Raw genomic sequence first — 57,671 nt, forward strand, 5'->3', positions numbered from 1 at the left:
TATGACCTGCAAAACGCCCTGCGCGAAGCTCTGCTGGAACGCGGCATCCACAAGCCGGTCGCCACGCTGGTGACCCAGGTTGAGGTGGATAAAAACGATCCCGCCTTCCTTGACCCGAGCAAGCCCATCGGCGGCTTCTTCAGCAAGGAGGAGGCCGAGGCGCTGATGGCGCAGGGTGAGCACCTCAAAGAGGACGCCGGTCGCGGCTATCGCCGGGTGGTCGCATCCCCCAAACCCGTCGATATCATCGAGAAAGAGACCGTCTCTGCCATGCTGGCCGCCGGTCAGGTGGTGATCACCGTCGGTGGCGGCGGCATTCCGGTGCTGCGCGAGGGCAATCACCTGCGCGGTGCCAGTGCGGTGATCGACAAGGATTGGGCCAGTGCCAAGCTGGCGGAGCTTATCGACGCCGACATGCTGATCATCCTCACCGCGGTGGAGAAGGTCGCCATCAACTTTGGCAAGCCCGAGGTGCAGTGGCTCGATCAGCTGAGCGTCGCCGATGCCAACAGCTTTATTGCACAGGGGCAGTTTGCCAAAGGATCCATGTTGCCCAAGGTGGAGGCGGCGCTCTCGTTTGCCACATCCATGCCGGGGCGCAAATCCCTCATCACCCTGCTGGAGAAGGCCGCCGAGGGGATCGCTGGCAAGACCGGTACCGTGATCAGCCTGTAATCATGCGTACTGATCCATAGGGGGCATCCGGCCCCTGACAGAGTGTGGAGCCTAGGCTCCACACTCTGTTTTATTGGGATGGCAGTGACGGATCATCACTGTCGATCATGCTCTGCAGGCCAGAGGAACCGCTCTGTGGGAGTGGTAATGGGGCTAGTTGGAGTGGCGACCGGATTTTGTGGATGGCAGAAACCTGTAGAGGCCGATACCGGCGAGCAAACCAATCATCGCCAGCAGCAGCCAGATGACTGTGGCGGGGCGGCTGCCCGCATCCCCCAACATAAAACCGATGAGCAGGTTGCCAAAGAGCGCCATGCAGCCGCCAGCGCTGGCATAGAAGCCGTAGTAGCTGCCGAGCTGCTCGGGAGGGGCGTATCGGGGCAGTTGGGCGGAAAAGAGCGGGAAGCAGAGAATGGATCCGAGCGATAGCAGGGCTACCTGCGTCAACACGCCTGCCGTCGGCCAAGGTGCCAGCAGCGGTAGAGCCAGGTAGCTCAAGCCCATCATCCCGATACCCAACCCCATGGCGAGCGGCACTCCCAGGCGCCTCTCTACCAGACGGGAGGCTGGTAGCTGGAGCAGGACGCCGATCACCGCCGAGAGGGTAAAGACGCCGCCGAGCAGGTAGGTGGCGTCCGGCAGACTCTGGATATGGGCGGGCAGGGCGAGATAGAGCTGGTGGAACAGGATCTGGTAGCTGCCCGCCAGCAGGGTAAACACGATAAATGGGCGCTGGCGCACTATCTCTCTCCATTGGCGCAAAATGGCGCCACGCGGACTCTGGTGGCTCACCGGGCGTTTGGGCAGCACCCGGTATTGCAGCACGCCGAGCAGGGCGAACAGACTCGCCGCCAACAAGCCGGTCAGGGTATAGCTCTGCTGGGTCAGTGTCAGTCCGACCAGGGGCCCGAGCAGCATGCCCACCTCGCTGGCGAGATTGTGCAGGGCAAAGGCGCGCTGACGCTGGCTCGGGTTGTGGCATTCGCTGGCAAGATACGCCTGGGCGCAAGGGGTGAACAGGGCCCCCGCAAAGCCGGTGAGGGCGGCGGCCAGCAGCAGGATGGGCAGGGACTCGGCCCAGCCGAGCAACACGAAGCCTATGGAGCGTACCAGGCAGCCCCAGACGATGGCGGGGTGATAGCCGATGCGATCCCCAAGGGTGCCTCCCAAGAGAAAGAGCCCCTGCTGGCTGAAGACCCGCATCCCCATGACCAGGCCACATGCCCAACCGGCGAGACCCAGCCCGCTGCCCATGTGCTGGGCGAGGAAGGGCATCATCATGTAGAAGCCGAGGTTGAAGGCCAGCCCGTTGGTAATAAGCAGGCGGGCTGCCGGGCTCATGCCCTGCCAGTCCCGCCAGTAAGAGGCGCCGTTCATGTGCGCCTCCCGCCAGCGCGTGGAGAGGTGGTTGCAGGGGGGGCGCAGCGCTGTGTCATGACGCCTTTCGCACGGTTCTGAGGAAGGGGATGCCGCTCAGGTCGTGGCTTATCTCCACCGGCACATGGTAGAGGCGCTCGATAAGGGCCGCGTCGAGCACCCGGGCGGGGGGGCCGAAGGCCTGTAGATCGCCCCCTGCCAGCACGATCAGCTGATCGGCAAATTGGGCTGCGAGGTTGAGATCGTGCAGCACCACCAGGGTGATCCACTGCTGCTCGCGGGTCTGCTGACACAGGTGCTCCATCAGTTGCATCTGGTGGTGCAGATCCAGGGCGCTGACCGGCTCGTCCAGCATCATGATGCGGGGATCGCGCAGCAGAACCTGGGCGAACAGTACCATCTGTCGCTGGCCGCCGCTCAAGGAGTAGAGGGGGCGATCAGCCAGATGGGCGATGCCGAGCGCCTGCAGGGCGCGACCCGCCGCCAGAATGTCCTCGTCCGCCAGACGCATGGAGAGGCTGTCGAGGCGCCCCAGCACCACCACTTCGATGACGCTCAAGTCCAGCTCCAGCTGGATGTTCTGGGGCATGTAGCCAAACTGCTGGCGCCACCTGGCCTGCGTCATCTGGCGGGCACTCTGGCCCCCCAGGCGGATATCGCCGCCATCCGGGGTCAGCTCACCAAACAGGGCGCGCATCAAGGAGGTCTTGCCGGTCCCGTTCGGACCGATGATCACGTGGACCTGACCCGGATGCAGGGTGAGGTTGAGCTCTCGCAGCAGGGTCTGCTGGCCGAGGGAGAGGGAGAGTCGGGATATTTCAAGCACGTTTACGCCCCCTGCCGAGGATCAACCAGATGAAGAAGGGCACGCCAATCAAAGCGGTGACGATGCCGATGGGAAAGAGGGCCCCCGGAATGATGGACTTGGAGAGCACCGAGGCCGCCGAGAGCATGCAGGCGCCGCACAGGGCCGAGAGCGGGATAAGAAAGCGCTGATCCTCCCCCACCAACATGCGAGCGATATGGGGCGCCACCAGGCCAACGAAGCCGATGACACCGACGAAACTGGTGGCAGTGGCGGTAAGCAGGGCGACCAGTATCAGGGTCTTCATGCGCAACCTGTCCACGTTGACCCCGAGGCTGCGGGCGCGGGCTTCCCCCAGACGCAGGCTGGTGAGGGCCCAGGCGTCCCGGTAGATGAGCAGGGTGCAGATCAGGGTGACGGCGGCGGTGATGATCAGGGAGTCCCAGGTGGTGCGCATCAGGCTGCCAAACAGCCAGAACAGGATCTGCTGGTTGAGCTCGGGGGAGGAGAGAAACTGCAGCAGGGAGAGCAGGGACTGGAACAGGAACAGCAGGGCGATGCCCGCCAGGATCAGGGTCTGGCTGCTGACATGGCGCATCATGGCCAGGCCAAATAAAAGGCTCGCGGCAAACATGCAGAGGATGAAGGCGCCAGCCGGAATGGCCACAAGAGGAGGGAGTCCAAGACCGCCGGTATAGAGCGCCAGTGCGGCACCGAGCCCCGCTGCCGCCGCGAGCCCCAGGGTGTAGGGGCTGGCCAGCGGGTTATCCAGCAGGGTCTGCATCTGGACGCCGCCAAGGCCCAACGCCGCACCGACCACCAGCGCCATCAGGGCGATGGGCAAGCGCATGTCATGGACTATGGTGCGGGTCATGGGATCAGTCTGGGCGGGGGCGAGCAGGGCATCGACCACTTCGCCCAGTGGCAGCAGGGAGGGGCCGGTGGCGATGTCGAGCACCAAGGTAATGCACAGCACCAGGGTGAGCAGCAGGAGCCAGTGCCCACGACGGCGCTCCCGTTGCCGCTGGCGGGCGAGGGTCTGCTGCAGGGCAGCCAAATCATTCATGATGACAATCCTGAAACGGGCGCCATGAGAGGCGCCCACAAGGGTGAAAGAGGGATGAAGAGGGCTTTGCCTAGACAGGCAAAGCCCGAACGACCGGATTCAGTTTGCGTCACCCTGCTTGATGCCCAGCATAAAGGTGCCCTGGGGGCGGATGGGCAGATAGCGCTGGTAGAAGCCCTGATAGGTGGCCAGTGGATCGAGATCCTGGAACAGATCCGGGTAGAGGGCCTTGGCCATGAACTCGATGAGCGCGGCATCCATGATGCTGCGGGTGGCGCCGTGATAGACCGCATAGAGGCGACCCTGCTGCACTGCGGGCAACTCGCTCCAGCCCGGACGGGCGGCAAAGCCTTGCAAACGCTGGCGCACTGTCTCTGCCGACACATCCTGGCCAACCTGCATCGCCTCTGCGCTGCTCACGCTCTCGTAGCCCGCCATCAGGATGACCTCGGGTTTGCTCGCCAGCAGTTGCTCAGGGTGGATGGGGCCCCAGCGCTCGACGAAGGGGGCGGCCACGTTGTCACCGCCCGCCAGCAGGACCATGGCGCCCCACATGTCCTTGCCATAGGTGTAGCTGTACTCGGCCGGGCCCTTGTCACCCAGCTCGATATAGACCCGAGGGGGCTGGCGCTTCGCGGCGGCGATGCGGGAGGTGATGATGTCAATCTTGGCCTTGTATTCGTCGGCCATCTGTTGGGCACGAGCTTCCTGACCTGTCACCTTGCCCAGCAGCAAGGTGCTCGCCATGTGGCGCTCCAGGGTCTGGGCGTTGTAGTCGATGACCACCACCGGGATCCCGGCCTGTTCGAAGCGTGGCAGATCCGGGCCGAGGGCCTCATATTGCCACTTCGCCAGGATCAGCAAATCGGGCTTGACCGCCAGGGTCTTCTCGATGGAGAAGCTCTGATCCTGCACATTGCCAAGGTCAGGCACCTTGGCCAGTTGCGGCAGGCTGGCCACATAGAGCGACCAGATGGCGGGGCGGGATTTGACGAACCAGCCACGGGACATGCCCACCAGCCGATCGGCGCCGCCTTCACCGGCCACGGCCAGATAATCCTCGGGATAGAAACCGAGCACGATACGGCTGGCCGGCAGGCTGAGGGAGACCTTGCGGCCCATCACATCTTCTACTTCAACCGGGGGATTTGCCTGCGCCATCCAGCTCATCAGGGCGAGCTGACCGAGCAGCAGCAACTTTGCCAGGGGGTGACGAAACATCTTGTGAAAACCTTGAACGGATTTTGGGGTGAGAAGTATTAGCATTTGCGTTTAATGATGGCAATCGATTTTACCAGGGGTCACATAAGGGACGTATATAGCGTGTTGGTCGTTCGAGGCCCACCTTGGCAAGGTTCTTCGCCAACGCCCCTCTTCAGGGGGGCGTACACGTTTGGGCTGTCGGCCCCCACAAGAGTAAGATGGTCCTTTTCGGGGCTGGTTAGCCCGGCATGCAGGCGCACAGGCGCCAAAAAGGCAGAGTAATGAGCACAAAGATCAATATGGCGGCGCTGGGGGGACTGGTCCTGCTCACCGCCATCTGGAGTTACAGCTGGATCGTGATGAAGCAGGTGATGCTCTACGCGGGGGCCTTCGAGTTCACCGCCCTGCGCTGCCTGTGCGGATCTCTGGTTCTGCTGCTGGTATTGGCCCTGCGCGGGCGCCGTTATCTCAAGCCCACCCCGTTTCGCTATACCCTGGCCATCGCCCTGTTCCAGACTTGTGGCATGGTGGGGCTGGCCCAGTGGGCGCTGATCAGCGGCGGGGCGGGCAAGGTGGCCATTCTGAGTTACACCATGCCGTTTTGGGTGGTGATCTTCGCGGCGCTCTTTCTCGGCGAGCGGATGCGCAAGCTGCACTATCTGGCGGTCGGGGTGGCTGCCTGCGGCCTGCTGTTGGTGATCCAGCCCTGGCTGCTGCACCTTGAATCCCTCAAGAGTGCGCTCTTGGCAATCCTCTCCGGCATCTGCTGGGGGATCAGCGCCATCATCGCCAAGCGGATGTATGCCCGCCATCCCGGGGTGGATCTGATGTCCCTCACCACCTGGCAGATGATCTACGCCACCCTGGTGATGACACTGGTGGCGGCGCTGGTACCGGAGCGCCCCATCGACTGGCAACCCTACGTGATGGGGGCGCTGGCCTATAGCGCCATCTTCGCCACCGCCATCGCCTGGAGTCTCTGGTTGTTTGTGCTGAAAAAATTGCCAGCGGGTATCGCCAGCCTCAGCACTCTGGCGGTGCCGGTGACCGGCGTGCTGCTCTCCTGGTGGCTGCTGGGCGAAAATCCGGGGCCGGTGGAAGGGAGCGGCATCGCCCTTATCGTGCTGGCATTGTTGGTGATTAGCCGCAAGGGCAAGCGCTCCGTGGTATCGGTGGCGGGGGAGACCCGCATCAAGCACGGTTGAGGGGGGACTGGGCTGCCAGTGGCACAATAAACAGCACTCAAAAGAGCCCGCGACAGGGGACCAGCCCCTAGTTACAATGGCGTGGTCTGACTGTGCTTGGAGCACAGGTATCTGATTTATTGTGATTATTTCAACGAACCTAACGGCAAGGATGAGACCGTATGATGACGCTGGTGTGGTTGGCTGTAGGCCTGGTGTGTCTGGTGGTGGGGGCCGAATCTCTTGTGCGGGGCGCATCTCGCCTCGCCACCATGATGGGGATATCGCCACTGGTGGTGGGATTGACCATAGTGGCCTTTGGGACCAGTGCTCCCGAGCTGGCGGTGAGCATCCAGTCTGGCCTCGAGGGGCAGGCAGGGATAGCGGTGGGGAACGTGGTCGGCAGCAATATTTTCAACGTGCTGTTTATTTTAGGTATTTCGGCACTGATCGTACCATTGACCGTCTCCCAGCAACTGGTACGTCTCGACGTTCCCTTGATGATAGTGGTCTCTTTTCTGGTGTTGTTGCTGGGCTACGATGGCCGTATTGCGCCACTGGAAGGGGCGCTGCTGTTTGCCGGCATCATCGCCTACACCGGGTTTCTCTTTGTCCAGAGTCGACGGGAAAACAAAGCGGTGCAGGCGGAGTACGAGCAGGAGTTTGGTATCCGTGAAGCGAGTACGGCGGGCAACTGGTTGCGCAATCTGCTCTTTATTGCCGCAGGTCTGGGTCTGCTGATCCTCGGCTCCCGCCTGCTGGTTGCAGTGCAGTGGAGATTGCCCACTACTTCGGGGTGAGCGATCTGATCATCGGCTTGACCATAGTGGCTGCCGGTACCTCCTTGCCCGAAGTGGTGACCTCCATCGTCGCAGCCCTGCGCGGGGAGCGGGATATCGCGGTGGGCAACGTGGTCGGCAGCAATATCTTCAATATCCTCTGCGTGCTGGGACTCACCTCCATGGTGACGCCGGGAGGGCTTGAAGTGTCGGCCACCGCCCTTCAGTTCGATATTCCGGTAATGATTGCGGTGGCGCTTGCCTGCCTGCCCATCTTCTTTACCGGTTACACCATCGCCCGCTGGGAAGGGGCGCTGTTTCTGGCCTACTACATCGGCTACACCTGCTGGCTGATCCTCCACGCCACATCCAGTCCGCTGCAAGGTCAGTTCAGTGCAGCGCTAACCGGTTTTGTATTGCCGCTCACCGCCATCACTCTGGTTGTGCTGGCGGTGCGAGCCTGGCGATTGCAACGAACCCGGTCGTGATGCAGGTTCTCCTGATGTAAAGGAGCTGCATCAACCGACAGGCCGAAAAAAGCCCCACCATCATGGTGGGGCTTTTGCTTGGTGAGGGGGACGCGAAGAGCCGTTATCGGCGCTGGGCCAGATGCATCATGGCTTCGAGTACGGCGCCACCGATAGCGCGGGCCTTGTCCGATACCGTAGTGGCGTCGGCGCGCTCGCCGCGCGGGTCGATATCACCGATCTTGAAGCCGATGGTCACCTCGATGCCATCGCTGAGCAATCCCCGCACCATGCCGGAGAGGGGCGCGATAATGGGGGTATCTCCTACATGGGCGATCACATCCCCTTCCTGCACCAGATCGCCGAGCTTGATAAGGCTCTTCATCACCCCGGGGGCAGGGGCGCGCACCACCCGGCGGGCGGAGTGCCCCTCGATGACACCGGGAATGCCGGTATTGGGCTGGGCGGGGCCCTGATAGATGACTCGGCCCAGATGGTGGCCACGGTTGGTCTCGATCACCGCATCGCAGTCGCGCCCCGCCTCAAAGCCCGGGCCGAGGGCCACCGTAATGGGGGCCATCTCCTTGTGAGTGCCGAGGTTCTGCTTGGCGAGGATGGCATCCACCAGATAGCGCGGTTTGAGCTCGGCAAGGGTGGCGCAGTCGGGGTCAACCAGCAGCGGAATGATGCCTCGATCCAGCTGTTCGAACGCTTGCTCAACGCTCTCGACCCGCTTGGCGCGCACACCCTCGACACTGGTTTCGCCATCGAACATCCCTTGAGCGAAGGCGACGGTGCGGCGGATCACCGTGGGCTTGTCGAGATCCAGCATCACCACCTTGAAACCGGCATTGTGCAGGCGCAGCGCCACGCCAGTAGCGATATCGCCGGAGCCACGCATCACCACCAGTTGATCCCGCTTGAGGCGAACATCGTCCTGCATCAGCCCACCCGATTTGCCGTTTTTCACCTGCAGCAGCTCGGCGAGGATGCTGATGGCGATCTCCTCGGGGGTTTCGGCACCTATGTTGTAGCCGATGGGGGCGTGCAGCTGCTGCAGTTGCTCCTGGCTCACCCCTTGCTGGCGCAGCGCCTGGGTGAAGGTCTGCACCTTGCGCTTGCTGGCGAGCAGCCCCAGATAGGCGAGGGGGCGATTGATGAGCCGCTCCAGCGCCTCCTTGTCCTGATGGTTGGTGGCGATGATGACGAAGTTGGCGGGCTCGATGGCCAGCGCCTCGATCACCGCGCTGATGGTATCAGCCTGTTTGAGGTGAGTGCCGACGGGGAAGTGATCGGGATTGAGGCTCCCTTCAAAACAGTCGCCCACATGGATATCAAAACCCAGCGGTGCGGCGGCATGGGCCAGCGCCCGGTTGACGTGACCGGCGCCGATCAGTACCAGACGGGGGCGCAGGCCATAGACATCGATATAGACCGACATGGCGCCGCCACAATCCGACCCGACCGCATGTTCGCCGTTGCGCGCCATCCGGCCGTGGAAGATGCGCGGCTTGCGCTCGGCAATGGCGGCCATCGCTTCCTCGATCACCAGCCGCTCGATCATGCCGCCGCCGATGGTGCCGAGGATCTGGCCATCGGCCATCACCAGCATCTGGGCCTGATGGCGGGGGGTGGATCCCCGGCTCTCGATGATCTGGGCCATGGCAAAGGGAGTGTTCTCCTGTTCCAGTCGGGCTGCGTGTGCAAACAGATTCATAAGGTACCTCTTCTTATCCTTAAACCATCATGGGCGAGGCGGTTGTGCCTCATCCTGAGCGAAGTAACCGAGTGCGAGGCGAATGGGCTGAGGTTCGCGAACCGCCCCCTGCCAGATGGCATGGATCTCGGGGTGGCGGCTATGCAGCTTTATCAATTCATCGAGCCACGACGCCTCATTTTGATAATCCCCATTGATAAACCAGATCCGGCGCGCCCTGGCCGGGGTGCCCTTGAACAGCCCCCCGGGGTGGGAGAGCAGCTGGTGAAACAGGGCCCAGTCGAGGGGGTCACCGGCCTCTATCCCGCACAGGGCCTGAAGCTCTGCCCAGCGGTGGATCTGCTGCGGGTCGGCCTTGGCCCCCACCATGGCGCCGCCCGTCAGGGCGATCACCCAATCACTGCTTTGGGGAATGCAAGGTTCGTGCAAAGCGGGCACTTTCAATAACTTGTGATTGGCGCCATCCGCTTCGACCAGGATCAGATCGAAACGCTGCTGCCCTTTGATGAGATCAATCTGCTGGGGCGTGGGGCCCGCCACCTTGCCGCTGGCCTGATCGATATGGCTGAACAGGGCGACCAGAGTTGGCTCATCGGGCAGTTTTTGGCAGCGGGTCAGCTGGCGGACGGGATCGGCTTCCAGGATCAATTCCCGATAGTGTGACGGGGCAGGCAGAAACATCCGGGTGGTGGTGGTAATTAGCACCCTCTTACCCTGTTTATAAAAATATTCTGCCAGCCAGAACAGAGTGCTGGTTTTTCCACCGGCCCCGCAAAGGCTAATTAAGGTGGTATGGCTATCAATATTTTTGGTGAGCGGATTTAATAGCAGTTCTATATCTGGAAATGCGACAGCAACAGCGTGTGGTAGCGACATGATGACGACCAAAATAAATAACGAAGGGAGTGGAAAACAACGTTGCCAGCAACAAGTGCAGTGTGACTGTATAATAACGGCTGCGGGTTTATCTTCCCGAATGGGTACCTGGAAAATGATGCTACCTTATTGCCAGGGGACAATGCTTGATGCAAGTCTCAAAAATGCCCTGGCCTTTTGTCCGCGGGTTATTCTGGTGGTGGGCCATCGTGGCGAGGAGCTTCAAGCCCGCTACGGATCACGGCCGGATATTGTTGTCGTCCACAATCCCGACTATCGGCAGGGGCTGGGCAGCTCCATCCGCTGCGCCCTGGCGGCCAGTGACGCTGACTACCTCTTTATCAGCCACGGGGATCTCCCCTGTATCCCGCGCGATGTCTATCAACAGCTCTGGCAGGTACGGGGCTGTGAGACTCTTTTTCCCACCTGGCAGGGGGAGGCGGGCCATCCGGTGTTGCTGCCAAAATCCCTTGCCCGCGAGTTGGCAGCGGCCCCGGTGCAGTCGTCGGTACGGCGCTGGTTGCAAGGGCATCCGCACCGTATAGTGCCCGTCGACAGCCCCGCCATCCTGTTTGATGTGGATACCCCGGAGCGCTATCAGGCGCTACTGGGTGGCATTCTTGAAAATGAGAGCGAGCCCACGAAATAACCCAGTTTAAAAAGATAACGGGGAGATAAATGGCGTATCAAAGTGATATTTCTCGCACTTGATCTGATAGGGCGAGCTCTTTTTAATCAGCTCATTAAGTAAATTTCAGAGTGATTGATAACTACTCGCAATACCCATAATGGTGGCATCGTAAATTATCTCCATTAATTGGAGCTGTCTCACGCTTTTACCGTAAAAAAATAGTTTTGTAACTGTAGTGGCCTGATTGTTGCTCTTCTCCTTGCCAAGGGGGAACACCCGTGCGGGATACCCCATTTATTCATGCTGCCAATGGGCAGAACAGCTGCAAGGAGATAGCCATGGGCGATATTATGCGACCCGTTCCGTTCAAGAATCTGCTGACCCGTATTTTTGCGGAATATAAAGAGAGTCAGAGCATTTTCGGTATTCCCGCTGCGCAATTCTATCGCAAACAGGACGAGCGCAAGATCAAGGTGTTCGGTGAAACCTGCGAGACCCCCATTGGCCCGGCAGCCGGCCCCCATACCCAGTTGGCCCAGAACATCGTCACCTCCTGGCTGACCGGCGGGCGCTTTATCGAGCTCAAGACGGTGCAGATCCTGGACCGTCTCGAACTGGAAAAGCCCTGTATCGATGCCGAGGATGAGTGCTTCAACACCGAGTGGTCCACCGAGTTCACTCTGCCCAAGGCATTTGACGAGTATCTTAAAGCCTGGTTTGCCCTCTACCTGCTGGAGGAGGTGTTTTACCCGCGTCTTGAAGGGGAGGCCAAGTCTTTCATTTTCAACATGAGCGTGGGTTACAACCTCGATGGCATCAAACAGCCACCGATGCAGCAGTTCATCCACAGCCTGATGGATGCAAGCCAAAGTCCGAAATTTGCCGAGTACCAGCAGGTGCTGCGCGAGCTGGTGGCCGACGAGCAGTTTATCGCCGAGCTGGGACTGGGGGCGCGGCGCGATCGCCTGCAACAGCTGGTGGAGCGCATCCCGGCCGAGCTGGTGCACGGCGTCACCCTCTCCACCATGCACGGCTGCCCGCCGAACGAAATTGAAGCCATCTGCCGCTACATGCTGGAAGAGAAGGGGCTCAACACCTTCGTCAAACTGAACCCGACCCTGCTGGGCTACCCGCGGGTGCGCGAGATCCTCGACACCTGTGGCTTTGATTACATTGGTCTGAGCGAAGCGTCGTTCGATCACGACCTCAAGCTGGATCAGGCCAAGGCGATGCTGACCCGTCTGATGGCGCTGGGGGCCGAGAAGGGGCTCACCTTCGGGGTCAAGCTGACCAACACCCTGGGCACCATCAACCGCAAAGGGGCGCTGCCGGGGGATGAGATGTACATGTCCGGCCGTGCGTTGTTCCCGCTCTCCATCAACGTGGCGGCCGTGCTGTCCCGCGCCTTCGATGGCAAGCTGCCTATCTCCTACTCGGGCGGCGCCAGCAAGTTCAACATCGCGGAGATCTTCGAAACCGGCATTCGTCCCATCACCATGGCCACTGATCTGCTGAAACCGGGTGGTTACCTGCGCCAGATTGAGTGCCTCAAAGAGATAGATGCCTCCGACAGCTGGGCCATGAGTCAGGTAGATGTGGCCAAGCTGGAAGCGCTTGCCGCCAAGGCCCTCACCATGGATTACACCCAGAAGGAGTGGAAATCCGACGATCGCATCGAAGTGGGTGGCGGTCTGCCGCTGACCGACTGCTACGTAGCGCCCTGCGTCACCGCCTGCGCCGTGCATCAGGATATCCCCGAGTACATTCGCCTGATGGGCGAGGGGGAGTATGTCGCGGCCCTTGAGCTGATTTATCAGCGCAACGCCTTGCCCGCCATCACCGGCCATATCTGCGATCACCAGTGCCAGTACAACTGCACCCGCCTCGACTACGACAGCGCGCTCAATATCCGCGAGCTGAAAAAAGTGGCGCTGGAGCGCGGCTGGGAAGGGTACAAGGCGCGCTGGCACAAACCGGCAGGCAGCGGTGACAAGCATCCGGTTGCGGTGATTGGCGCAGGCCCTGCCGGTCTCTCCGCCGGTTACTTCCTGGCCCGCGCCGGCCATCCGGTCACCGTGTTCGAGCGCGAAGCGGATGCCGGTGGCGTAGTCAAGCACATCATCCCCGAGTTCCGCATCCCGGCCGAGCTTATCCAGCACGATATCGACTTTGTCGCCGCCCACGGGGTCAAGTTCGAGTTTGGCTGCGATCCGGCGCTCACCGTCGACAAGCTGCACGCCCAGGGCTTTACCTATGTCTTCGTCGGCATCGGTGCCGACAAGAATGGCGGTATGAGCCTCGATGGGGGGCACGAGCGGATTTACAAATCCTTCCACTTCCTGCGCAGCTTCAATCAGGGCAAACCGCTGCCGCTGGGCCGCCATGTAGCGGTGATCGGTGCCGGCAACACCGCCATGGACTGTGCCCGCGCCGCCCTCAAGGTGCCCGGTGTCAGCGATGTGACCGTTATCTACCGCCGCAGCGAGAAAGAGATGCCCGCCTATCGCGAGGAGGTTCTGGAAGCTGTGGAGGATGGGGTGCGTTTCTGCTTCCTCACCAATCCGGAGCGCTTTGACAAAGATGGCAAGCTCACCGTGCGGATGATGGCGCTGGGGGAACCTGACGAGCAGGGCCGCCGCCGTCCGGTGCCTACCGAGCAGACCGAAGTGATGCAGATGGATGCCCTGATCACCGCTATCGGCGAGCAGCCTGACTGCGAGGTGCTCAAAGCGATGGGCATTCCTCTTGGCAGCGATGGCTGGCCCGAGGTGGACAGCCAGACCGGCGAAACAAGCCGTCGCAACGTATTCCTTATCGGTGACGTGCAGAGCGGCCCGTCCTCCATCGTCGGAGCCATCGGTGGTGCCCGCCGCGCCGCGGATCTGGTGCTCTCTCGCGAGCATATCGCCAGCCAGCAGAGTGAAGTGACCATCCAGCCATCGGGCAAGGATGAGATCTATCGCCGCAAGGGGAGCATCGCCGTCACCATGGTCGACAAGAGCGAGCGGGAGGCCTTCGTGGCGCAAGAGGCGCACCGTTGCCTCGAGTGCAACTACCTCTGCAGCAAGTGCGTGGATGTCTGCCCCAACCGGGCCAACGTCGCCATCGCGGTGCCGGGCTTCAAGAATCAGTTCCAGACCCTGCACCTGGATGCCTACTGCAACGAATGTGGCAACTGCGCCCAGTTCTGCCCGTGGCAGGGCAAGCCCTATCAGGACAAGGTCACCATCTTCAGCCTGCCCGAGGACTTCGACAACAGTCGCAACCCCGGTTTCTATCTGGCTGACGGTGGCGAACTGCGGGTGCGTCAGGATGGTGAGACCTATCGCCTGACCATAGACGCCCAGAGCCGGATCAAGGATGCGCCTGCGGCCCTTGGCGATATGTGCCGGATCATCAGCCATGTCCACGCTCATCACCACTACCTGCTGGGGGCCGTCGAGGCCTGAGCGAACCACGAATAAGCGAAGGAGCAAACCATGTTTATTCTGAAGAACGTCACCGCTGTCCAGCTGGAGCCGACCCGGGTGCTGGAAGGGGTGGATATCGCCATCGAAGGATCGCTTATCAAAGCGGTGGGGCCCAATCTGCGGGCCCTCTACCCGGAGGCCAACTATCGGGAGATGGGGGGCAAGCTGGTGATGCCGGGCATCGTCTGTGCCCACAACCACTTCTACTCCGGCCTGTCGCGGGGGATCATGGCCAATATCGCCCCCTGCCCGGATTTTATCTCCACCCTGAAAAACCTCTGGTGGCGGCTGGATCGGGCGCTTGATGAAGAGTCCCTCTACTACAGCGGCCTCATCTGCTCGCTGGAAGCGATCAAGAGCGGCTGCAGCGCGGTGATTGACCACCACGCTTCGCCCAACTTCATCAAGGGCTCCCTGAATGTGCTGCGCAAAGGGTTTATGGAGGCGGGCCTGCGCGGCATGACCTGCTTCGAGACCACGGATCGCAACGGTGGCCTCGCCGAGCTGCAGGCCGGGGTGGAGGAGAACATCCTGTTCGCCCAACAGATCGATGCGGCCAAGGCCAAGGGGAACGAACCCTATCTGGTGGAAGCTCATATCGGTGCTCACGCCCCCTTCACCGTGCCTGACGAGGGGTTGGCCATGCTGCGCGAAGCGGTGCAGGTCACCGGTCGTGGTCTGCATATCCATGTGGCGGAAGATCGCTACGACATGGCTCACGGCCACCACCACTATGGCAAGGAGCCCATCGCCCGGTTGGACGAGTTTGGCCTGATCGACAGCAAGTCGCTTGTCGCCCACGGCATCTACCTGAGCCCGGCCGACATTGAGTTGCTCAACAGCCGCGATGCCTTCCTGGTGCACAACGCCCGCTCCAACATGAACAACCACGTGGGCTACAACATGCATCTGCCGGAGTATCGCAATCTGGCGCTCGGCACCGATGGCATCGGCTCCGACATGCTCGAAGAGCTCAAGTTCGCCTACTTCAAACACAAGGATGCCGGCGGCGCCCTGTGGCCAGACAGCTTTGCCCGCTTCCTCTGGAACGGCAACACCCTGCTGGAACGCAACTTCGGCGCCAAATTTGGCCGCCTGGAGCCGGGCTACAAGGCCGACCTCACCATTTGCGACTACGACGCACCGACCCCGCTGGCGCCGCGCAACCTCGGTGGCCATCTCGCCTTTGGCATGGGATCGAACAGCGTCAACAGCGTGATGGTCGAGGGGCGCATGGTCTATCAGGATCGCGAGTTCCCGTTCGATGTCGCGCCCATTTACGAGCAGGCCAGCAAGGTGGCGAGCCGCCTGTGGCAACGGATGGATCAGCTGGCCTAAGGCCACCTTCCACAGTTTTGGACCGGATTGCCCGCCCTGTGGATTTTCCCGGCGGCGGGCAGCAAGAGTAAGGACGACACATGATTGAGCAATTCTTCCGACCCGAGCAACTGGGTCAGGCTTTGGAACTCAAGGCCAGCTTCGGCAACGACGCCGTTTACATGGGGGGCGGCAGCAAGCTTAACGCCGCTCCGACTCGCACCGACAAGAAGGTCGCTATCTCGCTGGACAAGCTGGGACTGAACCAGATTGAGCAGCAGCACGGCCAGCTCCATATCGGCGCTACCGTCACCCTGCAGACCCTGAAAGATGATCCCCGTACCCCGGCCGCCCTGTGCGACGCGCTGGGGTTTGTCTACTCCCGCCATCTGCGCAATCAGGCCACCCTCGGCGGTGAAATTGCTTGCCAGCAGCAGGACTCCCCCTTGCTGCCGGTGTTGCTGGTGCTCGAAGCCGTGGTCGTGCTGGAGAACAACCTGTTGCAACCCATCGACGCCTATCTGGCGGGGCAGCGCAATGCCCTGGTGCTCGGAGTTGTGCTGCCGGAGCCTGAACTGCGCTGCGCCACCCGCCGCATCAGCCGCAATGCCGATGGCTTGGCGGTGATGACCGCCGCCGTGGCCCTCGACAGCATTGGCGAAATGCGGGTGGCTGTCGCTGGCGTCACCCCGCAGCCGATGCGCCTGCGGGATCTGGAGCGCCGAGAACTGCACGACGCTGCGCTGGAGGCGGCCGTGAGCGAGCTGATTGCGCCCCGTGAGGATCTGGCGGGCAGCATAAGTTACAAGCGGTATATCACCGGCGTGGTAGTGGCGGATCTGCTGGTGGATTGCCAGCAGCAGGAGGTGCAAGCATGATGGAACTCAACTTTACCCTGAACGGTGCCCTGCGCACCGTCATCTGCAAGGCCGGTGACAATGCCCAGCGGGTGCTGTTTAACCAGTGCCGGATGCACTCGGTGCGCAACAGTGACGACGGCTTCGGTTTTGCCGGCTCCGATGCCATTCTCTTCAACGGCAAGGTGATCAATGCCTCTCTGCTGATCGCCGCCCAGCTGGATGGATCAGAGGTGCGCACCGCCGAGTCGCTGGGCAGCTGGAACCAGCTTAGTCTGGTGCAGCAGGCGATGGTAGATGTGGGCGTGGTGCAGTCGGGCTACAACGATCCGGCCGCCGCGCTCATCGTCACCGACCTGCTTGATCGCCACCCCGAGCCCACCCGTGATCAAATCGACGATGCCCTCTCGGGCCTGTTTCACCGCGACGGCGGTTATCAGCAGTTCTATCAGGCCATCGAGCTAGCTTGCTCACGGATGAAGGATCCCGATTACCTGTGCCAGATCGCCCCGGAGTTTCGCGACGATCTGCGCCACATCGGCAAGAGCTGTCCGAAAGTGGACGCCGCCAAAATGGTGCAGGCCAAGCCCTGCTACGTGGAGGATCGGGTCACCGAGGATGCACTGATCATCAAGATGTTGCGCAGTCCCCATCCCCATGCGGTGATCACCAAACTCGACGTGAGCCGCGCCGAGGCGCTGCCGGGTGTCGTGCATGTCATCACCCACCTCAACTGCCCGGATGTGTTTTACACCCCGGGTGGTCAGAGTGCCCCTGAGCCGTCACCGCTCGATCGCCGCATGTTCAGCCGCAAGGTGCGCCATGTCGGTGATCGTGTTGCCGCTGTGGTGGCCGAGAGCGAAGCCATCGCATTGGCAGCGCTGAAACTCATCGAGGTTGAGTATCAGGTGCTGCCTGCGGTCATGACCATCGATGAGGCGATGGCTCCCAACGCACCCCTGGTTCACGACGAGCCCATCGTCTACATGGCCGGTGCGCCTGCGGATCTCGAGCAGCAGAACGCCTGCTCGGTGCGCCGCGGCGATGAGCACATGATCATCAACTTCCCCATCGGCTCCCGCCCCCACGAGAACCTGGCCGCCAGCGTCCATGGCCAGATCGGCGATGTGGCCAAAGGCTTTGCCGAGGCGGACGAGATTGTCGAGCGCACCTACGAATCGACCCAGGCCCAGCAGTGCCCGACCGAGCCGCACATCTGCTTCACCTATATGGATGGGGATCGTCTGGTCATTCACGCCTCTACTCAGGTGCCGTGGCACGTGCGCCGTCAGGTGGCGCGTATCGTCGGCCTCAAGCAACATCAGGTGCACGTGATCAAGGAGCGGGTAGGGGGCGGTTTTGGCTCCAAGCAGGACATTCTGCTGGAAGAGGTGTGCGCCTGGGCGACCAAGGTCACCGGCCGTCCGGTCACCTTCCGCTACACCCGTGAAGAGGAGTTCATCAGCAACACCTCTCGCCACGTGGCCAAGGTAAAGGTGAAAGTGGGGGCCAAAAAAGATGGCACCATCACCGCCATCGACATGGATTTTCGCGCCAACACCGGCCCTTACGGCAACCACTCATTGACGGTGCCAAGCAACGGCCCGGCGCTCTCCCTGCCGCTCTATCCGTGCGACAACGTGCGCTTTACCGTCAACACCTACTACAGCAACATCTGTCCGACCGGCGCCTATCAGGGCTACGGCGCGCCCAAGGGCAACTTTGCCCTGACCATGGCGATTGCCGAACTTGCCGAGAAACTGGGGATCGATCAGCTCGACATGGTGGAGCACAACCGGGTGCACGAAGGGGATATCCTCAAGGTGCTGGGTGCCATCGGCGAGGGCAAGATGCCCACCTCGGTGCCCCACGCCGCCAGCTGTGCCCTCGAACCCATCCTCAAGCTGGGTCGCGAGTTGATTGCCTGGGATAGCCCCAAACCCGCTGACGGGGATTGGCGCATCGGCCGTGGTGTCGCCATCATCATGCAAAAATCGGGGATCCCCGATATCGATCAGGCCAACTGCATGGTCAAGCTGGAATCGGACGGCACCTTTATCGTTCACTCCGGTGGCGCCGATATCGGCACCGGCCTCGATACCGTGGTGGCCAAGCTGACCGCCGAGGTGCTCGGTTGCCCGCTCAGCGATGTGCATGTGATCTCTGGCGACACCGACCACGCCCTGTTCGACAAGGGGGCCTACGCCTCGTCCGGTACCTGCTTCTCCGGCAACGCGGCCAAGATGGCGGCCGAGAACCTCAAGGCGAAGATCCTGTTCCACGGCGCCGCCATGCTGGGCGAGCCGGTGGAGGATGTGGAACTGGTTCACCCGGGTATCGTGCGCGGCAAGCAGGGGGAGGTGACCCTCGCCAAGCTGGCCCACAAGGCCGAGACCGGTACCGGCTTCGGCATTCTGGTGGGCACCGCCAGCTACATCACTTCGGAGCTCGCCTTCCCGTATGGCGCCAACTTCGCCGAGGTGGCGGTCAACGTCAGAACCGGCGAGATCCGCCTCGACAAGTTCTACGCCCTGCTCGACTGCGGTACCCCCATCAACCCGGAGCTGGCCCTCGGCCAGATCTACGGGGCGACCATGCGGGCCATCGGCCACACCATGACCGAAGAGATCTGCTACGACAGCAAGGGCATCCCGCTCACCCGGGATCTGAAGAGCTATGGCGCGCCCAAGATTGGCGACATTCCCCGCGACTTCCGGGCCTTCCTGGTACCGAGTGACGACAAGGTTGGCCCTTACGGCGCCAAGTCCATCTCGGAGATTGGGGTGAACGGCGCGGCGCCTGCCATCGCCACCGCCATCCACGACGCCTGCGGTGTCTGGCTGCGCAAGTGGCACTTCACGCCGGAGCAGATCCTGCGCGCGCTGGGCAAGCTGGAGCAAAAAGTGTCGGCATAACAAAAGAAAAGGTGAGGGGCGGGCGCCAGCTCGCCCCCAGCGCCTGACGGCGGAATGAGTACTCCGCCTACATTCTGTGTGATGGGACAAACACGATGTCTAAAACAACACGCAAGCACTCGGATCTCATTTACGAGCTGGAAGACAAACCCCCGTTTTATCAAACCCTGATGGGCGCAGTGACCCATCTGCTGGCCATTTTTGTCCCCATGGTGACCCCGGCGCTGATCGTCGGCGGCGCCCTGGGCCTCTCCACCGAGACTACCGCCTATCTGGTCTCCATGGCGATGATCGCCTCCGGTATCGGCACCTGGTTGCAGGTGAACCGTTATGGCCCCATCGGTTCGGGGCTGCTCTCCATTCAGTCGGTCAACTTCTCCTTCGTCACCGTGATGATCGCGCTCGGCGGCGCCATGAAAAAAGATGGCATCCACGAGGAGCTGATCGTCTCGACCCTGCTCGGGGTCTCCTTTGTCGGCGCCTTTCTGGTGATGGGCTCCTCCTTTGTGCTGCCCTACCTCAAGCGGGTGATCACCCCGACCGTGAGCGGTGTGGTGGTACTGATGATTGGCCTGAGCCTTATCAAGGTGGGGATCATCGATTTTGGCGGCGGCTTCTCCGCCATGAGCAGCGGCACCTTTGGCAAATACGAGCACATCGGGCTGGGGCTCTTGGTGCTCTGCGTTATCGTCGCCTTCAACTGCAGCCGAAGCCCGCTGCTGCGGATGAGCGGGATCGCCATCGGTCTGATGGTGGGCTATGCGGTGGCCCTGATGCTCGGTATGGTGGATTTCTCCGCCCTTGAAAACCTGCCGCTTATTACGGTGCCGATCCCGTTCAAGTACGGTTTCTCCTTCGATTTTCACGCCTTTATGTTGGCGGGCACCATCTATCTGTTGAGCGTGCTGGAGGCGGTGGGGGACATCACCGCCACCGCCATGGTCTCCCACCGGGATATTCAGGGTCCCGAGTTTCAAAAACGGCTCTCCGGCGGTGTGCTGGCGGACGGGTTGGTCTCGGTGATCGCCTCGGCACTCGGCTCTTTGCCGCTCACCACCTTTGCCCAGAACAACGGCGTCATCCAGATGACCGGGGTGGCCTCACGCCATGTGGGCAAGTTTATCGCCGTCATCCTGGTGCTGCTGGGGCTCTTCCCGGTGGTGGGGCGCTTCTTTACCACCATACCGTCACCTGTGATGGGGGGCGCCATGGTCATCATGTTCTCCATGATCGCCATCGCCGGTGGTCGCATCATCATCAGCCACGGTTTCGATCGGCGGGAGACCCTGATTGTCGCCACTTCGCTGGGTCTTGGGCTCGGGGTTTCCTACGACCCGAACGTCTTCAAGGTGCTGCCGGCGGGTATCTACATGCTGGTGGAGAACCCCATCTGCGCCGGCGGCATCACCGCCATCATCATGAATCTGGTGTTGCCACAGAGCCGCAAACGCAAGGCGGCCGTCAGGGATGCAGAGGCGGTTGAAGTGATCCAGCTGAGCGACAAGCCGGATGTGATCTTTACCGCCCGCAGTGCGGGCCAGCCATTGGCCAGCAAGGTTGAGGGGTCACCAGAGCCAGTGCCCGGGCAGGCGGTGGCGCCACAAGTGGAACGGATCTGACGGTTAAACCGGCAAAAAACGTCAACAGAACAAGAAAAACAGGGAAACGGTTATGAAAAACGACAACTCTGTCAAAGCGGTACGCGGCAGCTTCTTCGATATCACCCGGGTGGTGGATCAGCCCGAGGAGATTGAGTCCAACGCCCGTCTTATCGAGGATGGTCTGCTGATCATTCGCAACGGTTGCATCGACTGGTTTGGTGAGTGGGAGGAGGGCAAGGATCGCATTCCGACCGAAGTGCGGGTGCGGGATTACCGCGGCAAGATGATAGTGCCCGGCTTTGTCGATACCCACATTCACTATCCCCAGAGCGAGATGGTAGGGGCCTATGGCGAGCAACTGCTGGAGTGGCTCAACCGCCACACCTTCCCGGCCGAGCGGCGCTACAACGATCTCGAATATGCCCGCGAGATGTCCACCTTCTTTATCAAGCAGTTGCTGCGTAACGGCACTACCACGGCGCTGGTGTTCGGCACAGTGCACCCCGAGTCGGTAGACGCCCTGTTCGAGGCGGCCAGCCGTATCAATATGCGGATGATCGCCGGCAAGGTGATGATGGATCGCAATGCGCCCGATTATCTGCTCGATACCGCCGAGAGCAGCTATGTGCAGAGCAAGCAGCTTATCGAGCGCTGGCACGGCAATGGTCGACTGCTCTATGCCATCACACCACGATTTGCACCCACCTCGACACCCGAGCAGCTGACGATGGCGCGGCGACTGCGCGAAGAGTTTCCCACCACCTATCTGCACACCCATCTGTGCGAGAACAAGGATGAGATCGCCTGGGTCAAATCTCTTTTCCCGGCGCACAAGGGCTATCTCGATGTCTATCACCAGCATGGGCTCACCGGCCACAACTGCGTCTTTGCCCACTGCGTCCATCTGGAAGAGGAGGAGTGGGATTGCCTGAAGGAGACCGGCTCCACCATCGCGTTTTGCCCCACCTCGAATCTTTATCTCGGCAGCGGCCTGTTCAAGCTGCACAAGGCGTGGCGCAAGCAGGTGAAGGTGGGGATGGGCACCGACATCGGCGCGGGCACCACCTTCAACATGCTGCAGACCCTCAACGAGGCCTACAAGGTGATGCAACTGCAGGGCGAGCGGCTCTCGGCCTATCAGGCTTTCTATCTGGCCACCTTGGGCGGCGCCCATTCGCTGGGGCTGGACGAGAAGATCGGCAGCTTTGCGGTGGGCAAGGAGGCGGACTTTGTTGTGCTCGACCCGGTCGCTACCCCGCTGCAGCAGCTGCGTTATGACAACTCCACCACCCTGCGGGACAAGCTCTTTGTGCTGTTGACCCTGGGGGATGACAGATCCATCTACCGCACCTATGTGGATGGCCAACTGGTGCATGAACGGGGGTAGGACTTGTAGTGGGCTGCCGCGGCGCAGCCCCAACGAATACGGCGGCTGGCGTGCCCCACAGGGGCGCCAGTCTTGCCGCACCACAGGGGATCTCCCCGCATAGAACGTGAAATGGCCCGGTTTTTTTGACCAGCAAGGCAAACGTTTGAGTCAAGGCTGCCTGCCCTGGTCTGTCTGTCGCATCCTCTGCCACCATCGCCTGTTTCTCATCAGACTGGCGCTCGGCAGACCCGCAGATCCTGTCGCCATTTCGTCATGGAACATTCAGGCGCGTGTGAAGGAGTTGGGTATGACCCAAGCAAACAGCAGGACAAACAGCGTGGAACAGCTGGCCAATGATGACGCCAGCCCGAGCGCAGCAAAGCAACAGCCGCTCACGGCTCTTGATCGCTACTTTATGATCAGCGAGCGGGGCAGCAACGTCAGACAGGAGGTACTGGCGGGCCTCACCACCTTCCTTGCCATGGTCTACTCGGTGATAGTGGTGCCGAGCATGCTCGGCAAGGCGGGCTTTCCCCCCGGCGCCGTGTTTGTCGCCACCTGTCTGGTGGCGGGGTTCGGTTCGCTCTTGATGGGGCTCTGGGCCAAGCTGCCGATGGCCATCGGTTGCGCTATTTCCCTCACGGCGTTTACTGCATTCAGTCTGGTGCTGGGGCAGCAGATCCCCATTCCGGTGGCGCTGGGGGCCGTCTTCCTGATGGGGGTGCTGTTTACCGCCATCTCGGTGACCGGGGTGCGTAGCTGGATCCTCGACAACCTGCCGATGGGAATTGCCCATGGCACCGGCATCGGTATCGGTCTCTTCTTGCTACTTATCGCCGCCAACGGGGTGGGGCTGGTGATCAAGAACCCGCTTGAGGGGTTGCCGGTGGCGCTGGGGGCTTTTACCTCCATGCCGGTCATTATGTCCCTGATCGGCCTTGCGGTGATCTTCGGGCTGGAGAAGCTGAGAGTACCGGGCGGGATCCTGCTGGTGATCATCGCCATCTCCATCTTCGGCCTGATTTTCGATCCGGCGGTGAAGTATCAGGGACTGTTCGCCCTGCCGAGCCTCTCGGACGATCAGGGCAAGTCCCTCATCTTCAGTCTGGATATCATGGGGGCCCTCTCGCCGCTGGTGTTGCCCAGCGTGCTGGCGCTGGTGATGACAGCGGTATTCGATGCCACCGGCACCATCCGCGCCGTGGCGGGGCAGGCCAACCTGCTGGATAAGGATGGTCACATCATCAACAGCGGCAAGGCGCTCAGTGCCGACTCGGTCAGCAGCATCTTCTCCAGTCTGGTGGGGGCGGCACCGGCTGCCGTCTATATCGAATCGGCCGCGGGCACGGCGGCGGGAGGCAAAACCGGCCTGACCGCGACTGTGGTCGGCGGCCTGTTCCTGCTGATGCTGTTCCTCTCGCCGCTCTCCTATCTGGTGCCCGCCTATGCCACTGCACCGGCCCTGATGTATGTGGGGCTCTTGATGCTGAGCAACGTCACCAAGCTCGATTTCGATGACTTTGTCGGGGCCATGTCCGGGCTAGTCTGTGCGGTCTTTATCGTGCTCACCTGCAATATCGTCACCGGCATCATGCTTGGCTTCAGCTCGCTGGTGATCGGCCGCATCTGCTCCAAGGAGTGGCACAAGCTCAACGTCGGCACCGTGGTCATCGCCCTGGCGCTGGTGCTCTTTTATGCTGGAGGGTGGGCTATTTAGGGATAACCCTCCCGTTTGGGGCCGCACTGGCGGCCCCATTTTTATATCTGCGGCGCTCTGACCGTCAACGCTGGTTACCATGCTTTAGCCGCTGGTGCCATCGCGATACCATTTTGATAAATCCCCCTACCAGATTGATAGGCTTCCACCCTTGCTCTCCTCGTTCTGCCGTTTTTTTCACCGACGATACGCCCCGTGTGCTCAGGGGCTGCCCTTGGCTTGTCGCTTCGGGCCAACAAAAGCAGGCTAGATGGGATCCCCTTCACACTTCTCCCCATTCTCCTGACGATGGCGGGAAACAGGCGCATATCTTGCTGTTTTTTATGCCGGTTCCAGATTTTTCCATTCGAAAAAGGACTTGCATATGTCCATAGGATTACCGCTCAAGCGGGTGGATGCCGAGGCCAAGGTGACCGGCAGCGCCCGCTATACCGATGACAACATCATGCTCGGGATGCGCCACGCCAAGTACGTTCGAAGCAATATCGCCCACGGCAAGGTGCTTGCCATCGATGCGACCGAAGCGCTGGCCCTGCACGGGGTCGAAGCCGTGTTTACCCATGAAGATGTGCCCACCACCTGTTTTCGTACCGCCGGTCACGCCTGGTCCCTCGATGAGGCGAAACGGGATGTGAAAGACCGCCGCCTGCTAACCGACCATGTACGCCACTTTGGCGATGGGGTCGCCATAGTCGTAGCCCGTGATCCGCTGGTGGCCGAGAAGGCGGCCGCGCTGGTCAAGGTGACCTACGAGCCGCTGCCGGTGATGACGGATGCCGAAAGTGCGCTGGCCGAGGGTGCCTATCCTATTCACCCGAGCGGCAATCTGCTACGCCAAAGCCAGCTTCGCGCCAATGACCCGGAGCAGGCCATTGCGGCGGCAGATCTGCAGTTTCAGGCGCACTACCGGACGCCGGTGGTGCAGCACTGCCATCTGGAGACGGTGACCTGTTACGCCTACATGGATCAACCGGACCACATCATCGTCGTCAGCAGCACCCAGATCCCCCAGATAGTGCGCAGCCGGGTGGCCAAGTCCCTCGGTCTGCCCTGGTCTAGCGTGCGGGTGATCAAACCCTATATGGGCGGCGGCTTTGGCAACAAGCAGGATGTGCTGGAAGAGCCGATGGCGGCCTTTTTGAGCTACAAGCTTGGCGGCGTACCGGTCAAGGTGACCTTGAGCCGGGAGGAATGCTTCTTTGCTTCCCGCACCCGCCACGGCTTTGCCATCGACGGCAAGATGGGCCTCAATCGCGATGGCACCCTCAAGGGGTATCAGCTGGACGTGCTCTCCAACACCGGCGGCTATGCCTCTCACGGCCACTCCATCGCCAGCGCCGGGGGCAACAAGATCAGCTACCTCTATCCGCGCAGCGCCTTCGGTTATGACGCCAAAACCTTCTACAGCAACCTGCCCACCGCCGGTGCCATGCGCGGTTACGGCGCGCCGCAGGTGATTTTTGCCCTCGAATGCATGCTGGATGACACCTGCGCCAAACTGGGGCTGGATCCGCTTGATGTGCGGATCGCCAACGTGGCGAGGGAAGGGGATATCAATCAGGTCAACCAGAAGACCATCTACAGCGCCGGGTTGCCCGACTGCCTGCTGCGTGGCCGCGAGATGTTCGAGTGGGATCGACTCAAGGCCGAGTGCTTGGCGCAGGATCCTGCGAGTCGGGTGCGCCGTGGCATCGGGGTGGCCTGTTTCAGCTACGGCTCCAACACCTATCCGGTGGGGGTCGAAATTGCTGGCGCACGCATGCTGCTCAATCAGGATGGCACCGTCAATCTGCAGATCGGTGCCACCGAGATAGGGCAGGGGTCGGATACCGTCTTTGCCCAGATGGCGGCCCAGACGTTGGGCATTCCGTTTGAGCAGATCCGGGTCATCTCGACTCAGGATACCGACATTACTGCCTATGATCCTGGCTCGTTCGCCTCGCGTCAGAGCTATGTGGCGGCCCCCGCCATCCATCAGGCGGCGCTGCAACTGCGGGCCCGCATCCTCTCGCTGGCAGCCCAGCTCTGCCATCAGGATGTGGGATCCCTCACCCTGATCGACGGCTACGTGGTGCTGGCCGGTGCGCCGGACAAGGTGCTGATCAGCGTCGCCGAGGTGTCGGTAAACGCCTACTACCACCTCACCATCGGCGGCCAGATTACCTCCGAGGTCTCCCACAAGACCACCACCAATCCGCCGAGCTTTGGTTGCACCTTTGTCGATCTCAGCGTCGATATCGATCTCTGCAAGGTGACCATCAATCGCATCATCAACCTGCACGATGCAGGCAAGATCCTCAATCCGCAGCTGGCGGAGGGACAGGTGCACGGCGGCATGGGGATGGGGATCGGCTGGTCGCTGTTCGAGGAGATGATCATCGATGCCAAGACTGGCGTGGTACGCAACCCCAACCTGCTCGACTACAAGTTCCCCACCATGCTGGATTTGCCGGAGCTTGAATGCGACTTCGTGCAGACCTACGAGCCCCAGTCGGTCTATGGTCACAAATCCCTGGGGGAACCGCCCATTATCTCGCCGGGCCCGGCGATCCGTAACGCCATTCGCATGGCGACCGGGGTGGCCATCAACGAGCTGCCCATCACCCCCAAAACCCTGTTCCGGGAGTTTGTCGCAGCGGGTTTGATTGGCGAGGGATCAGGGGAGGAGCAACACCATGTTTGATATTGCCCGTTACTACAAGGCGCACAGTGTGGCCGAGGCGGTCGCCCTGCGTCAGGCTGACCCCGAGGCGCGCCTGTTGGCTGGTGGCACCGATGTGATGATCCAGCTGCATCACCTCAACGCAGCCTATCGACATATCGTCGATATTCACGACTTGCCCGAACTCAAAGGGGTGTGCGAGTTGCCTGATGGGGCGATCCGCATCGGCTCTGGCACCACCTTTACCGAGCTCATCGAAAACGAACTGGTGCAGCGCCGCCTGCCGATGCTGGCCGAGGCGGCCGCTACCATCGCCGGCCCGCAGATCCGCAACGTCGCCACCTATGGCGGCAATATCTGCAATGGCGCCACCAGTGCAGACTCGGCAGCGCCGACAGTCGCGCTGGAAGCAGAGCTTGAAATTGCGGGGCCCGATGGCACACGCCGCATCCCCATCGCCGGTTTTCACACCGGCCCCGGCAAGGTGGCGCTGCAACCGGCAGAAATCCTGGTGGCGTTTCATTTCGCCCCGGATTCTCACCCCCATGTGGGCTCCCACTACTTCAAATACGCCATGCGCGATGCCATGGATATCGCCACCATCGGCTGCGCCGCCTACTGTCAGATTGAGGATGGCCACTTCAAGCGTCTACGGCTGGCCTACGGGGTGGCGGCCCCAACGCCGGTGCGCACGCCTCACGCAGAAGCTGCGGCCGAGGGGCAACCGCTGACTCGCGCCACACTGGCCGCCATTGCCGAGGTGGTGGTGGCCGATGTGGCGCCGCGCTCTTCCTGGCGGGCGGAGAAGGAGTTTCGCCTGCACCTTATCAAAACCCTGGCGCAGCGGGTGGTCGCCTGCGCAGTCGAACGTGCCGGAGGGAAGATCCTATGATGCAACCGCAAAGCTGTCCCGCCGTGGAGATCCAGTGCGAGATCAACGGCAAACCTTACTCTTATGCTGTGCCGCCCACCATGTCGCTGCTCCACTTCCTGCGTGGGCAGGGGCTGATCAGTGTGAAAGAGGGGTGCAGTGTCGGTGAGTGCGGCGCCTGTACCGTGCGGGTGAATGGCACTGCCATCGACAGCTGCCTCTATCTGGCGGTCTGGGCCGATGGCAAATCCATTCGTACCGTGGAGGGGGAGCGTAAGGGGAATGAACTCTCCGATGTACAGCAGGCCTTTATCGATGAGGGGGCGGTGCAGTGCGGTTTTTGCACCCCGGGCCTTGTGATGGCGAGCGCCGCCCTGCTCGACAAGACCGAGCGCCGTCCGCTGACCGATGCGGAGATCCGCCGCGGGCTATCGGGGAATCTGTGCCGCTGCACCGGGTATCAGAACGTGGTGCGGGCGGTGAAGAAGTGTTGCAAGGGTTAACGGACTAGGCGCAATGAGCCTGAGTGCCGTTGTTTGAAAAAAGGAAATCAAGCCGCCCAAAAACACAGGCCCGCCTCGAAAGAGGCGGGCCTGCTGCTGAGTGGGGTCAGGAGAAATCACACTTTTGGCTGGTCGATCACCAATTTGCCATCTTTGACCGGAATGGTGGCGCCCGGGGCTTGCTTCATGCGGATCACCCCCTCCTGACCTGCGAGGCGATAGGTCACGTCATAACCTATGGTGTTGACGCTCGTATCCTGCACGGTCTTGCAGCGCTGTTCGGTGGTGGTGTAGGTATCGCCCGCCTGCATATTGCCCTGCACCTGATTACCGGCATAGCCACCCGCGACTGCCCCGGCTGCGGTGGCCACCTTCTTGCCACTGCCGCCGCCAAACTGGTGGCCAACCACGCCACCCAGCGCCGCGCCAACCACTGTGCCGAGGATCTTGTGCTCATCCTGTACCGGCTTGCGGTGGGTCACGGTGACGTTGCGACACTCCTGTCGGGGAGTCTTGATGGTCTCGGTGATCGGCTTGCTGGCGATCACCTCGGCAAAGGTGGGTTGGGGTGTAAAGAGGGAGCCGCTGGCCGCCGCCGAGAGTGCCAGGGCCGAGGCGATGCCAATACCGATACCTGCCATCATGGATCTGTTCATCTTATGGTTCTCCTGCATACCCATACGGGCTGTTCCAATCTGGCGTCATCTTGTCACAACCGGCTGGCCGGACAAGGCGAGGGGGATGGGCCTGCGACAGTCGCTGGCAAGGTCAAAAACAGCCACCATGGAAAAGTGTCTGACTTTTGCGACAACGGACTAAAAGTGACCAGTTTCCGGCGCATGGTGGACTGTGCCAGTGTGATAAGGAGCAATTCGAGTCGCAATTTGCAAGGCGGGCGGTGAGCAGAATGCCAGAGTGGCAAAGTGCTGACGGGGGCAGGTCAAGGGAGGCCTTGAGCAAGGGCTCTGTTCGTTGAGATGGCCACGCAAGTGGTTGATAAATGGCTCCAGCCCCATCGGATGTTGGCCGATAAGAGATCACGGCAAGCATTTTGCTTTGATTGGGTGAAGCAGAGGGTGAACGGGTCGGCAGACAACTGCGTAAGACCTGATATGAAGATGTTCACCCGAGATCACCGGATCAACGAGGGGGAGATATGTCAATGTTACCCAGCTGGATCACCCCGGCCATCCAGGCCAACATCATCACGGTGCAGCAGGCCGAACGTCTGCTCTCATCCCTCTACCGACCCCTGGCCGAGCAGGGAGAGGAGCTTCCCGCCGATATCGCCGCCATCAGCCTTAAACTCTACTGCTTCCGCCAGCAGGGGCGGGTGCGCCACTAAGACTGACAAAAGAACACCCCGCGCCAGGCTCGGGGTGTTGTCACTCATGTATCACAGGCCCATCAGGCCAACATCACTTGCGCCACTAGCATCAGGGCGCCAAATCCCAGCACAAAGCCCACCATGGGCAGCACGAACTTGACCCACTTGTTGAACTGGATGCCGAGCATCTGCAGAGTGACCAGCACCAGTCCGGTGGGGGCCAAAAACAGCATGGCGTATTGCCCCCAGTTGTAGGCCGACACCACGATATAGCGGGGGATCATGACGGTATCTGCCAGCGGCGCCATGATGGGCATGGAGAGCACTGCGAGCCCCGAGGAGGAGGGCACCACCAGCCCCAGCAGGGTGAATACCAGCATCTGCGCCACCGCGAACACGGCGCCATGCATGCCGGAGACCAGATCGGAGGCGTAGGCCAGAATAGTGTCCGAGATCATCCCCTGATCCAGCACCAGATTGACCCCCCGTGCCAGCCCGATGATGAGCGAGACGGCTACCAGCTCCGACGCCCCCTGAGTAAAGGCCTCGACTGCCTCCTTCTCTTTGAGACCCGAGATAAAAATGATGATGATGGCGATGGTCAGGAAGGAGGCCGCCATCTGCGGAAACCACCAACCGGCCATGGAGACGCCCCACACCATCAGCGGGAAGGCGAGGATAAACAGGGTCAGAATGATCTTGCGGTGCAGGGTGAAGGGCACCCCTTCGTCCATAGAGCCCTCTTTGAGAAAACGGGCGCGAAAACTCTCTCTGTCCTCATAGGTGTAGGAGAAGGCAGGGTTGGCCTTGATCTTCTTGCAGTACCAGTAGAGATAACTGATCACCACCAGGGTGCCCACCAGACAGCCAATGGCGCGAAAGATCAGCCCCTCGGTAAAGGGAATGCCGGCGGCATTGGAGGCGATCACCACCGAGAAGGGATTGATGGTGGAGAAGGTGGTTCCCATGGAGGCGGCGAGGAAGATGGCCCCTACGCAGACGATGGAGTCATAGCCGAGCGCCAGAAAGATGGGCACCAGTATGGGGTAGAAGGCGACCGCCTCTTCCTCCAGTCCGCAGGTGGTGCCTCCCAGCGCCATTACGAAGCAGACCAGCGCCACAAACAGGAATTCGTTGCCCCGGGTCTTGCGCGACAACGCCACCAGCCCTGCACTGAAGGCTCCTGTCTTGTTGATGACGCCGATCAGCCCCCCGAGCACCAGAATAAAGACGATGATATCCGCCCCCTCTATGGTGCCCTTGACCATGCTGACCGCCACGTCACCGAACCCCTTGGGCGCTTGCTCCAATCGGGCATAGGTGCCGGGAATGGCAATGGGCTTGCGGATGGTGCCGTTGGTAAATTGCTCCACCGCAATATTGATATTAAGTTTTGCCAGGGCATCCTGGGTTGCGGGAAGTCGGCTTATTTCCCCCTGTGGGCTATTGACCATCAGGCTTTCACTGGCCGGATTATAAGAGAGCTTGGCATAGGCGCCCGCCGGAATTATCCAGGTCAGCGCAATGGCCAGTAACATAATAAGAAACAGAATGGTAAATGCAGTAGGGAATTGTCTGCGTGGTGTGGTATTCGGCACGGCACACATAAAATGCTCCTTGATAAAGCAGGTTTGGGCTCGGCGGAATATCGGGTCGATAGGGTTTCTGCGTCATGCATCCAAGGTACGCAAACTCACTGTGGCTTGCGTAGTGATTGGCGAGAAATCTGGCCTGATATTGAACATCCGGTAGATTGTTTCACGTTGTAACCGTAACCCGTGTGCGGCTGGATGAACATGGTGCCATGCTCGCTTTATGGGATGGCTCACAAAATTTATTTTCCATGGATTTAACAGCTGATATGAAATAAAAGTTATTATGCAATAACTATTTCAGCTTTCGTTTTATGCGGTTTACCTTAAATAAAGGTCATGAAAATAGTACGTGCCGAGATGAATGAAATGACATATAAAGCAGTTTTGACGGAATAATATTCAATTATCGTCATTTTTCGCTATTCGCCAAAAACAGCCTGTGAAAAAAATGGCACGCTTTCCCGTAATGAAATATTTTTTTTGCAACGAAAACAGGGTGCCTCTGTTGGCAGCAGGCTGCCCCTGTCTAAGACGTTTTGCTAATACCTGCCGCTGCAGGCTCGCTGTTAGGCTGTCATCCCCATAAGAGACCAGTGACGGGCAGGATGCCCATGTCGCCTCCTGGCCTCTGAATCATCCCGGAACAGCCCGTTTTGTGCCACCTGTGAGGAAGGAATCCGATGACAGTGCAGAACATCTATGAGCGCGACCTTGCCAAAACCGCCGCCAATTTCGAGGCCCTGACCCCCATCAGCTTTTTGGGGCGGGCGGAGCGGGTCTATCCCGACTATCCGGCGCTGATCCACGGCCCGCTGCGCCAGAGCTGGGGCGAGACCGCCCGCCGTTGCCGCCAGCTGGCCTCGGCCCTGCGGCTTAGCGGTATCGGGGAGGGGGATACCGTCTCCATCGTTGCGCCCAATATCCCGGCGATGTTTGAAGCACACTTCGGGGTGCCCATGAGCGGCGCCGTGCTCAACACCATCAATACCCGGCTCGATGCCGAGTCGATGGCCTTTATCTTCCAGCATGCCCAGAGCAAGGTGGTGCTGGTGGACAGGGAGTTTGGCCCTGTGGTGCGCAAGGCGCTGGATCTGCTGGAGAGCCAACCGCTGGTCATCGCCATCGATGATCCCCTCTACCGGGAAGGGGCGCTTGTCAGTGAACTGACCTATGAGGCTTTTATTGCCACTGGTAATGGCGATGAGCCCGGCTGGTTGCCAGAGGATGAGTGGCAGGCCATCTCCCTTAACTACACCTCCGGCACTACCGGCAACCCCAAGGGGGTGGTCTATCACCATCGCGGCGCCCACCTCAACGCCATCAACAACGTACTCTCCTGGGAGCTACCCAAACATCCCGTCTATCTCTGGACCTTGCCGATGTTTCACTGCAACGGCTGGTGCTTCCCCTGGACGCTGGCGGCCACCGCCGGGGTGAGCGTCTGCCTGCGCCATGTGCAGGCGGCCGCCATTTATGAGGCGCTGCACGAGCACAAGGTGAGCCATTTTTGCGCGGCGCCCATCGTGCTCAATATGCTCAACAATGCCGATCCGGCGCTCAAGCGGGGGCTGGATCACCCCATCAAGGTGATGACCGCTGGCGCTGCTCCCCCCGCCACCGTGATCGCCGGTATGGAGGCGATGGGGATCGCCGTGACCCATGTCTATGGCCTGACCGAAACCTATGGCCCCTGCGTGTTGTGCGAACCGCAAAGAAGCTGGCAGGGGCAGGATGCCACGGCGCTCTCCCGCCTCAAGGCGCGGCAGGGCGTTGCGTCGCCCCTGCAGGGGGAGATGCGGGTTATCAATCCGGTCAGTGGCGAGCCGGTTGCCAAGGATGGCAAAACCATGGGGGAGATAGTGCTGCGCGGTAATGTGGTGATGAAGGGCTATCTGAAAAATCCGGCGGCCAGCGCCGAGGCGATGGCGGAGGGGTGGTTTCGCAGTGGCGATCTGGCGGTATGGCACCCGGACGGTTATGTGGAGATCAAGGACAGATCCAAGGACATCATCATCTCCGGCGGGGAGAATATCTCCAGTCTGGAGGTGGAAGATGTGCTCTATCGCCATCCCGATGTGGACGAAGCGGCGGTGATCGCCATGCCCGATGAGAAGTGGGGGGAGGTGCCCTGCGCCTTCGTCAAACTGAAAGAGGGGCGAGAGACCACCCAGGCGGAGTTGATCGCCTTTTGCCGGGAGCAGATGGCCCACTTCAAGGCCCCCAAACGCATCATCTTCACCCCGCTGCCGAAAACCTCCACCGGCAAGGTGCAAAAGTTTGTGCTGCGCAAACAGCTGGGGTAGCGGCCTGTTCGTAAGGAGCCAGCACAGCCATTCATAGGAGGGAGATACGAGGGAGCTGGAGGGCTGCTGGCCCTCCCGTTGTATGGCTAGGGTGCCTTGCAGGCGACGCAGTTGCGGCCGCTCTGTTTAGCCTGATAGAGCATCTGATCGGCGCGGGCGTAGAGGCTCTCCATCAGCTCCCCTTCGCCATTTTCCACCAGTCCGGCGCTGATGGTGATGACCAGCCTATCCCCATCGGGCAGGGGCAGCGGGCTTTGCATCACCTGCAGGCGCAGCCGCTCGGCCAGGGATGCGGCGGCCAAGAGGGTGGTGTTGGGCAGCAAGATGGCAAACTCGTCACCGCCGATGCGGGCCAGCACATCTTCGCTGCGCAGCACTGATTGCATCACTCTGCCCAGATGCACCAGCGCGCTATCCCCAAGGGGGTGACCGAAGCGATCGTTGATGCACTTGAACTGATCCACATCCAGCACCATCAGCACCGAGGTGAGGTGGTGGCGCATGTCCAGACTGAGGTTCTTCTCGCACATTTCGAAAAAGAAACGGCGGTTGTAGAGACCGGTGAGGCCATCGCACACCGACTGCTGGTGCAGCTGCTCCTTGAGCTGGTGCAGTTCGGTAATGTCGGAGGAGATACCGATCAGGGTGGGGGTGCCATCCCCCAGCAGAAAGGGCACCTTGACCGACCAGTAGTAGTGCTGATTGCCTTCGGGATCGGTCAGCATCTCTTCCCCGGCTTGCAGCTCGCCGGTTTCGAATACCCGGTTGTCCAGTCGCCACAGCTGGCAGGCGCTGGCAGCCGGGATCACCTCATCATCGCGCCGATTGATGATCTGCTCGGCAGGAAGGCCCAGCAGATCGGCGACCTTTTGGTTGACGTAGAGAAAGCGGTGCAGGCTGTCCTTCATATAGATATGGGCATCCACGTTGGCGAGGATGATTTCCAGCAGCTGATGCTGCTCCGCCATGCGGGCCTCAATCAGCTTGTGTTCGGTGATATCGGTGGAGATGCCGCACAGGCCGATCAGGTTGCCATCCTTGTCATGGATGGGCTTTTTAACGGTCCAGTAGCAGCGCTTTTCCCCGGTGGATTTGAGGTAGTTGATCTCCTCCTGGGCGATGGCGAGTTGTTGCTCCATTACCAACCGGTCGTTGCGTTGAATGGTGTCGGAGAATTCGAGATCAAAAAAGGCCCGATCATCCTGCCCCTGCAACTCGGCGAGGGTGCAACCAAAGAGATCCAGCACCGCCTGATTGGCATAGGTGTAACGGCCCGCCAGATCCTTGGTAAACATGTAGGCGTCCGTCTCGTTGAAGATGGCTTTGAGGTGATCCAGCTCATGCTGTAACTGGATAGAGAAGGGTTCATCCTTCATGGGGTTAACCATCCTTGGTCAATGGAGTCGTTGTATACCGCGCTAATATATGTACCAACGGTTTAAATTAAGCACTGAACAGGCCATATTTCGTGTTTATTTCCGCAAGTTCTGCGCCATGTCACACGATTGTCATCGTTGGTGTGGTCAAAGGAAATCAACTGAGTCCGTGGCTATGCAGATAACCGTCCCACCTATATCGGCCCGGCATCGTGGGCGTGCAGCAGAGCAATTGCCCGGCAGTCAAATACGCCAGCCCGAGCGGCAGAAAGGGCAACAAACAGGTCTTTAATCAAACTATTTCCTCGGTGCCCCTGATATCATCCTCAGCAACACGATATGGAGAGATACGAGATGGCAGTGGCACCGTTTAATTGGGATGACGCAGTTCAGTGGGATGGGCCGGGAGCCATTGACGGAGTGGTGGAAAAGTTGGCCGGTGATCGGCTGGATCGTGCCCGCTATGCAGAGTTTCTGACCAACTACTTGGCCGCCGAAGGCAAGCAGCGCAACTATGTGCTCAACCTCAATGCCGAGTGGGGGGGCGGGTAAAACCTGGTTTATCAAGCGCTGGTATATGGAGCTGAAAGCGCATTATCCCACCGTCTATATCGATGCCTGGCAGCAGGACTTTTCCGACGATCCCTTGCTGACGGTGATTTCGTCGATTATCGACCAGTTAAAAATGATTGCGGGAAAAGAAAACCCGATTCCAGAAGGAATGCGTCAGCGGCTGCTTGGATTATTTAAGGTTGGCGGCAAACTGGCGTTGAAAGCGGCAATCAAGAAGGCTGGATTGGAAGAAGATGATTTCTCTCTGGAAGGTGAGGAGGCCAATCAGCTGGTCGATGCTTTGTGCAGCAATCAGAAAGAGCGTTATGAATCTATCCAGTATCTTAAACAAGAGATACGGCAATGGGTGGAAGGTGCTGTTGCTTTAGGTAATGGAGAGCTGGATTACCCCGCCTTTATTTTGATTGATGAACTGGATCGCTGCCGTCCCTCCTATGCAGTGGAAATGCTGGAGACAATAAAGCATATATTTGACATTCCCAAAGTTGCTTTTGTATTGGCAACGGATACCGAGCAGTTGCAGCATTCAGTTAAAGCCATATATGGAGAAGGGTTTAACGCTCAACATTACCTAAGTAGATTTTTTCATAGAAGGTTCATTTTAAACTCAGATTCATTGAAGAATTTTATAGAAAATGAACTTGTATTACTCAGTGTTAATTTGGATGGCATATGGCCATGCTTTAAGAAAAACGCTTCACTAACTGATTTTGTTACGATGATGTTTGAGCATTTCTCGCTAAACCTGAGATTGACTACTCTTGTGTTAGATAGATTAAAAATAGTATTGTTAAGTTATTCAGATGAAAGAAAGTTAAATCTTCCACTGTTACTTTTCTTGATCTCTTTGAATGAGGTCGATACTAACTTTTACAATGATGTTGTAAATTTCAGACTTGATGTTGATGAATTTAAACTGAAGGTCAACATGTATGGAACCAAATTACATACTTATATAATAACTGACGCTGAGTGTGTTGATGTTGCACCTAATTATATTGTTAAAGGGGCTTCAAATAAAAAGTATATATATATTGATGGCTTCTTGGCTAGTTCATATTGCATTATGAATTTTATGAGCAATGGAAACAGTGAGCCCAAAAAAATCATGGATAAAATTTCAACGGAGGAAGGTAATCATGGTCGCAAAGAAAATATTTGGGTGAGTGTTATATTATCAAACTTGGAAGATGATATGTCTGTATATAGAAGTTTAGTTGAGCGTTCTTATTATCTTAAATGAGTAAAGCCGGGATAACCCGGCTTTACTCTCAGTTTATTTATTATGCCGCTCATAAAGCCGCTGAACCACATCCTGTAATCCCAGCCCTTCGTTTTGCAGCAGCACGGTCAGGTGGTAGAGCAGATCGGCGGATTCGTTGATGAGCTCCTCCCGATCCTTGGCCATGGCGGCCAGCGCTACTTCAACACCTTCCTCACCGACTTTCTGGGCGATGCGCTTGGTCCCTTTGCCGTAGAGGCTGGCGGTGTAGCTGGTGGCCGGATCGGCCCCTTTGCGGGCTGCCAGCACCTGCTCCAGCTCTGCCAGAAAACCGAGGGGCGGCAGAGGGTGACCATGGAAGCAGGAGGTTGTCCCTTTGTGGCAGGTGGGGCCGACGGGGTTGGCGGCAATCAGCAGGGAGTCCTGATCGCAGTCAGTGCTGATGGCCACGAGTTTGAGCACATTGCCCGAGCTTTCGCCCTTGGTCCAGAGCCGCTGCTTGCTGCGGCTAAAGAAGGTGACCTGACCGGTGGTCTGGGTTTTTTCCAGCGCTTCACGGGTCATAAAGCCCTGCATCAGCACCTCGCCGCTGGTGGCGTGCTGGACGATAGCGGGGATCATTCCATCGCATTTTTCCCAGTCGAGTTGCTCGGCAAGGGGGCGCGCGCTGGCGGTTGTTTGTGTGTTATCTGAGAAGTTATTCACGGATGGCGACTCCTTCGTTTTTCAGCCAGCGTTTCAATTCGGGAATGGGGATAAGGCCCTTGTGGAACACGGAGGCGGCCAGCGCCCCATCCACATCAGCGAGGGTAAAGGCATCGCGAAAGTGTGCCATGGCACCGGCGCCGCCGGAGGCAATCAGCGGCACCTTGCAGACGCTGCGCACCAGCTTGAGCTGGTCGAGATCATAACCTTGGCGCATGCCGTCCTGATTCATCACGTTCAGCACGATTTCGCCCGCGCCGCGCTTTTGCACCTCCTGTACCCAGTCGAGGGTGTGCCAGGCGGTGGTGCGGGTGCGGCTCTCGTCACCGGTAAACTGTTTGACCTGATAGTGGCCCGTGTCGGCATCGAAGTAGGAGTCAATGCCCACCACTACGCACTGCACGCCAAAGCGCTCGGCCAGTCGGCTGATAAGGGTCGGGTCGGCCAGCGCCGGAGAGTTGATGGAGACCTTGTCGGCGCCAAATTCGAGGATCTGGCGGGCATCTTCGACGCTTTTGATGCCACCGGCGACGCAGAAGGGGATGTCGATCACCTCCGCTACCCGGCTTACCCAGCTCTTGTCCACTACCCGGGCATCGCTGGAGGCGGTGATGTCATAGAACACCAGCTCGTCAGCGCCCTCTTCGGCGTAGCGGCGCGCCAGCTCGACTATGCCGCCCATCACCTCGTGGTTGCGAAACTGCACCCCCTTGACCACCACGCCATCTTTCACGTCGAGGCAGGGGATAATGCGTCTTGCCAGCATCAGTTGCCTCCTGTGGTATCGGCTGCGGGGGCTTGCCAGCAGGCGATGGCGTCACCTACCGAGAACTTGCCCTCCAGCAGGGCGCGGCCAAGGATGATCCCCTTGACGCCGGAGCCCTTGAGCGCCTCGATATCCGCGATGCCGCCAATGCCGCCGGAGGCCTGAAAGGCGACGCTCGGGTAGCGGGCGCAGAGATCCCGATAGAGCTCGACGTTGGTGCCAGCCAGGGTGCCGTCACGGCTGATGTCGGTGCAGAGCACGTGCTTGAGCCCGGCGGGGAGGAAGCGCTCGATCAGTGCTTCGATGGTCACGCCGCTGTTCTCCTGCCAGCCTGCTACCGCGATATGGCGATTGCCCTGCTCATCGATATTGACGTCCAGCGCCAGCACGATCTGCTCGGGGCCATATTTCTCCATCCAGCTTGCCACCAGATCCGGGGATTTGACGGCGGTGGAGCCAATCACCACCCGGCTGGCGCCGGCGGCCAGCAGATCCGCCACATCCTGCTCGGTGCGCACGCCGCCACCGACCTGAACCGGTACTTCGGTGGCCGACAGCAGTTGGGTCAGCAGGGGCAGCTGGCGCGCCTTGGCATCCTTGGCACCGTCCAGATCCACCAGATGGAGCTGCACCGCCCCCTGGGAGACATATTCATCGAAGCGGGCCTGCGGGCTGCTGCTGTATTCGGTCTTCTGCTCGTAATCCCCCTGATAGAGGCGAACTACCTGACCGTTGATAAGGTCAATTGCGGGAATGATCATGTTAGTCACAGCTCCAGAAAATTTTGCAGCAAACGGGCACCGGCTGCGCCTGAGCGCTCCGGGTGGAATTGGGCACCAAAGAAGTTGTCATGGGCCACAATCGCGGTAAAAGGGTTGCCGTAGTCGCAGGTCGCCAGCGTCGCTTCGGTTACCTCCAGCGCATAGGAGTGCACGAAATAGAAGTAGCTGCCGCTCGGGATCCCCTTGAGCAGAGGGTGGGTCTCGTCATGCTCAATCTGGTTCCAGCCCATATGGGGCAGGCGCAGATTGCCGACCTCCATCAGCCGGATCTTGCCCGGCACTATGCCAAGGCAGTCGATAAGCGTATCTGGCGAACTCTCTTTGCCCATGCTCTCTTCGGAGGCCTCAGCCAGCATCTGCATGCCGAGGCAAAAGCCCAGCAGCGGCTGCTTGGCGGCGCGAATAAGGGGCACCAGCCCCCGTTCGTTGAGATTCTTCATGGCGGCCACCGCGGTGCCGACACCGGGCAGGATCAGCTTGTCCGCCTGCTCGATATCGGCTGCCTGGCTGGAGACCAGCGGCTGCACGCCGAGGCGCTCGAACGCCATTCTGACCGAGGCCAGGTTAGCGCAGCCGGTATCGATAATGACCAGCTTCTGCTTGCTCACATCCATCACAGCACTCCCTTGCTGGAGGGAAGCTCGCTCCCTTCCACCCGGATGGCCTGACGCAGGGCGCGGCCAAAGCCTTTGAAGAGCGCCTCCACCTGATGGTGGGTGTTACCGCTGCCTACCTTCATTTGCAAAGTGATGGCCATGGCGTCCGACAGCGAGCGGAAGAAGTGGGGCACCATTTCGGTGGCCATCTCGCCCACCTTGTCACGGCCAAAGCCACTCGGGCAGTCAAACACGAAGTAGGGGCGGCCGCTGAGATCAAGCGCGGTGCTCACCTCCTGCTCGGTCAGCGGGGTCTCTTCATCCGCACGCGGGCGGCCATCGATCACCGCCTGCACCTCGTCCATCGCCAGCACGAAGCCGAAACGGCCGATACCGCGCTTGTTGCCAAGGGCCTGACGCAGTGCCTGACCCAGCGCCAGCCCCACATCTTCTACCGTGTGGTGATCGTCGATATGCAGATCGCCACTGACGTTCAGCTTGAGCTGGAAACCGGCGTGGGTGGCAATCTGATCCAGCATGTGATCAAAGAAGCCGATACCGGTGGCGATCTGGTTGCCACCGCTCTTGTCCAAATCCAGCGCTACCTGAATGCGGGTCTCCTTGGTGTTACGCTCCACCGAGGCTACGCGCCCCTTGGACAACAGCTGATCACGGATGGCGAGCCAGTCGTGATCCTGCGGGTGGTAGCGAATACCGCCAATGCCCATGTTCTCGGCCAGCTGCAGATCGGTCTGGCGATCACCAATAACGAAGGAGTTGGCAAAGTCGATACGACCGGAGGCGAGATACTCTTTCACCAGCCCGAGGTGGGGCTTGCGGCAGCTGCAGCCGTCGGTGGGAAAGTGCGGGCAGATCAGCACCTGCTCCCACTTCACCCCTTGCGATTCAAACAGGTGCATCATCAGGTTGTGGGGTGGCTGGAAGTTCTCCAGCGGCAGGCTGGCGGTGCCCAGTCCGTCCTGGTTGGTCACCATCACCAGCACGTAACCAGCGGCCTGCAACTCGCGCAGCACCGGAATGACCATGGGCTCGAAGCGCAGCTTGGCGAGGCTATCCACCTGCTTGTCGGTCACCGGCTCTTCAATCAGGGTGCCGTCGCGGTCGATAAACAAAAAAGGGGTCTTCATCGCTACATCCTTGTCTTAAAAAGAGGGAGAGGGCAGGTCACGCAATACCGCCAGCACGGCATCCATCTCGCCCTGATAGCCGATGGTGACGCGAATGCTGTTGTCCAGACCCGGCTTGCTGGAGAAATCCCGCAGTATGATGCCGGCGGCCTTCATGGCGGCAAAGACGGCGGTGCCATCCACAAAGCGCACCAGCACGAAGTTGCCCTTGTCCTCGAATACTTCCCTTACGCAGGCAAGCTTTGTCAGCTCTGCCTTGAAGGTGGCTTTTTGCTTGTTGAGCTCCATCACTCGCTCGCGCATCAGCTCCAGCCCCATGGGGGAGAGGGCCTGCGTCGCGATCTGGGCGATGGGCTCGGGGATGGGATAGGGGGCGATCACCTTGGCCAGCATGGCGATCACCTCGGGGCTTGCCAGCGTAAAGCCGCAGCGGATCCCCGCCAGGGCAAAAGCCTTGGAGAGGGTGCGGGTCACCACCAGATTGGGGAAGCGGGCCAGCAGGTCCACTACGGACGCTTCCGGGCAGAACTCGATATAGGCTTCGTCCACCACCACGATGGCGCGATCCCTGGCCTTCTCCAGCAGGGTAATAAGTCCATCGCGACCCACCAGATCCCCGGTGGGGTTGTTGGGGGAGCAGAGAAACACCAGCTTCACGTCACTGAGGCGATCGGCAATGGCAGGCCAGTCGGGCTGGCGGCTGGCGATCAGCGGCTGCTCAACAATCCCCACGCCACAGGTCTCGGCGCTGATGGCGTACATGCCGTAGGTGGGCGGACAGATGAGGATCTGATCTTCACCCGCTTCGCAGAAGGTGCGAATAAGCAGCTCGATGGCCTCGTCGGCGCCGCGGCTCACCAGCACCTGATCGGGATTAACCCCGGCATAGGCGGCATAGCTGTTCACCACCTCGGCCGGTTGGCACTCGGGGTAGCGGTTGAGGCGGCTCCCCTCGATGGTAAAGGGATAGGCCTGCGGCGCCTCGTTGGCGTTGAGCCAGACGTGGCCCTTGCCGCCGATGCGGCGGGCGGATTGATAAGGGGTGAGGGCCCGCACCACGCGGCGCGCCAGATTGGCAATACTCATGACAAATCCTTCTGCTGTGCTGTTGGTTGGGGCGCGGCGGCCAGGGCGTTCAATCTGAGGGTGACGGCATTTTTGTGGCCATCGAGCCCTTCGGCCTGAGCAATGCGCTCGACTATAGGGCCAAGGCCGCGAATACCTTCGGCGCTCAGCTCCTGCACCGTGTAGCGGCGCTGATAATCGGCGAGGCCAAGGCTGGAGCAGGTGCGGGCATAGCCATAGGTAGGCAGGGTGTGGTTAGTGCCGCTGGCGTAATCGCCGACCGACTCGGGGGTCCATGCTCCCAGAAAGATGGAACCGGCGTTCTCGAGTTTATCCAGCAGATCGCGCGGGGCGCGGGTTTGCACGATCAGGTGCTCCGGTGCATAAGCGTTGGAGATGGCACACGCCTCGGCCAGATCGTCACAGAGGATCACCAGACTGCTGCCGAGAGCCTGCGCGGCGATATCGCGGCGGCTCAACTTGGCCAGCTGGCTCTTGATTTCCCCTGCGATGGCATCGGCCAGCAGGGGCGAGGTGGTGACCAGCACCACCTGGCTGTCGGGGCCGTGCTCGGCCTGGGAGAGCAGATCCGCTGCCACGAAGGCGGGGTTGGCGCTCTCGTCGGCAATCACCAGCACCTCTGAGGGGCCGGCGGGCATATCGATGGCGGCGCCGCGCCAGTCGCGGGATACCTGCCCCTTGGCTTCGGTCACATAGGCGTTGCCCGGGCCGAAGATCTTGTCCACCTTGGGGATGCTCTCGGTGCCGTAAGCCATCGCCGCGATGGCCTGGGCGCCGCCGATGGCGAACACCTTCTCGACGCCGCAGGCGCGGGCGGCAAACAGGATCTCGTCGCTGGCGGGGGACGGGGTGCAGAGCACCACTTCACGGCAACCGGCGATAGCAGCCGGAATGGCCAGCATCATCACGGTGGAGGGGAGCGGCGCACTGCCCCCCGGCACATAGAGGCCGACCCGACTGATGGGCTGGGTGCGCAGCTCACACACCACCCCGGGTTGGGTTTCCACCCGCACTACCTGCTGCAGTTGCGCGGCGTGGAAGGTGCGAATATTGGCAATGGCCGCTTCGATGGCGCTTTTGATGCCGTCATCCAGCCGCGTGCAGGCGGCTTCAATCTCAGCTTCACTAACGCGCAGCTGTTCACGGGGAGCGCGCTCGAAGCGCTGGCTCAGCTCGCGCAGGGCCTCATCGCCACGGCTACGCACTGCAGCGATGATATCCCGTACCACGGCGCCGATATCGGCCTCGTCATTGAGGGCGGGCCGGGTCAGCACATCGGCCTGCTGGGCAGGGGAGAGGGTCTTCCAGATCAGGGTCTGCATGATATCCCTTCCTTATTCCATCATTTTTTCGATGGGCAGCACCAGAATGGAGCTGGCACCCAGAGCCTTGAGCTGCTCCATGGTCTCCCAGAACAGGGTCTCGCTGGAGACGACGTGCAGCGCCACCTGATTGGTGTCACCGGCCAGTTGCATGATGGTGGGGCGCTCGGCACCCGGCAGCAGATCGGTGATGGCGTCGAGCTTGTCTTTGGGGGCGTGCAGCATGATGTACTTGCTCTCGCGCGCCTGCTGCATCCCCTGAATGCGGGGCAGCAATTTGTCGATGAGCTTCTGCTTGGCATCGGACAAGGGGTTGGGGGCCTGTACCAGTACCGCCTTGGAGCGGTAGATCACCTCTACCTCTTTCAGGCCGTTAGCTTCCAGGGTCGCGCCGGTGGAGACCAGATCGCAGATGGCATCGGCCAGACCCGCACGGGGTGCCACTTCCACCGAGCCGCCCAGCATCACGCTCTTGAAATTGAGCCCTTTTTCGTCAAAGAAGCGCTTGAGCAGCCCGGGGTAGGAGGTGGCGATGCGCTTGCCGGCCAGGCACTCTGGCCCTGTGTAGGTCACATCTTCCGGCACCGCCAGCGAGAGGCGGCAGCCACCGAAGTCCAGCTGCTTGAGGGTTTTGACCTCGAAGGGCAGTCCCTGTGAGGCACGAATAAGCTGCACCTCTTCCAGCACGTTCTCGCCGATGATGCCAAGGTCGACCACTCCTTCCATCACCAGCCCCGGGATGTCGTCATCACGCACCCGCAGGATATCGATGGGCATGTTCTCGACATGGGCGATAAGGCGCTGCTCGCGCAGGTTGATTTTCAGGCCACAGCTCTTGAACAGGGCTTGGGAGTCCTGGCTCAGACGACCGGACTTTTGCATGGCGATACGCAGACGTTGTGTTTCCATTTGCTCGATTTCCTTCTAGTCAAAAACGAAAAAACCCTCGGAAGTGTGTGCTTCCGAGGGTTTATGAATCTTGCGGTCCTTTTGGAAGTCACCAGTTAAGTGTCTTCCAGCAGTCAACCTCCTGAAAGACTAGTCGGGATGATGATGGTGGTGATGAGTCTTCAGGGTGGTGAACTTCATGTAATCAATCCTTTACAAAATAAGATGTCGTAATTGACGCCTGATTTAAACTACCTGCCTTGACAGAAAATGCAACCCGAAATTGTGATTTGATCGATTAAAGTGGCGAAAACGGTTTTCTGGCCGATAACTAGACAATAACCCCTTGCAGGAGTCGCCATCATGCCCAGCCAGGACCTGTTGTTCCCCATTTTGCCCCGGGCGCCCGCCGCGCCCGGCAGCGAAGAGATCAAGCGGGAAGTGAATCAGATTAGCAAAAAGCACCAGCTGCGCAAGACCAGCACTGACAACAGTGACTCCCAGCAGCGCCAGCAGGCGTATAACACGCCCGCCAAGCGTGATCAGCCAAAGGCGGAGGAAGGTGATCACAAGCCGGACCCAGAGCATCAGATCGATCTGTTCGTCTAGGCAGATTATCTGTCCCGCTTTTGCCGCGCTTTTGGCATAATGGCCGCTTTTGCTGCGGGACGCCCTTTTGACCATCCAGACCCTGTTCAAGCCAGATGGCCCTCTGGCCAGCCATATCGACGGTTTCAAAGCCCGTGCTCCCCAACTGGAGATGGCCGAAGCGGTCGCGCGCGCCATCAAAAGTGGTGGCCGTCTGCTGGTGGAGGCGGGGACCGGTACCGGCAAGACCTACGCCTATCTGGTGCCTGCGCTGGAGTCCGGCAAGCGGGTGGTGATCAGCACCGGCTCCAAAAACCTGCAGGAGCAGCTCTTCTATCGGGATCTCCCGACCATCATAGGGGCGCTCTCCTACACCCCGCCGGTGGCCCTGCTCAAAGGGCGCAGCAACTATCTCTGCATCGAGCGGATGAACCGGCTCTTGAGCGAATCCCATCTGCAAAAGCCTGAAATCCTGAACGATCTGGTGAAGGTAAAATCCTGGTCCACCGCCACTGATAACGGCGATGTGGGGGATATTCCGGGATTGCAGGAGAACGCCGAGATCCTCGCCCACGTCACCAGCACCAACGACAACTGTCTCGGTCGCGACTGCCCCTATTACGACGACTGCCATCTGGTGGTGGCCCGACGCCGCGCCATGGATGCCCAGGTGGTGGTGATCAACCATCACCTCTTCTTCGCCGATATGGCGGTGAAAGACACCGGATTTGGCGAGTTGGTGCCGGAGGCGCAAGTCTACGTTTTTGACGAGGCGCACCAGCTGCCGGAGATCGCCACCAACTACTTCGGCAAGTCGGTAGGCAGCCGAACAATTCAGGATCTGGCGCAGGATATCCAGCTGGCCTATCGGGCAGAGGCCCACGACATGGCCCAGCTCGGTAAGGCGGCGGACCGGCTCGCTATCGCCAGTCAGGATTTGCGTCTGGCCTTCGGGGTGGATGGCGGTCGCGGCAATACCCGCGACATGCTGCGCCAGCCGCTCTGGGGGCAGGCTTTGGCTCGTCTTAACGACGCCATCGGGCTCTGCTACGAGGTGCTGAAACTCGCACTCGGCCGGGGCGAGCAGCTGGATCACGCCTTCGAGCGCATCAGTGAACTGCGCACCCGCCTGGGTGAAGTGCTGGCGGTCAACCAGACTGGTTTCTCCTACTGGTATGACTGCTCACGGCTTCATTTCACCCTCAATCTGACGCCGCTCTCGGTGGCCGAGAGATTCAGTGCCGAGGTGCAAAGACCGGAAGTGGCATGGGTCTTTACCTCGGCAACCCTGACGGTGGATATGCGGTTTGATCACTTCAAGGCCGAGCTGGGGCTGGCGGGCAGCGCCGAGCTGATCCTCGACAGTCCGTTCGACTATGCCGAGCAGGCGCGGCTCTGTGTGCCCCGCTATCTGCCGGAGCCCAACGCCTTTGGCCGTGGCGAGCAGCTGGCCAATCTGATGATCCCCCTCATCAACAAGACGCCGGGGGGCTGTTTCTTCCTCTGCACCAGCCATCAGGTGATGCGTCAGGTGGCTGAGGTGCTGCGCCGCGAGATCGGTCGCACCGTCTTGTTGCAGGGGGAGGACAACAAGCAGCGGTTGCTCAAGGAGTTTGTCGAGAATGGCCGCGCCGTGCTGGTGGCGACCAGCAGTTTTTGGGAGGGGATCGACGTGCGAGGGGCGGCGTTGTCGTGTGTTATCATCGACAAACTGCCGTTTGCCAGCCCCGATGATCCGCTGCTCAAGGCGCGGGTGGATGATTGCAAGCTCAAGGGGGGGGATCCCTTCGCAGAGCTGCAGTTGCCCAAGGCGGTGATTGCCCTCAAGCAGGGGGTTGGGCGGCTTATTCGTGATCGCAATGATCACGGGGTGCTGGTGATCTGTGATCCCCGAATGGTCAACAAACCTTATGGTGCCACCTTTATCAAGAGTCTGCCCGCAATCCCTCGCACCCGGGAGTTGGGGACGCTGGGGAGCTTTTTCGATCGCGGTGAATAAGTTTGCCGCCAGCTAACAGATTTGAACAACGGGTGAGCATATCTCGCTTGCCGGTTATGTAATTGACTGATTTTATAGAGATTGGAAAGCATGAACGAGTTGAAGATCCTGGCCGTAGATACCGCCACTGAAGCCTGCTCCGCCGCCCTGCTGGTGGGTGACAAGCTGTTCTCCCGCTGGGAGGAGGCGCCACGGGATCACACCCGAAAAATCCTGCCCATGGTTCAGGCTGTGTTAGAGGATGCCGGGATAAGTTTGAGTGACCTCGATGCCATCGCGTTCGGCCGCGGCCCGGGCTCCTTTACCGGCGTGCGGATCGGCATCAGTGTGGCGCAAGGTCTGGCGTTTGGTGCGGGTGTGCCGCTGATTGGCATCTCGACCCTGGCCGCCATGGCGCAAGGCGCCTATCGACTGGATGGCGCCCAGCAGGTGCTGACCGCCATCGATGCGCGGATGAACGAGGTCTATTTCGGCCGCTATGAGCTAATTGATGGCCGCATGCAGCTGGTGGGGGACGAGGTGGTGAGCGAGCCCGCGGCACTGGTTGACGTCCGTGGCAAGCTGGCGGGCCCTGTGACCTGCGTCGGCACCGGTTTTGAAACCTATGGCGAGACCCTGAGTGGTCTGGCCGATGAGCTGGCGGTGAGCCAGGTGCGTTTCCCGGCGGCAGAAGACATGTTGCCGCTGGCCCGCGCCGCCTGGCTGGCGGGGGAGGCTGTGCCGGTTGACCAGGCGACGCCGGTCTATTTGCGTGACAAGGTGACCTGGAAAAAACTGCCAGGTCGCGAATAAGGGCAGGAGCGCTGACGTCATGTCGCTCTTGCCGCTCATCAGCTGCAACACAAGCGGATGGCCCCTACGGGCCACGCTGGCAACAGGAGAGTGACATGATGCGTAATAGCAGAAGCGACATGATGAAACGCACTATGGTGGTCGGGGCGCTGGCCCTGCTGCTCGGGGCCTGTAGCTCGGTTCCCAAGGAGCTGACCTATGAGCCAGAAAACCAGCTGGTGGCCTATCAACCCGCCCTTGGCGGAATGGAGGGCAAACCGGCGCGCTGGAGCGGCGTTATCTCGGCGGTGCACAACAAGGCGGATCAGAGCGTTATTGAAGTAGTCTATCTGCCGCTCAAGTCCAACGGTGTGCCGGAGCAGACCGAGCAGAGCCCGGGCCGTTTTCTGGCTATCATGAAGGGTTTTGTCGATCCGACCCTCTACGCCAAGGGGCGCAGCCTGACGGTGCTTGGCACCATAGGCAAACCGGTTGATAGCCAGATTGGCGAGCACAAGTACCGCTTCTCTGTGCTCAATGTGACGGGCAGCAAGCTGTGGCCACCAGTCAAGGAGGTGGAGGTGCGCTATATGGACCCCTACTTCTACGACCCCTTCTATGATCCCTTCTGGCCGAGACGGCCGCTGCGTCGCTAAGGCTTGCCATGATCAAGAGCATCAAAAGCACTCTGCACGAACGTCTGCTCACCTTGGCAGATGGGCGGCGGGTAGCGCTGTTGGAGAACCACTCCGCTGAGCATGATCAACAGGGCAAACCCCTGTTGATCGCCTTGCATGGCTGGCTCGACAACAGTGCCAGCTTCTTGCCGCTGGCGCCGCATCTGGGGGATTTTCACCTCATCTGTGTCGATCTGCCGGGGCACGGTCACTCAGATCACAAAACCACCCCTTATGTCTTTGTTGACTGGCTGGACGATCTCTACCAGATCGCGCAGGCGGCCGGCTGGTCGCGCTTCACTCTGCTCGGTCACTCCCTCGGGGCGTTGATCGCCTCGACCTATGCCGGGGTGTTTCCCGAACAGGTGGAACGGCTGATCATGCTGGAGGGGCTGGGCCCGCTCAGTCAGCCCGATGAGGAGGTACCTGCCCAGCTGCGACGTGCGATTTTAAACCGCAGTCGCACCCGGGAGCGCAGTGCCAACGGCTTTGCCTCCATCGATGAAGCCGTGGCTGCTCGTTGCAAAGTGGCGGATATCACGCCGCAGTCGGCGCGTCTTATCTGTGAGCGGCAGCTTGAGATGAGGGCAGGGCGCTGGTACTGGCGCAGCGACCCCCGCTTGCGGGATCTTTCACCCCTGAGAATGAGCGAAGGACAGGCTCGTGCATTGATGGTGGCTATCCGTTGTCCTGTGCTGTTGATTCAGGGGGAGCAGGGCTTTGCTGCGCTTGAAGCCCAATGGCAGGCCCGTCAGGATGCCTTCCAGCAGATCGAGCGGGTCATATTGGGTGGAAACCACCATTTTCATATGGAAAATTCGGTTGATACGGCCGTTTGTATCGTAAAGTTTTGTCAAGTTCGGTAGAATCGCCAGCTTTCAATAATTCCAGGTTTGTTTTCTCCCTCACATTTTTCTGTTGTTAATTTGCTGTTAATTGATGTTGCGCTGTGTAAATATGTGCGGCATTAGAGCATCAGCTTAAAACAACCGATTAAAATGGATGTGAACCGGGACGGAGGCAACACAGTGAGCGCACAGGTGCTAGTTATGCAGGAGAAGTTTGTGGAAAAAGTCTGGCTGAAACGTTATCCGGAAGGGGTCCCCGCCGAGATCAATCCAGACCAATACAGCTCCCTGGTCGAGATGTTCGAATCCTCGGTGACCCAGTTTGCCGATCAGCCCGCCTTCGTCAACATGGGCCAAACCATCACCTACCGCCGGCTGGAAGAGCAGTCCCGCGCCTTTGCTGCCTACCTGCAAAACGAGCTGAAGCTGGAGAAAGGGGATCGGGTTGCGGTGATGATGCCGAACCTGTTGCAATACCCTATCGCCGTGTTCGGCATCCTGCGCGCCGGCATGATCGTGGTCAACGTCAACCCGCTCTATACCCCGCGCGAGCTGGAGCATCAGCTCAAAGACTCCGGTGCCAAGGCCATCGTCATCGTCTCCAACTTCGCCCATACCCTGGAAAAGGTGGTCTACGACACCCCGATCAAGCACGTTATCCTGACCCGGATGGGGGACAACCTGGGTCTGGCCAAGGGCACCCTGGTCAACTTCGTGGTCAAGTACGTCAAGAAGCTGGTGCCGAAATACAATCTGCCCCACGCCACCACAATGCGTCAGGCTCTCTCCAAGGGGCGTTTCCTGCAGTACATCAAGCCGGAGATCACCAACGACGATCTCGCCTTCCTGCAGTACACCGGTGGCACCACCGGCCTCTCCAAAGGGGCCATGCTGACCCATCGCAACATGATTGCCAACGTCGAGCAGTGCCTCGGCGTCTACGGCCCCATGCTGGAGCGTGGCAAGGAGTTCGTGGTCACTGCGCTGCCGCTCTACCACGTTTTTGCCCTGACCGTGAACTGCCTGCTGTTTATGCGTATCGGCGGTTACAACCTGCTGATCAGCAACCCGCGCGACATCCCGGGGTTTGTCAAAGAGATCAAGAAGTACCCGTTTACCTGCATTACCGGCGTGAACACCCTGTTCAATGCGCTGGTCAACAATGAAGAGTTTCAGGGGATCGCCTTTGACAAGCTCAAGCTGACCATCGGTGGCGGCATGGCGGTGCAGCGCGCGGTCGCGGAGAAGTGGAAGACGCTGACCGATACCCCGCTGCTGGAAGGCTATGGCCTAACCGAGTGCTCACCACTGGTGAGCGTCTGCCCCTACGATCTGACCGACTACAACGGTTCCATCGGTCTGCCGGTCTGCTCTACCGAGATCCGTCTGGTGGATGACAACGGTCAGGTGATCCACGCTCTCGGCACCCCCGGCGAAATGCAGGTGCGCGGCCCGCAGGTGATGGTGGGCTACTGGCAGCGCCCCGAGGCGACAGCCGAAGTGATGCAGGATGGCTGGCTCTGTACCGGTGATATCGCGGTGTGCGACGAGCAGGGCTTCTTCAAGATCGTTGACCGCAAGAAGGACATGATCCTGGTCTCCGGTTTCAACGTCTATCCGAACGAGATCGAAGATGTCGTTGCCCTGCACCCGAAAGTGCTGGAAGTGGCCGCCGTTGGCGTGCCGCACAAGGTCTCCGGTGAGCTGGTGAAGATCTTTGTGGTCAAGAAAGATGCAAAATTGCAGGAGGACGAGATTATTGCCCACTGTCGCAAACATCTGACTGCCTATAAGGTGCCGAAACTGGTAGAATTTCGTGACGAACTTCCCAAGACCAATGTGGGCAAGATCCTGCGCCGCGTACTGCGCGACGAGGAGATTGCCAAGCAATAACCGGACTGCGGCTGCAGAATCTTCTGCAAACCAGCACCGTCGTTATGCAAAACCGTGGGTCATCCCACGGTTTTTTCTTTTTGGCCCTGATCAACCGCGCAGGCACAGATGCACTATCAACTTATCACTCAGCAAGACGAACTTGAGCAGTATCTCGCTTCTCTGGCCGACGTTCCCCTGGCTATCGATACTGAATTCGTTCGCACCCGTACCTACTACCCCCAGCTTGGCCTGTTCCAGATCTATGACGGCGAGCATCTGGCGCTGCTGGATCCGCTGACGCTGGATCTCTCCTCCCTCTGGCAGCGACTTGGCAGGGAAGGGCAGATCGCCGTCCTGCACGCCTCTGGCGAAGATCTGGAGCTTATCCAACATCAGGCGGGCCACCTGCCCAACCAGATGCACGACACCCAGCTGGCTACCGCCTTCCTCGGTTACGGCGTCTCGGTCGGCTTTGGTGCGCTGGTGAATGAATTCCTCGGGGTCGAGCTGGAAAAAGATCAAGCGCGCACTGATTGGCTGGCCCGCCCGCTTACGCCACGTCAGCTTGAATACGCGGCAGCGGATGTCTTCTACCTGATGCCGCTCTACGAGAAGGTGATGGCCAAACTGCGGGAAAGCGGCAAGTTTGCCTGGTTCGAGCAGGAGTGTCAGAACCACTCCGCCCGCAAGACCCAGGGTAGCGATCCCCGTCAGGCATATCTTGACATCGTCAACGCCTGGCAACTGGGTCGCCGCGAGCTCGCCATTCTGCGCGAGCTGGCCGCCTGGCGCCAACAAGAGGCGGTGCGCCGGGATCTGGCCCTCAACTTCGTGGTCAAAGAGCTGCACCTGTTCAAGGTGGCAGAGCGTCGTCCTGCCTCCCTGCGGGATCTCAACGAGCTCGGCCTCTCGCCCATCGAGATCAAGATCCACGGCAAGCGGATGCTCGATATTGTCGCCAAGGCGCAGCAGAGCGATTCTGACAGCTGGCCCGAGCCCATTCGCCGGCTGGTGGACTTCCCCCAGTACAAGGCCGAGCTCAAGCGCATCAAGGCAATGGTGGAAGAGAAGGCCAAGGCGAGCAATATTCCGCCCGAGCTGATTGCCAGCAAGAAGATCATTCACCAGTACTTCACCTGGAGCTGGCGGATGAACGACGAAGAGCGGGCCCGCAGCGACAAGCCGATGCTGCTGCAAGGGTGGCGTCATGAGCTGGTCGGTCACCTGCTGGCACAATAAGCCACCAGACGGTTGCACCTATAAATCAATCCTCACCCTCGGGTGGGGATTTTTTATTTTCAGGGGATATTTATGATTTAAAATGTCAGAATATCTTGCGGTCGCTTATCAAATAATTGTGGCTCAAGAACAAGAGGTAGAAATAAACGCGCTTATTTTCATGACTGTGATGGCAATAAAAAATTATATATCATTAATTGTCTTATTGAACTTAATAGTGAAAATTCTTACAAGATAGATAGAGGTAAGTCCGCTACCAATAAGACTGCAAACATGCAGATAGGGTGATGCTTCAATAATTCCATTTCGCATGGCAGATGGGCATACTATAAAAATAGTCAACAAGAAGCACATAGGGATATTGATTGTATGCTGTCTATTTATTGCATTTCTATCATCTGGCCATATGAAAAAACCATATCTATATGCCATAACTAAAAAAATGGTGATCAACAATAGGTAGTATATAACTTGAGGCAGTACATAGGTTAGTAAGCTGCTGTAACTGGCCTGAATGGGGACAAACTCAGCTCTATATATTATTTCAAATGCAATATTAACGAGTAGTATTATTATCCCATGAATGATTGTTGGGCGTTTGTAATCTCTGATTCTATATCTGGCTCGTGACTTCTTCAGGAAAAAAATAAATAACAATATGGCAATAGCTAAAGCAAGATACATTTTTGTTCCCAAGTTTTGATGGTCAGAGACAAATCATGGTGAATTATAAAGACTCGCTTGTACCTATAGCAATGAGGACTTCATAAAAAAAGGAAAAGGCAGCGGAACACCGCTGCCTTTTTTGATCACCAGATAGGCTGGGTCAGGTAGGGGTTGCTCACCTTCTCGCGACCGAAGGTGGAGCTGGGGCCGTGACCCGGGATAAAGACGATTTCGTCGCCCAGCGGCAGCAGGGTCTCGGAGATCGACTTGATCAGCGTACCGTGATCGCCACGGGGGAAGTCGGTGCGGCCGATGCTGCCGGCAAACAGCACATCGCCAACCCAGGCGAGTTTTTCGGCCTGGTTCAGCAGCACGATATGACCCGGGGTGTGGCCGGGGCAGAAGTAGACATCCAGCTCGCACTGGCCAAGCTGCACCTTGTCACCCTGCTCAAGCCAGCGATCCGGCGTGAAGGCGGGGGTATGGGCGAAGCCGAACATCTGGCTCTGCTGGGGCAGCATGTCGAGCCAGAAAGCGTCTTCCTTGTGGGGGCCGGTAATGGCGACGCCGGTTTTTTCCCGCAACTCGGCTGCGGCACCCACATGATCCAGATGACCGTGGGTCAGCAGGATGTGGGTCAGGGTCAGGCCGCGTTTGGTGATGGCGGCCAGCAGTTTGTCTGCTTCGCCGCCCGGATCGATCAGGGCCGCCTGATGGGTCTCGTCACACCAGATGAGGGAGCAGTTCTGGGCGAACTGGGTGACCGAGATCACCTCGAATTTCAACATAGAGTTCCTCTCTTGGGATGGGTCAGCCGCGCAGCGCGCTGGCATGCTGCTCGGCGAAATAGTCGAGGCAGGCCTGCTTGTCACCGCGAAACACGATGCGCTCCTGCTTGTTGCCAAGCTGATAGAGATACATGGGGTCGTAGTAGCGGGTCAGCAGCAACGTGATCCAGGCCAGATGCAGCGCGGTATCACCGCTCTTTTCCTGCTCGGTGAGGGCGGTTTGCATCAGGGCATCCAGCTCACGGTGGGTCTGATCGCCGAGGCGGCGCTTGAGACGGGCCAACGCATCGGTGAGGTAGGCGGCAAACAGCGGCCATCCCTCTTCTTGGCCATACATGGCTTGATAGCGCAGCCAGAGATCGTGCACGTAATCTTCGCGGATCTGCTCGGCGCGATCGATCTGCGGTACATCTACCACCACCAGCTGTGCCTGACTCATGGCCTCATGGAGGGAGAGGGGCAGGCAGCAGCGGCCAATCAGGCGGCTCTCGTCCTCGACTACGAAGGCATGCTCGCCCTGATGGCGGCGCTTGAGCAGTTCGATGGCCATGTTGTTTTCAAAGTTGATGTTGCTGGGCTGGCCGCCGGGCAGCTGACCAAACGACGAGCCCCTGTGATGGGCGTGTCCTTCCAGATCGAGCGCCTGGGCCACGTGGTCCAGCATATGGGTCTTGCCGGAGCCGGTCATGCCGGTCAGCACAGTCCAGCGGCACTCTGCAGAGGCCTTGTCCTGGGTGTCGATCAGGAAGCGGCGCAGCTCCTTGTAGCCACCGGCGACGCGGGGGCGAGTCACCCCCGCTTCAGCCAGCCACTGTTGTACGGTTTGCGAGCGCAGGCCGCCGCGAAAGCAGTAGAGCAGGGCATCGGGCTGCTTGCGCAACTGCGCCAGCCAGCCTTCGATACGTTCGGCACGCACTGCTCCCCCCACCAGCTTGTGTCCAAGCTCAATGGCGGCGGCCTGACCCTGCTTCTTGAAGCAGGTCCCCACCTGGGCGCGCTCATCGTCTGTCATCAAGGGCAGGCTGGTCGAGCAGGGGAAGGCCCCCTCCTTGAACTCGATGGGGGCGCGCACATCAATCAACGGCACATCGCCTAAAAAAATCTGGGCGTAGTCCGTGGCCAGTGGCAATTCACTCATTGGACAATCTCGATAAAGCGGGAGCCCTCAAGGGGCTTGATCTGACCGATGGGCGAGAGTTCTAGCCCAGCGTCTTGCGCGATGGCGAGCAGCTCGGCTTCGCTCTCTTTACCCACGGCGACCAGCAGGCCGCCGCTGGTTTGAGGATCGCACATGATGTTGCGGGTGCGATCGTCCATAGCATCCAGCTTGTGGCCGTAGGAGTCATGGTTGCGCAGGGTACCGCCCGGAACGCAGCCCTCACTCAGGTAGTAATCCACCTCGTCCAGTAGCGGCAGCGCCTTGAAGTCGAGGCGGGCGCTGACATTGGATCCTTCGCACATCTCCAGCAGATGGCCAGCCAGACCAAAACCGGTGACGTCGGTCATGGCGTGCACACCCGGCAGCTCGGCAAAACGCTGGCCAATCTTGTTGAGGGTGCACATGGCGTTGGGGGCTAGCTGCTCGTGTTCGGGCTTGAGCTTGCCCTTCTTCTGGGCGGTGGTGAGGATACCGATACCGAGGGGCTTGGTCAGATAGAGGGTGTCACCCACCTTGGCGGTGTCGTTCTGCTTGATGGCATCAAGGGGCACGATACCGGTGACCGCGAGGCCGAAGATGGGCTCGGGGGCATCGATACTGTGACCACCGGCCAGCGAAATGCCCGCTTCGTGGCACACCTGACGGCCGCCATCGATCACCTGCTGGGCCACTTCGGCGGGCAGGGTATTGATGGGCCAGCCGAGGATGGCGATGGCAACGATGGGCTTGCCCCCCATGGCGTAGATATCGCTGATGGCGTTGGTGGCGGCGATGCGGCCAAAGGTGAAGGGATCATCGACGATGGGCATGAAGAAGTCGGTGGTGGAGACAATGCCCTGACCGTTGCCGATATCGACCACGGCCGCGTCATCTTTGCTGCTGTTGCCAACGATCAGGGTCGGGTCGTTGAAGCCCGGGATCTGGCTCTTGAGGATGGTGTCGAGTACCTTGGGAGAGATTTTGCAGCCGCAGCCAGCGCCGTGGCTGTATTGGGTCAGACGAATGGAAGACATACTTACCCCTTTTATTTGCAAACAGAGCAGAGGCTCTGTGGAGCCGTCTTGGTCAATGGGCGGCCTTGTAGAGAGAATGACAAGAAGCCGCAAATATGGGTGGCCTCGGTGCCAACAGGGGCAGCGATGACTGGCAGTTATGAAGGACCACCAGGCCGGACGGGGAAGAAAAGGGCGACAAGGTGCGCCAGCGCAGCCCCGCCAAGGGCCACAGGACGGGGCATTATGCCACATTTGCCCCTTGGGGTTCGAACAGGAATTCACATAAACAGCAGGGAATTGCCCGCACTTGTCTGTCATCGGTCTGGATCCGGCGCTGGCTGATTGATTGCAGTGCAGATGCAGCAAAGAGAACGTCAAAGTGCAACGGCGTGTGCAACCACAACCCGCGGAGGAGAGCTTAGTGACCACCACATTTTTGGTTAACCACCCCATTACCACGGCGCAGTTTGCGGCGTTGTTGGCGCAGACCTCGCTGGGGGCGAGACGGCCGCTGGACCATCCGGCCATCCTGCAGGGCATGCTGGATAACGCCAATTTGCTGATCACCGCCTGGCAGGGCGAGACCCTGGTCGGTGTGGCCCGCTCGGTGACCGATTTTCATTTTTGCTGCTACCTCTCGGATCTGGCGGTGGCCGAGTCGGTGCAGGGGCAGGGGATTGGCAAAGCCCTTATTCGCGAGACGTTTTTGCAATTGCAGCCGGGCTGCAAGCTGATCCTGCTGGCCGCACCGCAGGCAGTGGCGTACTACCCCAAGCTCGGATTTAGCCAGCACCCGAGCGCCTGGGTGATGAGCAGTCTGGATGAACTGGTACTGGATGAGTTGGCATAAGCCCGTCAACTCATCCAGACAGGGTGAGATTAACTTATCCGGCTTGCTCCAGCGCCGGTTGCCGTGACTTGCCCCAGCGGCGCAGGCGCCGTTGCAGTGGTCGCTCCAGCAGGTTGTAGCTCAACGCCGAGAGTCCGATCAGCACCGCCAGCATCAGCAAGGTTGCCACTACCCCCAGCAGCGGGTTGGTCTGGCCATACCACCACTCGGTGATCTCCGGCGCCAGATAGTGGATGAGCTCGCAGCCGGTGAGCAGTACCAGCGCATGGAGCAGGTAGATGGAGTAGGAGAGATCCCCCAGCCAGTTGGTGAAGCGGCTATCCAAAAGGCGCAGCAGCGGACTCCGGCGCTCCCCCTGGGCGGCGGCAATCCAGATCAACAGCATGTAGGAGCCGATCAGCAGCAGGGTCAGCTGCGGCGTCATGGTGAACTGCATCAGCGCAAAGGGCAGCACAAAGGCGACCAGCAGTGGCAGATCATGCTTCATCATGGGCGAGCCTTTCGCGGCCTTGACCCTCGGCAGCAGCCAGAGGCCGAGCACAAATTCACTTACCCCGCGCCCCACCGCCAGCGCGCCGCTGGTGACATCCAGCGTGCCGCGACTGTGCACGATAAAGGCCAGCACCGTCAGCGCCAGCAGGGGGGCGAGATGGCTCCAGCGACTGCGGGTCACCGCCAGCGGGATAAGCAGCGGGAACAGCAGGTAGCTGATCCACTCTACGCTGAGCGACCAGGCGGCGAAGTTCCAGGTCAACCCGTGATCGGTGACCACCTGCAATAGCAGGAAGGCGCTGGGCAGCGCTTCGGCCGGGGTGAAGGGGGAACCGAAAGGCGGCATCCCTTCCCACTCCCACATCTTGAACAAGGGGCCGGCGTAGAAGCCCACCCCGTGCTGTGCCTTGTAAAGTTCCCAGCCGACCAGCAGCAGCAGGGTCACCAGATAGAGGGGGTAGACGCGGGTCAGCCGTAGCCAGAGAAAACGGCCGTAGCTCACGGTGCGGGGCGTGCGGGTGAAGGCCTCGCCATAGACATGGGCCAGCACCACACCGCTCAAAATAAAGAACAAGTCGACCCAGAGGTAGCCGTTCTCGATGAGTTGGGTGTGGCCTGCGATCGACTCCATCCACTGGGGAAAGAGCAGCAAGCGGGCATGGAACAGCACCACCATCAGGGCAGCGATGCCCCGCAGCGGCGTTAACAGCGGCAATGATTGATTCATATCGGGATCCCTTGTGATGTTCAGCTTGGCCTGACATCTATTTTGTTGTTGTGCCGCCCATCAATCCTGACGGGACGGTTGCCTCGGCTCGGCTGCCGCAGGCGGGATCACACTACGGAAAAGAGAGTCATACGGATGTGATTTGAATCATAAATGTGCAGCTTTTGTGCAAAGAAATTTAAACAGAGAAGCCGTGGAGAGCAGGTAGGGAAAGAGGAGGAGAGAGAACACGAATAACGCAGAGAG

At 59.8% G+C, this 57,671-nt stretch carries 48 protein-coding genes and 1 other annotated feature; of the genes, 27 read left to right on the forward strand and 21 right to left on the reverse strand.

The genetic code is table 11. From position 1 onward, the window contains the following. On the forward strand, positions 1-675 hold a 675-nt coding region (gene arcC / locus L972_RS18030; protein WP_047440038.1), incomplete at its 5' end, for a carbamate kinase. Between the two features lie 153 nt (positions 676-828). On the opposite strand, the gene L972_RS18035 is transcribed toward arcC, so the two are convergent. The 4 genes from L972_RS18035 to L972_RS18050 form a co-directional block, all read right to left on the reverse strand. After that, the gene (locus L972_RS18035; RefSeq protein ID WP_047440040.1) at positions 829-2,052 is read right to left on the reverse strand and encodes an MFS transporter; all 1,224 of its coding nucleotides are present in this window, start codon (positions 2,050-2,052) and stop codon (positions 829-831) included. A gap of 55 nt (positions 2,053-2,107) precedes the next feature. Further along, positions 2,108-2,878 carry an ABC transporter ATP-binding protein gene (locus L972_RS18040; protein ID WP_047440042.1) on the reverse strand — a complete coding sequence of 257 codons (771 nt, stop codon included), beginning with the start codon at positions 2,876-2,878 and terminating at the stop codon, positions 2,108-2,110. After that, on the reverse strand, positions 2,871-3,923 hold the full coding sequence (locus L972_RS18045) for a FecCD family ABC transporter permease (protein WP_047440043.1): 1,053 nt from the start codon (positions 3,921-3,923) through the stop codon (positions 2,871-2,873). The genes L972_RS18040 and L972_RS18045 overlap by 8 nt, the downstream gene beginning before the upstream one ends. Positions 3,924-4,022: 99 nt before the next feature. Beyond that, on the reverse strand, positions 4,023-5,144 hold the full coding sequence (locus tag L972_RS18050; protein ID WP_047440045.1) for an ABC transporter substrate-binding protein: 1,122 nt from the start codon (positions 5,142-5,144) through the stop codon (positions 4,023-4,025). A gap of 263 nt (positions 5,145-5,407) precedes the next feature. Here L972_RS18050 and L972_RS18055 point away from each other — a divergent pair, with 263 nt between their 5' ends. From L972_RS18055 to L972_RS22040, 3 genes are all read left to right on the forward strand, one after another. Further along, the gene (locus L972_RS18055; protein WP_047440047.1) at positions 5,408-6,331 is read left to right on the forward strand and encodes a DMT family transporter; all 924 of its coding nucleotides are present in this window, start codon (positions 5,408-5,410) and stop codon (positions 6,329-6,331) included. A gap of 161 nt (positions 6,332-6,492) precedes the next feature. Then, a complete protein-coding gene (locus tag L972_RS22035) occupies positions 6,493-7,110 on the forward strand; it encodes a sodium:calcium antiporter (protein ID WP_231560952.1) in 618 nt (205 codons plus the stop codon). Then, positions 7,083-7,577: a sodium:calcium antiporter gene (locus L972_RS22040; RefSeq protein ID WP_231560953.1), complete on the forward strand. Its 495-nt coding sequence runs from the start codon at positions 7,083-7,085 to the stop codon at positions 7,575-7,577. The genes L972_RS22035 and L972_RS22040 overlap by 28 nt, the downstream gene beginning before the upstream one ends. A gap of 103 nt (positions 7,578-7,680) precedes the next feature. Here L972_RS22040 and yqeB read toward each other — a convergent pair whose 3' ends face one another. Beyond that, positions 7,681-9,273: a selenium-dependent molybdenum cofactor biosynthesis protein YqeB gene (yqeB, locus tag L972_RS18065; protein WP_047440049.1), complete on the reverse strand. Its 1,593-nt coding sequence runs from the start codon at positions 9,271-9,273 to the stop codon at positions 7,681-7,683. Between the two features lie 27 nt (positions 9,274-9,300). Further along, entirely contained in the window at positions 9,301-10,149 is an 849-nt protein-coding gene (yqeC, locus tag L972_RS18070; RefSeq protein WP_047440053.1) for a selenium cofactor biosynthesis protein YqeC, read from the reverse strand. A gap of 1 nt (position 10,150) precedes the next feature. Here yqeC and mocA point away from each other — a divergent pair, with 1 nt between their 5' ends. The 11 genes from mocA to xdhC all read left to right on the forward strand — a co-directional run bounded on the left by mocA (position 10,151) and on the right by xdhC (position 28,062). Further along, positions 10,151-10,798 (forward strand): molybdenum cofactor cytidylyltransferase, encoded by a 648-nt coding sequence (gene mocA / locus L972_RS18075; RefSeq protein WP_265176584.1) that lies wholly within the window; start codon positions 10,151-10,153, stop codon positions 10,796-10,798. A 320-nt stretch (positions 10,799-11,118) separates the two neighbouring features. Next, positions 11,119-14,229, forward strand: a complete 3,111-nt coding sequence (gene ygfK, locus L972_RS18080; RefSeq protein ID WP_047440056.1) for a putative selenate reductase subunit YgfK — start codon at positions 11,119-11,121, stop codon at positions 14,227-14,229. Positions 14,230-14,259: 30 nt separating this feature from the next. Beyond that, a complete protein-coding gene (ssnA, locus tag L972_RS18085) occupies positions 14,260-15,588 on the forward strand; it encodes a putative aminohydrolase SsnA (protein WP_047440058.1) in 1,329 nt (442 codons plus the stop codon). Positions 15,589-15,668: 80 nt separating this feature from the next. Beyond that, positions 15,669-16,445: a molybdopterin-dependent oxidoreductase FAD-binding subunit gene (gene ygfM, locus L972_RS18090; protein WP_047440059.1), complete on the forward strand. Its 777-nt coding sequence runs from the start codon at positions 15,669-15,671 to the stop codon at positions 16,443-16,445. Further along, positions 16,442-19,339, forward strand: a complete 2,898-nt coding sequence (locus tag L972_RS18095; RefSeq protein WP_204524413.1) for a molybdopterin-dependent oxidoreductase Mo/Fe-S-binding subunit — start codon at positions 16,442-16,444, stop codon at positions 19,337-19,339. The genes ygfM and L972_RS18095 overlap by 4 nt, the downstream gene beginning before the upstream one ends. A gap of 95 nt (positions 19,340-19,434) precedes the next feature. Beyond that, positions 19,435-20,958: a nucleobase:cation symporter-2 family protein gene (locus L972_RS18100; protein WP_047440060.1), complete on the forward strand. Its 1,524-nt coding sequence runs from the start codon at positions 19,435-19,437 to the stop codon at positions 20,956-20,958. Positions 20,959-21,010: 52 nt separating this feature from the next. Then, entirely contained in the window at positions 21,011-22,327 is a 1,317-nt protein-coding gene (guaD, locus tag L972_RS18105; RefSeq protein ID WP_047440061.1) for a guanine deaminase, read from the forward strand. Positions 22,328-22,724: 397 nt separating this feature from the next. Further along, on the forward strand, positions 22,725-24,026 hold the full coding sequence (locus L972_RS18110) for an NCS2 family permease (protein WP_180343373.1): 1,302 nt from the start codon (positions 22,725-22,727) through the stop codon (positions 24,024-24,026). A 364-nt stretch (positions 24,027-24,390) separates the two neighbouring features. After that, positions 24,391-26,709 carry a xanthine dehydrogenase molybdenum-binding subunit XdhA gene (gene xdhA / locus L972_RS18115; RefSeq protein WP_047440063.1) on the forward strand — a complete coding sequence of 773 codons (2,319 nt, stop codon included), beginning with the start codon at positions 24,391-24,393 and terminating at the stop codon, positions 26,707-26,709. Next, entirely contained in the window at positions 26,702-27,580 is an 879-nt protein-coding gene (gene xdhB, locus L972_RS18120; protein ID WP_047440065.1) for a xanthine dehydrogenase FAD-binding subunit XdhB, read from the forward strand. The genes xdhA and xdhB overlap by 8 nt, the downstream gene beginning before the upstream one ends. Next, on the forward strand, positions 27,577-28,062 hold the full coding sequence (xdhC, locus tag L972_RS18125; protein WP_021230037.1) for a xanthine dehydrogenase iron sulfur-binding subunit XdhC: 486 nt from the start codon (positions 27,577-27,579) through the stop codon (positions 28,060-28,062). The genes xdhB and xdhC overlap by 4 nt, the downstream gene beginning before the upstream one ends. Positions 28,063-28,178: 116 nt before the next feature. On the opposite strand, the gene L972_RS18130 is transcribed toward xdhC, so the two are convergent. Beyond that, positions 28,179-28,718 (reverse strand): glycine zipper 2TM domain-containing protein, encoded by a 540-nt coding sequence (locus L972_RS18130; RefSeq protein WP_026035120.1) that lies wholly within the window; start codon positions 28,716-28,718, stop codon positions 28,179-28,181. Between the two features lie 500 nt (positions 28,719-29,218). Here L972_RS18130 and L972_RS18135 point away from each other — a divergent pair, with 500 nt between their 5' ends. Further along, positions 29,219-29,407, forward strand: coding sequence for a hypothetical protein (locus L972_RS18135; RefSeq protein WP_047440067.1), 189 nt, complete (start codon positions 29,219-29,221; stop codon positions 29,405-29,407). 62 nt (positions 29,408-29,469) lie between these two features. Here L972_RS18135 and L972_RS18140 read toward each other — a convergent pair whose 3' ends face one another. Beyond that, entirely contained in the window at positions 29,470-30,996 is a 1,527-nt protein-coding gene (locus tag L972_RS18140; protein WP_047440069.1) for a YfcC family protein, read from the reverse strand. Between the two features lie 668 nt (positions 30,997-31,664). On the opposite strand from L972_RS18140, the gene L972_RS18145 reads away from it, so the two are divergent. After that, positions 31,665-33,287, forward strand: coding sequence for an acyl-CoA synthetase (locus L972_RS18145; protein WP_047440073.1), 1,623 nt, complete (start codon positions 31,665-31,667; stop codon positions 33,285-33,287). A gap of 86 nt (positions 33,288-33,373) precedes the next feature. Here L972_RS18145 and L972_RS18150 read toward each other — a convergent pair whose 3' ends face one another. Then, a complete protein-coding gene (locus L972_RS18150; protein ID WP_047440074.1) occupies positions 33,374-34,663 on the reverse strand; it encodes a sensor domain-containing diguanylate cyclase in 1,290 nt (429 codons plus the stop codon). Positions 34,664-35,017: 354 nt separating this feature from the next. On the opposite strand from L972_RS18150, the gene L972_RS22045 reads away from it, so the two are divergent. Both L972_RS22045 and L972_RS18155 read left to right on the forward strand, forming a co-directional pair. Next, positions 35,018-35,215, forward strand: coding sequence for a hypothetical protein (locus L972_RS22045; RefSeq protein ID WP_231560955.1), 198 nt, complete (start codon positions 35,018-35,020; stop codon positions 35,213-35,215). Positions 35,216-35,240: 25 nt separating this feature from the next. After that, positions 35,241-36,479, forward strand: a complete 1,239-nt coding sequence (locus L972_RS18155; RefSeq protein ID WP_231560956.1) for a KAP family P-loop NTPase fold protein — start codon at positions 35,241-35,243, stop codon at positions 36,477-36,479. 33 nt (positions 36,480-36,512) lie between these two features. On the opposite strand, the gene hisIE is transcribed toward L972_RS18155, so the two are convergent. The 8 genes from hisIE to hisG are packed head-to-tail and all read right to left on the reverse strand — an operon-like array spanning position 36,513 to position 43,772. Beyond that, the gene (hisIE, locus tag L972_RS18160) at positions 36,513-37,163 is read right to left on the reverse strand and encodes a bifunctional phosphoribosyl-AMP cyclohydrolase/phosphoribosyl-ATP diphosphatase HisIE (RefSeq protein WP_047440076.1); all 651 of its coding nucleotides are present in this window, start codon (positions 37,161-37,163) and stop codon (positions 36,513-36,515) included. Then, positions 37,156-37,929 carry an imidazole glycerol phosphate synthase subunit HisF gene (gene hisF / locus L972_RS18165; protein WP_047440078.1) on the reverse strand — a complete coding sequence of 258 codons (774 nt, stop codon included), beginning with the start codon at positions 37,927-37,929 and terminating at the stop codon, positions 37,156-37,158. Before hisF ends, hisIE begins: the two co-directional genes overlap by 8 nt. Continuing rightward, a complete protein-coding gene (gene hisA, locus L972_RS18170) occupies positions 37,929-38,690 on the reverse strand; it encodes a 1-(5-phosphoribosyl)-5-[(5-phosphoribosylamino)methylideneamino]imidazole-4-carboxamide isomerase (RefSeq protein ID WP_047440080.1) in 762 nt (253 codons plus the stop codon). Before hisA ends, hisF begins: the two co-directional genes overlap by 1 nt. 5 nt (positions 38,691-38,695) lie before the next feature. Continuing rightward, positions 38,696-39,325: an imidazole glycerol phosphate synthase subunit HisH gene (gene hisH, locus L972_RS18175; protein WP_047440082.1), complete on the reverse strand. Its 630-nt coding sequence runs from the start codon at positions 39,323-39,325 to the stop codon at positions 38,696-38,698. Next, a complete protein-coding gene (gene hisB / locus L972_RS18180) occupies positions 39,325-40,455 on the reverse strand; it encodes a bifunctional histidinol-phosphatase/imidazoleglycerol-phosphate dehydratase HisB (protein WP_047440084.1) in 1,131 nt (376 codons plus the stop codon). Before hisB ends, hisH begins: the two co-directional genes overlap by 1 nt. 15 nt (positions 40,456-40,470) lie before the next feature. Continuing rightward, the gene (gene hisC / locus L972_RS18185) at positions 40,471-41,541 is read right to left on the reverse strand and encodes a histidinol-phosphate transaminase (protein ID WP_047440086.1); all 1,071 of its coding nucleotides are present in this window, start codon (positions 41,539-41,541) and stop codon (positions 40,471-40,473) included. Beyond that, positions 41,538-42,863 (reverse strand): histidinol dehydrogenase, encoded by a 1,326-nt coding sequence (hisD, locus tag L972_RS18190; RefSeq protein ID WP_047440088.1) that lies wholly within the window; start codon positions 42,861-42,863, stop codon positions 41,538-41,540. Before hisD ends, hisC begins: the two co-directional genes overlap by 4 nt. A gap of 12 nt (positions 42,864-42,875) precedes the next feature. Beyond that, entirely contained in the window at positions 42,876-43,772 is an 897-nt protein-coding gene (hisG, locus tag L972_RS18195; RefSeq protein ID WP_047440090.1) for an ATP phosphoribosyltransferase, read from the reverse strand. A 25-nt stretch (positions 43,773-43,797) separates the two neighbouring features. Then, positions 43,798-43,926, reverse strand: a sequence feature (His leader region). A 188-nt stretch (positions 43,927-44,114) separates the two neighbouring features. Here hisG and L972_RS18200 point away from each other — a divergent pair. From L972_RS18200 to rnd, 7 genes are all read left to right on the forward strand, one after another. Continuing rightward, complete coding sequence (locus tag L972_RS18200; RefSeq protein ID WP_047440092.1) at positions 44,115-44,360, forward strand: hypothetical protein; 246 nt, start codon at positions 44,115-44,117, stop codon at positions 44,358-44,360. Between the two features lie 67 nt (positions 44,361-44,427). Then, on the forward strand, positions 44,428-46,338 hold the full coding sequence (locus L972_RS18205; protein ID WP_047440093.1) for an ATP-dependent DNA helicase: 1,911 nt from the start codon (positions 44,428-44,430) through the stop codon (positions 46,336-46,338). A 90-nt stretch (positions 46,339-46,428) separates the two neighbouring features. After that, positions 46,429-47,130, forward strand: a complete 702-nt coding sequence (tsaB, locus tag L972_RS18210; protein ID WP_047440095.1) for a tRNA (adenosine(37)-N6)-threonylcarbamoyltransferase complex dimerization subunit type 1 TsaB — start codon at positions 46,429-46,431, stop codon at positions 47,128-47,130. Positions 47,131-47,249: 119 nt separating this feature from the next. Then, positions 47,250-47,765 carry a Slp family lipoprotein gene (locus L972_RS18215; protein ID WP_047440096.1) on the forward strand — a complete coding sequence of 172 codons (516 nt, stop codon included), beginning with the start codon at positions 47,250-47,252 and terminating at the stop codon, positions 47,763-47,765. Between the two features lie 8 nt (positions 47,766-47,773). Then, complete coding sequence (locus tag L972_RS18220) at positions 47,774-48,652, forward strand: alpha/beta fold hydrolase (RefSeq protein ID WP_047440098.1); 879 nt, start codon at positions 47,774-47,776, stop codon at positions 48,650-48,652. A gap of 198 nt (positions 48,653-48,850) precedes the next feature. Next, positions 48,851-50,527: a long-chain-fatty-acid--CoA ligase FadD gene (gene fadD / locus L972_RS18225; protein ID WP_085942148.1), complete on the forward strand. Its 1,677-nt coding sequence runs from the start codon at positions 48,851-48,853 to the stop codon at positions 50,525-50,527. 108 nt (positions 50,528-50,635) lie between these two features. Further along, complete coding sequence (gene rnd, locus L972_RS18230; protein ID WP_047440100.1) at positions 50,636-51,748, forward strand: ribonuclease D; 1,113 nt, start codon at positions 50,636-50,638, stop codon at positions 51,746-51,748. A gap of 809 nt (positions 51,749-52,557) precedes the next feature. Here rnd and L972_RS18235 read toward each other — a convergent pair. Genes L972_RS18235 through selD form a run of 3 tightly spaced genes read right to left on the reverse strand, consistent with a single transcriptional unit; the run spans position 52,558 to position 55,374 of the window. Beyond that, positions 52,558-53,202 carry an MBL fold metallo-hydrolase gene (locus L972_RS18235; RefSeq protein WP_047440101.1) on the reverse strand — a complete coding sequence of 215 codons (645 nt, stop codon included), beginning with the start codon at positions 53,200-53,202 and terminating at the stop codon, positions 52,558-52,560. 22 nt (positions 53,203-53,224) lie between these two features. After that, positions 53,225-54,340, reverse strand: coding sequence for a tRNA 2-selenouridine(34) synthase MnmH (gene mnmH / locus L972_RS18240; protein WP_047440103.1), 1,116 nt, complete (start codon positions 54,338-54,340; stop codon positions 53,225-53,227). Next, positions 54,337-55,374: a selenide, water dikinase SelD gene (selD, locus tag L972_RS18245; protein WP_047440105.1), complete on the reverse strand. Its 1,038-nt coding sequence runs from the start codon at positions 55,372-55,374 to the stop codon at positions 54,337-54,339. The genes mnmH and selD overlap by 4 nt, the downstream gene beginning before the upstream one ends. Positions 55,375-55,777: 403 nt before the next feature. On the opposite strand from selD, the gene L972_RS18250 reads away from it, so the two are divergent. Further along, positions 55,778-56,206: a GNAT family N-acetyltransferase gene (locus tag L972_RS18250; RefSeq protein WP_047440108.1), complete on the forward strand. Its 429-nt coding sequence runs from the start codon at positions 55,778-55,780 to the stop codon at positions 56,204-56,206. 34 nt (positions 56,207-56,240) lie between these two features. Here the strand turns inward: L972_RS18250 and L972_RS18255 are convergent, their stop codons facing one another. Further along, positions 56,241-57,425, reverse strand: coding sequence for an acyltransferase family protein (locus L972_RS18255; RefSeq protein ID WP_047440113.1), 1,185 nt, complete (start codon positions 57,423-57,425; stop codon positions 56,241-56,243). Between the last annotated feature and the right edge of the window lie 246 nt (positions 57,426-57,671).

Origin of the sequence: Aeromonas sp. ZOR0001 (assembly GCF_000801015.1) — a bacterium.
Classification (GTDB): Bacteria; Pseudomonadota; Gammaproteobacteria; order Enterobacterales; family Aeromonadaceae; genus Aeromonas; species Aeromonas veronii.

Coding starts and splice junctions, on each gene's coding strand:
- xdhA (WP_047440063.1), top strand. CDS start 24,391: ATGTCCATAGGATTACCGCTCAAGCGGGTGGATGCCGAGGCCAAGGTG.
- L972_RS18235 (WP_047440101.1), bottom strand. CDS start 53,202: ATGTTGAAATTCGAGGTGATCTCGGTCACCCAGTTCGCCCAGAACTGC.
- xdhB (WP_047440065.1), top strand. CDS start 26,702: ATGTTTGATATTGCCCGTTACTACAAGGCGCACAGTGTGGCCGAGGCG.
- L972_RS18255 (WP_047440113.1), bottom strand. CDS start 57,425: ATGAATCAATCATTGCCGCTGTTAACGCCGCTGCGGGGCATCGCTGCC.
- guaD (WP_047440061.1), top strand. CDS start 21,011: ATGAAAAACGACAACTCTGTCAAAGCGGTACGCGGCAGCTTCTTCGAT.
- L972_RS18145 (WP_047440073.1), top strand. CDS start 31,665: ATGACAGTGCAGAACATCTATGAGCGCGACCTTGCCAAAACCGCCGCC.
- L972_RS18110 (WP_180343373.1), top strand. CDS start 22,725: ATGATCAGCGAGCGGGGCAGCAACGTCAGACAGGAGGTACTGGCGGGC.
- yqeB (WP_047440049.1), bottom strand. CDS start 9,273: ATGAATCTGTTTGCACACGCAGCCCGACTGGAACAGGAGAACACTCCC.
- rnd (WP_047440100.1), top strand. CDS start 50,636: ATGCACTATCAACTTATCACTCAGCAAGACGAACTTGAGCAGTATCTC.
- yqeC (WP_047440053.1), bottom strand. CDS start 10,149: ATGTCGCTACCACACGCTGTTGCTGTCGCATTTCCAGATATAGAACTG.
- hisF (WP_047440078.1), bottom strand. CDS start 37,929: ATGCTGGCAAGACGCATTATCCCCTGCCTCGACGTGAAAGATGGCGTG.
- L972_RS18035 (WP_047440040.1), bottom strand. CDS start 2,052: ATGAACGGCGCCTCTTACTGGCGGGACTGGCAGGGCATGAGCCCGGCA.
- selD (WP_047440105.1), bottom strand. CDS start 55,374: ATGTCTTCCATTCGTCTGACCCAATACAGCCACGGCGCTGGCTGCGGC.
- hisC (WP_047440086.1), bottom strand. CDS start 41,541: ATGAGTATTGCCAATCTGGCGCGCCGCGTGGTGCGGGCCCTCACCCCT.
- ygfM (WP_047440059.1), top strand. CDS start 15,669: ATGATTGAGCAATTCTTCCGACCCGAGCAACTGGGTCAGGCTTTGGAA.
- L972_RS18140 (WP_047440069.1), bottom strand. CDS start 30,996: ATGTGTGCCGTGCCGAATACCACACCACGCAGACAATTCCCTACTGCA.
- hisG (WP_047440090.1), bottom strand. CDS start 43,772: ATGGAAACACAACGTCTGCGTATCGCCATGCAAAAGTCCGGTCGTCTG.
- L972_RS18155 (WP_231560956.1), top strand. CDS start 35,241: ATGGAGCTGAAAGCGCATTATCCCACCGTCTATATCGATGCCTGGCAG.
- L972_RS18220 (WP_047440098.1), top strand. CDS start 47,774: ATGATCAAGAGCATCAAAAGCACTCTGCACGAACGTCTGCTCACCTTG.
- hisD (WP_047440088.1), bottom strand. CDS start 42,863: ATGCAGACCCTGATCTGGAAGACCCTCTCCCCTGCCCAGCAGGCCGAT.
- L972_RS18150 (WP_047440074.1), bottom strand. CDS start 34,663: ATGAAGGATGAACCCTTCTCTATCCAGTTACAGCATGAGCTGGATCAC.
- mocA (WP_265176584.1), top strand. CDS start 10,151: ATGACGACCAAAATAAATAACGAAGGGAGTGGAAAACAACGTTGCCAG.
- L972_RS18050 (WP_047440045.1), bottom strand. CDS start 5,144: ATGTTTCGTCACCCCCTGGCAAAGTTGCTGCTGCTCGGTCAGCTCGCC.
- xdhC (WP_021230037.1), top strand. CDS start 27,577: ATGATGCAACCGCAAAGCTGTCCCGCCGTGGAGATCCAGTGCGAGATC.
- L972_RS22045 (WP_231560955.1), top strand. CDS start 35,018: ATGGCAGTGGCACCGTTTAATTGGGATGACGCAGTTCAGTGGGATGGG.
- hisA (WP_047440080.1), bottom strand. CDS start 38,690: ATGATCATTCCCGCAATTGACCTTATCAACGGTCAGGTAGTTCGCCTC.
- L972_RS18055 (WP_047440047.1), top strand. CDS start 5,408: ATGAGCACAAAGATCAATATGGCGGCGCTGGGGGGACTGGTCCTGCTC.
- L972_RS22035 (WP_231560952.1), top strand. CDS start 6,493: ATGATGACGCTGGTGTGGTTGGCTGTAGGCCTGGTGTGTCTGGTGGTG.
- L972_RS18215 (WP_047440096.1), top strand. CDS start 47,250: ATGATGAAACGCACTATGGTGGTCGGGGCGCTGGCCCTGCTGCTCGGG.
- mnmH (WP_047440103.1), bottom strand. CDS start 54,340: ATGAGTGAATTGCCACTGGCCACGGACTACGCCCAGATTTTTTTAGGC.
- L972_RS18100 (WP_047440060.1), top strand. CDS start 19,435: ATGTCTAAAACAACACGCAAGCACTCGGATCTCATTTACGAGCTGGAA.
- hisB (WP_047440084.1), bottom strand. CDS start 40,455: ATGAAGACCCCTTTTTTGTTTATCGACCGCGACGGCACCCTGATTGAA.
- L972_RS18095 (WP_204524413.1), top strand. CDS start 16,442: ATGATGGAACTCAACTTTACCCTGAACGGTGCCCTGCGCACCGTCATC.
- L972_RS18130 (WP_026035120.1), bottom strand. CDS start 28,718: ATGAACAGATCCATGATGGCAGGTATCGGTATTGGCATCGCCTCGGCC.
- L972_RS18045 (WP_047440043.1), bottom strand. CDS start 3,923: ATGAATGATTTGGCTGCCCTGCAGCAGACCCTCGCCCGCCAGCGGCAA.
- tsaB (WP_047440095.1), top strand. CDS start 46,429: ATGAACGAGTTGAAGATCCTGGCCGTAGATACCGCCACTGAAGCCTGC.
- ssnA (WP_047440058.1), top strand. CDS start 14,260: ATGTTTATTCTGAAGAACGTCACCGCTGTCCAGCTGGAGCCGACCCGG.
- L972_RS18200 (WP_047440092.1), top strand. CDS start 44,115: ATGCCCAGCCAGGACCTGTTGTTCCCCATTTTGCCCCGGGCGCCCGCC.
- ygfK (WP_047440056.1), top strand. CDS start 11,119: ATGGGCGATATTATGCGACCCGTTCCGTTCAAGAATCTGCTGACCCGT.
- hisH (WP_047440082.1), bottom strand. CDS start 39,325: ATGGATGTGAGCAAGCAGAAGCTGGTCATTATCGATACCGGCTGCGCT.
- L972_RS18135 (WP_047440067.1), top strand. CDS start 29,219: ATGTCAATGTTACCCAGCTGGATCACCCCGGCCATCCAGGCCAACATC.